Below are 57,671 nucleotides of genomic sequence, written 5' to 3' on the forward strand. Positions count from 1 at the left end.
TATGAAGGCGATGTCAGTGTCCTAGAGGCCGAATCTCAAGTCGACTTGACCTCAAAAGAAATCAACTTTGCGTTCAATCGTTTTATCAATGAGTATGAACAGGCATTTTTGCGATCACAAGAGATCATCAAAAGTGAGTTGCATCAAGAGTACCTGAACCATGTGGCGGCCCTGTTTCCAGAAAGCCGCGCCTTAGAATTGCCCGTTTTCCAGTCATTAAAGAATTCCATTGCAGCCCTCTCGTTCAACATCGAATTAAATAACGACGAGGTGCAAACCAAATCTGTGGTGACTCGTTATCGCACCGTGAGTGATTCAACGTGGTTCAAACCATGGACATGGGGAGACACACGACAAGTTGCGGTGTACGAAGATCAAAAATACGTTGACCTACATGAGATCTGGAAAGAACGAGTAATCATTGTTCGCCGCCAATTTGAATCCCTAGAGAACGACGCAAAACAGCGCATCAAAGAAGACAAAGATAAGCTGATTGACAACTACCTCGCATTCTTGGAGGACGAGTTCAGTGCGAAATTTGAGGTTATTCTCGACGACCTAGAACAAAAGGCTGAAAACCAAGCCCAGCGTGAGCACGCCATTATTCAAGCGAAAGCCGATATCGAAGATATTCGAGCTATCAAACATGAGCTGGAAGCCATCTTACAGTTTTAATCAGTTACCGGCCCACTGATAATCTTCAGTGGACCTTGAGAGGCCTGATACCATGAAAACATCCATAGAACTTGTTGCACCAACGTTGACGCCCGCAGAGTTTAAATCGCAAATCATTAACTTTATTGGAGGTCGGGATTTTAAGGCGGAGCTGCTACGCCAAATATTGTCTGCGTTGCCCGATGACAAGCACGATCTTTTCGAAGACTACCGAACAGATGTTACCACTGACCCTATAAGTGATGACAGTTACAAGTGGGAACGTGAGGGGGGGGCTTATTTCTCCTTACAGCTCCATATGGCGGAAGAAAACTTCTGTTTGAAAAGGCTAGAACATCTCATCGTGGTTAAAAGTCACTTAACTGAGCGAGGTATAGCTGGTTTTTCCCGGCCCACCTCTATTCCATCAACAAACCAAATCGATGCACAACGTACAAAGGAAAACACCATGAGCGCTGATTTTTCATCTGAAGATTTAACAGGCTTTACCCCATCCCGCTCGCTGAACAACTGCGTCAATAATGACGATATTTCCACCATACGTATTGCATTGTTTATGGAAATGAATGATAAGCGGCTTTCGACTGCAGCATTACGTCGGGCCATTGCATGGACACTATCTAAACATCCAAATCTATTTGTCGCTTATGAAGAAAATGCCTATTCCCAAGACATGGTTCTCGATTCTACCAAGTGGAACAAGGATTACTACCATATGCAGGAAGTGTATGCGTCTTCCAACTTCTCATTGGAACGCATCTGGCATATGGTCGCTGTACGTGATCAAGTATTTACTCTTGCAGAAGATGAGCCCCGATCTGCGACAGCGCCCAGCACAAGGCCACAAAGCATGCCGAAGCAGACACACCAGCATCGAGATCAACCATCGACGGGAAGAACTCAGCGTACGGAATCTAAACCTCAAAATAACGTGCTAAATTCGTTGCTGCTGATTGGTGGAGTTGTGGCGGCTATCGCCCTTGTTATTCTGGCTGTCATTGTTTAGTGGGACTAAAGATGAATCTATCTACTACCGAAATGGAGCACCGCGCCTCCCAGACCGAATTGCTTCCCGCACAACAAGAGGCGCTGACGACGCTCTCGACTGCTCATGCATTGGTTAACAAAAGCTATCTTGCTGAACTCAAACACTACAATGTTTTACAGGTGGAAAACCAACAAAGCGTGCCACTTAACCGAGGTAGCGATGTGCGCATTTTCCGTGTGGAACGTCTGGTACAGGAAAACAAGCAATCCGTACTAGAAAGCACCACCGCAGCTTACACTGCATTGGGCGCAGCCGGATACACGGTGTTCCTTTTCCTAAAATCTGACGGAAAAGAGACGCTGCTCTACATTGGCACGCGTGGTGAGCCAGGGAAAATGCTGGGCCAAAACTCGGGCGATTTGTTGCAAGAAACTTTCAAAGGGCATTTCCCTGGCAGTAAGCTTTCCCCACTTAACGGCGCCGATATTGACACCTTATTGGACGAACTCAGTGCAGGCAACTCGTGCAAAACAGTCACCGCAGTTAGCAGCGTGCCGGGCCTTTCTACACAAGACCAGACCCACTTTATGCAAGGGCTAGAGCGTTTTATCGATGCCGCAGAAAACCGTACTTATGAGGGGCTTATTCTCGCCGAGCCAGTTTCCATGCAAGCATTGAATACCGTTCGCACAGGCTATGAGCAGGTGGCGACTCAGCTTTCCGCATTGTCGAACCGCCAATACAGCTATGGCATTCAGGACAGTGATGCTATCAATCTCAGTATCAGTGAAGGACTGAGCCACTCTTTGGGCGAAAGTCTCGGGCTGACCGAAACAACAGGTACCAGTGAAAGTACAACAACATCGGTTTCCCGTTCTCACACCACCAATGAAAGTAAATCCTCGCCAAACAAAAAGGATAAAATAATTGGAATGGGAGCCATGGCACTCGGCTCGGCTGCAGGCATCTTCGCTGGGCCATTAGGGGTCATGATTGGCGGACAAGTTGGAGGACAAGTGGCAAGCATGTTCCAAACAACGGACACTGTCGGCTCCTCTGAATCTACCTCAACGAGTGAAAGCAGCAGTCATTCGACTAACCAGTCGACGGCAACCAGTACCACAACAACAGAAACAGACACACATAGCACGACCAACACCAAAGGCCTAACGCAGACCCACGGCTCAACACAACAAGTGAGTTTTGAGACAGCGGACAAAGGCATTTTGAATATGTTGGAGAAGGTCGACCACCATCTAAATCGTATCAACGAGGCAAAAAGCCACGGTGGCTGGCTCAGTACTGCTTACTTTGTCAGTGACAGCGCCGCCTCCAGTGAAGCCCTATCAAGCATTTTCTTGGGCCTCACCCGCGGAACTCAGTCGTCAATGGAAGATTTTGCTCTGACCACATGGGCAGGAAAAAAGGCCAATGCAATAACGCAATGGTTGGGACAGCTCATGCACCCTCGACTTGAGCCGAGTTTTGCAGGGAATACTCACATCCCCTACCTCACCCCTGCAACCTTGGTATCGAGCAAGGAGATGGCGCTACAGCTAAGCCTTCCTCGCCGTTCCACGTCTACCGTCGTGGTACAGGAAACTGCTGCATTTGGCAGGAAAGTGCAAACACTAAACGCTGACATTGCTAACACCAACTCGCGAACTATTTCATTGGGCCAAGTACGTCACTTGTGGACCGACTTGCCACAAACCGTGGAATTAGACCTTGACCAACTGACCAGCCACACCCTGATCACTGGCTCAACGGGTTCAGGCAAAAGCAATACGGTTTACGCGCTACTGGATCAAGCAATACAGCAAGACATTCCATTCTTGGTCATTGAGCCTGCTAAGGGCGAGTACAAGCACGTCTTCGGAAATCGCTCAGATGTGCGTATTTTGGGCACAAACGACCGATTTACAGAACTACTGAAAATCAATCCGTTTTCTTTCCCTGAACAAACCCATGTCCTTGAGCATGTGGATCGCCTGATAGAAGTGTTCAACGTCTGCTGGCCAATGTATGCCGCAATGCCTGCCATTCTCAAAGATGCAGTACTGAGAAGTTATGAGGCCTGTGGGTGGGATTTGCGTGACTCGACGTCAACACTCAGTTCTCCGTTGTTCCCGACCTTTGCCGATTTGCTTATGCAGCTAGAGTCTGTCATCGCACAATCGGCATACTCGGACGAAATGAAGAGCAACTATACCGGTGCATTGGTCACGCGTGTTCGGTCAATGGTTAACGGACTGAACGGCCAAATCTTTGCCGCTGATGAAATCAGCAATGCCGACCTGTTCGACCGCAACGTCATCATCGATTTGAGCCGAGTTGGGTCTCAAGAAACCAAGTCGCTTTTAATGGGGCTATTGATCATTAGACTTGGTGAATACCGTGCTGAACAAATGCTCATGAACCAGCCTCTCAAACACATTACTGTGTTGGAAGAAGCTCACAATATCTTGCGAGCAAACCCATCATCAAGTGGCGCAGAAGGCGGCAGCGTTGCCGAGAAGTCAGTCGAAATGCTGTCTAATGCTATCGCTGAAATGCGAACGTATGGCGAAGGCTTTATCATCGCGGATCAATCACCGTCAGCGGTGCATATTTCTGCCATTCGCAATACCAACACCAAAATCTTAATGCGACTTCCTGATGAGGCTGATAGGTTCCTTGCAGGGAAAGCTGCAGCCCTTTCGGATGAGCAGCTAGATGAACTAGCGCGTTTACCTAGAGGAGTTGCTGTTATCTATCAAAATGAGTGGCTCGAAGCCGTTCTATGCAAAGTAGAACACTTCTCTGTAGAGTCTGACTTATATCAATATCAAGCCAAGATACCCTCTTTATGGAATGAAGCTGATTATCGCTCACAATTAATTCAATGGCTTCTTGCGCTAAGGTGCAAAGAAAAGTCAACAATTAACCATGGTAATTTAGTACACAATCTAAGCCGAAGTAACTTGCCTACACATATAAAAGTAAATCTGAATAGATACTTCCAGCAATCAGGCGATTTAGCAAACTTACCTATTCACAAAGAAAACCAATTTCTAACATTAGCGAATACTGTAGTGACTCTTTTAGCTTGTGAACAAAAACTATTACTCATAGTGCAAAGTGTAGCTGATGTTCAGGAAATGCATGTCGCACTTCAAGGTTTAATCAAAAGTCTTATGGGGAATCTCTCTACTGCAATGGCCTTATCTGTTGAACAATGTTTTGTGAAGAGTATGACCCAAAAAGGTGGCGACTATCTGCAGCTATACGCTGCTTGGAATAAATTTATTACTAAGGAAGTTGCATAGTTATGGATATATTGGCATTTAAAGAGGTCGTTTCAGAGCTGCCTCCCGCTATTTTTAACTCTTTTGAAAAAACAGAAATAACAAAAGAAGCCCTTAACGAGTTGGATAAACCGATAACAGATAAGCTCAACATCAGGGAAGAGTTGGAACCCTTATCAGAAGAATATAAAGCGGAATTACAAGAGCTTGGCTACTCTGAATCAGTAATAGATGCTATTGGTAGCAAGGAAGAAGCTGATATTTACGGTGAAGCCGAACTAGAATGTATAACTCTCAACGATAAAGATGCTTTGATCCGTACAGACATTGATCTTGAACTTGAAGATGATTTTGGCAATACAAACCTCGAGCGAATGGAAAAGGGTAAATCACCACTAGATCAAAATGGTAAACCTTACGAGCTGCATCATATTGGCCAAACAGCAGATGCTCCCTTAGCTGAATTAACTAAGACTGAACATATAAGCAATGGTAATGATTCCGTGTTGCATGATAAGCAAAAAGAGTCTGAAATAGACCGTACTGAATTTGCTAAAGAAAGGGCCGAGCACTGGAAAGCACGTGCAGAAGATATCAAACAAGAACTAAATTTAGGATTGAACAATGAATAAGCTTATAGCACTTATCGAAGAAAACCAAGCTGACACTTTACCAGCAGAAGAAGTGCAAGTAGCACAAGCTGAGTCACAACTTAGGATAAGTTTTTCGCCAGAATATCGCACCTATCTTCTGGATGTCGGTGTTATTTCTTATGAATCTCACGAGACATACGGCCTTGGAGTGAAAGAAAGCTCCCACCTAAACATTGTGACAGCTTTAAATGATTTCCGCAGTTTTAATGGCTTCCCTTCTTCTCTACTCCCTCTAGCTGATATTGGGGACGGACATTACTACATGTACGATAATGCTTCCCATAAAGTATTGAGTATCGCTATACCTGATATGGGTACAAGGGAGATCAGTAACAACTTAGAAGAGTTTATATGTACGCTTATATTCAATTAGCATAGGTTAATAGCCCTGAATAGGCATTCAGGGCTTTATTAATTACTCCCCACACGGTGGATTATCTCCCCCCAATTAAAGCTTATTTAGCAATTAAGAAAAAACTACTGCAATATTTTCTTATTAATCAAAAGTCTAACTCGAAATTTTAATTACTACTGCCTTGCTTAAGCATTATGATTTTGATTAAATGACCACCAGTGAACATTCCCAAAGAAAAATAACCTATGAGCATCTACGATCAACTGAAGGCCCGCCATCGTCAAGAGCGCGATAGTTACCCTCAAAACCTTTCAGTACGAGTGCACAGAGCTTTAAGTTGGTTAAATAAAGCAGAACAGTGTACTGATGACGATTCTAGATTTACTTTTCTTTGGGTTGCATTCAATGCAGCCTATGCACAAGATTTTGAACAGAAACAACAATTTGGTGAGCGCTTTCGGTACCAAAAGTTTCTATCTAAGTTAGTCAAAATTGATAGTAATAATCTACTCTCACAAATAGTTTGGGATAATTACTCTGGAGATATCCGAGCAATCCTCAGCAATGAGTTCATTTTACAACAATATTGGGATTTTCATTCAGGCCGTATAACAGAAGGTCAATGGAAGGAATCGTTAGCCTTTGCTAAATCTTTATCAAACCGCGCTCTTGGTAATAGCAATACAGCCGAAGTACTAGCGATCCTATTCTCTCGTCTTTACACATTACGCAATCAAATCATTCATGGTGGCGCAACGTTTGACAGTTCAGCAAATAGAAAACAACTTAGAGACTGCACTAATATTCTTGAGAAAATTATTCCCGTAATAATCAGGCTCATGATGGATGGGCAAAACCAGATATGGGGAGAACCTGTGTATCCATTGATAAACTCGTAACCTCAATACTAAATGAAATAGACTTAGTCGACAGAAAATAATTTCTAACCATACTAACTATTTAGCACTACCCAGTAATTACTTTGTCACGCAAACTGTCTATGACGCAACGGAGTCTATGTAGCAACAGCTTCAAATCCAGTTGGCTCCATTAAATTGTGTCTATAATTTAGCTCTCTCTATCAGCAAGTAACTTAGTTAACACTTGCTTTCTTCACGGACCTTAACGTGCTTTATATATCTAGAGCTATCAGAAACTGTAAAACTATTCCTAACATTCTAATGAAGTCGCCCAGTAACGACACGTTCCACATCTCCCCTATCCTGCGATCACCTCCCCCAAGTTAACCCTCCACCAAATCAACGCACAAACCCCAACATCAACTTTCATAAAAACAAAACTTTTTTAAAAAAAATTTCGTATTTTTTTACCCCATTTAAAATCAGCGACTTACACATAAAATAAATAATTAGAGCTTATTCTTTTTTTGGGCGATTTTAAAATTGCTGGTTCAATTCGAGCGTGTTCAACGAATTGGTAACAAATTAATGGTTCAGATTTTAGCTTTAATGCACAGCAAAACAGCAAGCCTTTTGCCTGGTCAACAGAATGTTTCGACGCAGGAGGAAGTGTAATGGGTAGAAAGAGAACACAAGAAAATGCGGATTTACCGCAAGGTTTCTATCGAAAATCTTGTAAGAAGTCTGCATCGGGCTTTGCCTTTCAGATGATTAACCCATTTTATTGCATTGTCGGCGGCCTAAAAAGCGATAAGAAGGTCATCAGTCTTGGTTCTAATTTCGATAGAGCACTTCAAAAATACAATAAAGTTCAAGAAGGGGTTCACGCTTGGAACAAAGCAAATCCAGGCTCAGTGATCACGTCTAGTGGCCTTGTTATTCCACCTCCGGCATATATTAAAGTACCACTTTCAACAGTGGTGACATGTAAATCTAGTCTAAAAGTACGAGACCTTGTTGCCTTTACTAAGAATAAACAAAGAATTCATAAAAGCCACGGCAGCATTAGCCCGACGACTGAAAAAAACTACCTAGTGCAGCTAAACAAAATTGAAGCATGGTGGGGCGAAAGCCCTGCAAATCTGATTAGTAGCGCTAATATACAAGCTCATATCAACCAGCTTTTAGAGAAAGAGTCGTATCGCACTGCAAAGGAGCTTAGAAGCATGTACTCAAAAATGTTGAAAGCTTGTTACACAGAAGGCCTGGTGAGCTTTCCTTTTAACCCTGTCGAGCATACAGAACCGGTAAAAGTTCCAGTAAAACGTAGCCGTATCTCAGAACGAGTATTCAAACTCATACTCAGCACATTAGAAAAGAAGCCCTTCTTAAAGTCTGTAATCGAACTTGCTACAACAACTGCATTACGTATTACAGATTTGTGCTTAATACGCATAGCAAAAGGTGAAGATTGGGATGAACGAGTTAAGCATTTTGAGCAAAATGCTAGCTATAGAGCACAAGCCAGCCAAAGCTTTCAATCTCGAGTTGATTTAGCCCCTTATAGCTATGTCGATCAAGATAAAGGTGAACTGGTCATTTATCAGCAGAAAACGAGACACGTTGTTAAGTTAAAACTTAGTCACCGTGTCAACAAAGATCTACCTAGCTTAGGCGAAATTATTATGGATTTATTAAAGCAGGTAACTATCGATTCAACGTTCTTACTTAAAGAGCCTGCAAGTAAAGAGAACAAACCGATTAGCCCTGAAAAGTTATCCAAAACACTTACAGCTCTAGTCCATAAAGAGATCAAGTTGGACTGGTTAAACAGCAAAGCACCAACCTTTGCGGAACTGAGACCACTTGGGCGAAACCTACTTCAAGAGTTCGAAACTGAATTGGGTTCAAGCCCAGCAAAGTGCAATTCAAACAACAGAATAACGCAAAGTTCAACCATACAAGAAATAGCCACTAATGCCCCAGTGGTAAGCACGTCATCTGATATGTTGGGTCATAAGAACATGAAACCGATGTATGCTTACTTGCAGAAAAGAGATCTGACGTTGCAAGAATCTCAAGGCTTTTAACAAGTGACAATTTTTTACCGACTCAACAAGCCAGCGGTTTAAGGTGGGTTAAAATGGAAGAAAATCTTTAACTTCGTTAAACATGTTTCTTTACTATTACCATTTTTTTCATACACTTACAATAAGGTGCTTAGAATGAATTTGACTAATGAGAAACCACTTAAATCAGCATGGAGTGCTCAATCTTTATATAAAAAGAGACCGCCGGGCTAAAAACGGAATAGCTTGCCAATATCGAGATCCAAGATATGGAAAAGCAGCCTTTGGAGAAATTAAACAATATCGCTCACTCGGTAGCAATATTAACTCTGCGATGCAGCAGGCTATGGCGCTAAACGCCATAATTATCCCTCAAATAGTCAGCAAAAGAGTTTCAGCAATTATTAATGCGCCAACACTGTCTGTGCAGCATTTGAAGCTATCTAAATGGATTAAAAGCTATATCAAGCTTCATGAAGAAAGGTTAAGCCTAGGCCAAATAAAACCTAATACTTGGCGAGCAAAGAAACACGTATTAGGAACGATTGAGAAGTACCATGGAAAACTGCTAATCAGCAGCATCACAACAAAACACATTAAGCAATTACTGGACATTTACACTAAACAGGGTAAAAACCGGACGGCTCAATCCATACGCTCAGTCTATATCGACCTGTTTACTGAAGCAGCACAAGCCGGAGAAATTGCATCGGACTTTAACCCTGCTAAAGTCACTAAAAACCCAACATCTAAAGTAGAAAAGTCACGGATCTCTATCGTTCAGTTTGAAGCAATATGTCACCAGCAAACATACGCGCCATATTTATTCAGCTACCAACTGGCTTTATTGACTGCCCAGCGTAGAACTGATCTCTGTTTACTAAGAAAAAACAAAGGTGATGACTGGCTACACCGTTTTGAGCAATACAAAAAGAACCCAAATCACTTCATTACAAACTCGAATGGTTACGCTTCATTTGCAGATTTAGTGGAGCATGCCCCCTACTCTTTTATCGAAGATGATTTCCTACATATATTTCAGCTAAAAACTGGCAAGCTATTAAAAATCCCCTTAATGCTGTCAATTCCTGATCTAAATCTTTCGCTAGGAGAAATCATTAAACAAACAGCAATATGTAAAGACTCAGAATTTGTGCTTCACCACACCGTTTCAAGAACAGCAAACAAGACTGGCGATCCTATTCATCCTGACACATTGTCTCGTTCTTTTAAAAGCGCTCGAATAAAAGCTGAAATAAACTGGCCAGGAACACCTGCATCATTTCACGAAATTAGATCGCTTTCGGAGCGTATATACCGCAACCAAGGTATTGATACCAAGGTTTTATGCGGCCACTCAGACCAAAGAATGACTGATCGCTATAATGATCAGCGAGGCTTTGGATGGGAGGAAGTCAAACTTATCTAATTTCTACCATACAAAATTTCAATAAGTTTTTAAAAGTTCACTTACTACAAAAAAAATCCACCTATATCTAATTGTATTTAAAGAAATAACAGAAATTCGTTAAGTTTATTTTAAGGTTAGAGCTTAACCCCTGTTTTGGTCGATTTTTGGCTATTTGTTCCAATGACCCTATTCACATAAATAGGGTTGTTCAAATGCAAGATTTACTGACATTAAAAGAGTGGTTCAAAAGTAACTTTGACGGGCTTTACTGCCCAAGAAAGGTGACGCGTTGGGCTAGTCAGGGGCAACTTCACCCAGCGGCAATAAAGATTGGTAAAACCTACTATGTACAGCCTGCCACAAAGCGGGAAACGCCTAAAAAGCTCAATAATGTTCAAGCTAAAATCTCGCGTGAACTAGAGGCACTATTTAGTAACTAAAAGCCAGCCCCTCTCCAGTTAAATAGAGCTATCAGCCTAGCTGCATAGCTCTCTCTTTTATTAAAGCTAAAAACGCCAATAGAGTTAACGTGACTCAAAATCGTAATTTAGTGTCTTGTATGTCTATCTCAGCCTCCCTCTCTATATCTATTCAGAACTTGCTAACTATGAGCTAATGACTTGTGTTGAATCAATAGGGTCGCATCACTCGCATCAAGGGTTAAACCTCGATGAATCCCGCGAATTTAATTTTGATTAACCATGACAGCCATTACAAATAGTCGAGTTTTCGTATCAACAGCTGCTATCTAGCTAAGCCCTCAACTGCACTTTAAAGCCTACACTCACAGCATTCATTACCTAAGCTCAAGTCCACATTTAAACCGATATTGCAGCCAGGAACTATGCCTAGTTTTTCGAGATAAAAGCTTATTCAGAGGGCGGTTAATGTTAGGGGATTTTAGGGTATTTTTTGGGGAATTTTGGACGACACTTTTAATTGATTGATTTTAAAGGATAAAAAACCTATCACCTATGTTGCCCATACATACAAATAGAACAGACTTAATTTTTATCGGCATAGCGCCCTCATTAACTATCTATATAATGCGTTATTCAAACAATGAGATTAGGCATTTAGTCTCTAAATTCAATGTTTTTGCACTCGACGACATATAAATCAAATCCCTATCAGTAGCGTGACGAGACACTCAGACGCATATTGTCTTGTCCGCTATGTTGATTAATCCACTTGTTGCCTACACTGAATACCGCTTCAAACTAAACTAAAGATGTAACTTTATCATTCACTATTATTTCGATAATTCTATTATCAACAAAATCTTGATAATCATTCAATTAAAACACTATTTTTCAAGTTGAGATATACAGGTAGCATAGCGGCAACTTTTAAATTGGTTCCACCGCTGAAACATTAGGAAACGAATATGACTCACCCAATTATTGCTGATCTAGAAAGCCGTTACACTGCAAAGCGCTACGATGCATCTAAGCGTATTCCTCAAGCCGATCTTGATGTGATTTATCAGGCGATGAACCTTTCTGCATCATCTATCAATTCACAGCCTTGGAAATTCATTGTGATTGAGAGCGATGAAGCTAAGCAGCGTATGCATGATACTTTTGCAAATAACTTCCAGTTTAATCAGCCACATATTAAGGCAGCCTCACACATCGTATTGTTTGCTCACAACCCAAAGTATAGCCGTGAAGATTACGCTAAAGTGGTTGATAAAGGCATTGTAGACAAGCGCTCAAAGCCAGAAGAAAGAGAACAAGCATTTGGCGCCTATGCATTCGTTGAGCTAAACACTGACGAAAATGGCGACAATTCAACTTGGACTAAAGCACAAACTTATCTTGCTCTCGGTAACACTTTACACGTACTTGCACGTTTAGGCATCGACTCTACCACCATGGAAGGCGTTGATAGCGATCTTATTGGTGAGATCTTTAAAGATGAGCTTGATGGTTATGTGTGTGGCGTTGCTTTAGCTATGGGTTACCACCACAGCGCAGAAGATTATAATGCTGCATTACCTAAATCACGTCTGCCATTAGAGCAAGTTTTACAGGTACTGTAATCGTTTGAACTAGCGAGCTAAATCGTTATGTAAGTAGTTCGCAGCTCTAAGATAGACCCAATGAATGTCTTACAAGGCTCAAGATTAAATTCTTGAGCCTTTTTACTATTTGCAACTTAAACAAAATATAAAGTGCTTCATTCAAATTTAATAGCTCGACTATAAATAAAAACCGTTAATTTAAATCCTTTTCAGGCTTCGCTATTGAGCCGCCCTTACTCGTAAAAAGCTAGCAAACCTCGGCGTGCCCTTTTGCGTCAAACCATAATACTTATAGGTCACTAAACTACCGACTTTAGGGGGATTTAAACGCTGCGCTTTACTTAAACCGCTACCAAGGTTAAATATTTTGCCCTGCTCGTTTTCAACGACCAAAGCTCCAAGCATGCCACTAAACTTTCCTTTACCCTCTTTGTGAGCAATAACGGTGGCCTCCGCATCGTAAAAAGGCTTCAACTTTACAATATCTTGACTACGTCCAACCTGATAAATCGCTGATTTTTTATGTAGCATCAAACCTTCCCCGCCCTCATCGATAATAGCTTGCAAGCGGGTATCAAGCTGCTGTGTACTATTAAAGGAGTATTGATCAACTACCTTTAAATAAGGGCTGAGATCATTTAGCTCATTCATCGCCTTTTGATACCTTAACTCAAATCTACTAGTCTCGGCAGGTAAGTCAAAAACCATAAATCTTATGCTCTGCCACTCTTTGTCTGTCGCCCTTGATTTTCTTACTATCCCGGATACTTGCTCAAATGCGCCGCGCTTTATCCAGAGCTCACCATCAAGTGGATAGCTTGGGAAGCCCTTAACAAACCAATTAGGTACTGGAATTTTTCGCCCTGAGCGACTGTACATTGCGCCACCATCCCAATAACCTCTTACACCATCGAGTTTTTCACTGATTAAGTAATCAGATAAATTGGTAACTGGTTTAGATTGTGTTGATGCGAGTTGAATTGAGGGCCTAACGCTATTTAATATAGATTGCTGTTCAGTTTGTGCGTGAGCGCTAGCCAAAGGAGTTACATTAAATACCAAAATGAGGATAAACAACAAAGTGTGTCTGACTAACATATAGGGGCTCCTAGCAATTAACCGCTTCACGTCCTGTGAAACCTTTAATTAGTTTAGGCACGATCTTTATCATGTGCCAAGGCGCTGCTTATACCTATTTATCTGGCGTCCTAAAAGTTACCTCTCTATATCTATAAAGCTATCTTGCTAACCATTTATCAGCGAAATCTTCATGTTATACTCTGCAAAATTTTGATTAAAAATGCCAATTAAACGTTATTAAGCGGCGTTAGCACACATGGAATATTATGAAACCAGCGAATAACCAAGGCATAAAGCGCGTAATTAGAGCAACTGGATTTTCAGTGCAAGGCTTGAAGTCTGCATGGAAAAACGAAGCCGCATTTAGACAGGAGTTGGTTTTAGCTGCAATCATGTTGCCGATAGCACTTTTAGTAGACGCGACAATCATCGAGCGGATCTTACTTATTTTCGGTTTATTTTTGGTATTAATCGTTGAATTAATCAACTCTGCTATTGAAGCTGTTGTAGATAGAATTAGTGATGAACACCATCCTTTAAGCGGACAAGCAAAAGACATTGCATCTGCAGCCGTATTTATGAGCCTAGCATTTTGCGCTCTAACCTGGGCACTTATCCTTATTCCAAAATTATTTTAATCCCCCTTACTGCTTTACATAGCAACCCGCCCTCTAAAATCACAAATATCGTTATGAGATTTTATAGGGCTACAATCAGTACTCTTTTTTGTACTCTTTTTTGCATATAAATGTAAACTCAATTTTATTGAGCCCAGACAGCGCACCAAACCAGACGCCTTATTTAACCGATATAGCCTTAATTAATAAAATAATCAGAACATATTACAGGCCACAGTTCCTCAATACAAAACCTTCAACTCCCGCAAAAACTCGCCCCCCATCCTTTTAAGTTGCTTTAGACAAAACAAGATGTAATTTTTTGAAACAATTTATTCACAAATCAAAAGTTCCTGCTATGCTAGAGCTCGAACAACAAAAAGCGCTATTGATTTGAACAAATAAAAATAAGAACGACGGAGTGACTTTTAATGCTTAAAAGTTTCATCATTCGCAGCATGACTTTGCTTGCTTTTATCGCAAGCCCTTTGGCTTTTGCCGAAAACAATACCATTATTCGTATCGGTGGTTTTTATGCAAACACCGACTCAACGATTGATGTAAATGACCCTATTTTAGGCAATGCATTCGCTCTTGATTTTGAATCTGATTTAAAATTAGAAGAATCGCAGTTTTTACCGTTTTTCGAATTTTCCCACCACTTTAATGACCGCCATATTTTATATGTAGACTGGAAGCAGCTTCATCGTAATGCCATGGTCCAATCGGTTGAAAAGCCTTTTCAGTTCACTTGGGATGATACAACCTACGATATCAAATCAGGGATCTCGCTCGACTCAACTCTTAATATCGATATTATGCGTGTCGGCTACGGTTACGATATTTGGCAGGGCGACAACTATGATGTAGGTGTTTCTGTTGGTTTGCATGCTATGTTTATCAAAACGGCATTTAAAGGACGGATAGGGATCTGTGATTCAGATACTGAAACACGTTGTCCAGACACCATAGATGTACCTAAAGTAGTTGATGAAAAATTGTCAGCTCCACTACCTGATATTGGTGTCTATGGCGCTTATGAATTTTACCCTGGCTTTAAATTAAATGGTCATGCGCAGTATTTCTATATCAAACTAGATGATTTAAAAGGTGGACTGGTGGATATTCGCCTCGGTGTCGAAGCAGAAATCAGTGAAAATTGGCATATGACAGCTGCATTTAACTACTACGAAGTCGATGTTGAATACACGTCTACTTTTACAGAAGCTGACATCAAGCTTGCTGACTACAATATTTACTACAGCTTCACCGGCCCAATGCTATCTATTAGCTATCAGTTCTGATCTTTTAGTTACCAAGATTATATTTAGCCACTCGTTGTCGTTAAAGCTCTCGCTTTAAGCAAGTTTATGTGTTTTGCGCATTATATAGCAGTGGCCGCGCTCTAATCCCACCAGCAAACTAATACCAATCAGTATAAAAATAAGCACTTGAAGATTAACAATATACTTTTTCCAGTTTAGCCTAAGTTAAAAACATAATAGAATGTTGCCAAAAGATAATTGGCGCAGATAAAAGCCTTTTGCATTACCGCGCACATATAAATATCGGATAAAGGATCACAATGGCGAGTCCACTGCTAAAGGAATCTGCGACTAAGTTAAAAAAAGCGATTCCCTTAATGCTAAAGCATCAAATACCTACCACGCCAACAAACTATGCGCTTTGGTACGCTTATGTGGGTGAAAACAGCCCCTCCCTTAATCAGCATTTAGACAAGGTTGTTAGCCAGTATAATACTTGTCCACCGAGTCAGAGCGAACGTCTTTACCAAGAGTTTTTGTCTGATCCCGTTGAGCTTGATCTTGTCGATATGCGCCAAAACCTTGATGCTATGGTTACTGAGTTATCGCAATCAATAAAAGATACCAATCTCGATGCGACCCAATTCCAGAGTAAAATAGATAATAATTACAATAGACTAAATAAGATAGAGAACGACGGTTTTACTATCGAAGAAGTGCTTACTGTCGTAAAAAACTTAGTAAAAGACTCTAATGAGATAAGAATAAGTGCTAAACATTTTTCGGAGCAATTAGCCAAAGCGCAATCTGAAATCGATAGCTTAAAACATCAACTCAAGCAGTCAGAGCATGAAATGTTATTTGACGCTTTAACTCATTCATTAAATCGCCGTGCATTTAATAACGATCTAAAAGCAATTATTGAACAACAACCTCAAGGGCTTTGCTTGATCATCGCTGATATTGATCACTTTAAAGCCTTTAACGATACCTATGGCCACCAATTAGGTGATCAAGTGCTCAAGGCGGTAAGTAAACGTTTAGAGGAGTCTTGCCAAGATGGCACTAAATTGTATCGCTTTGGCGGCGAAGAGTTTGCCTTAATTGTACCCAAATCTGAAATAAGACGTGCTCGCCACCTTGCTGAATCGATGCGAAGAAGCTTAGAGAAGTTACTACTAAAAGATAAACGCAAAGGCACCACCATTAATAACATCAACGCCTCATTTGGTGTGGCTGAATACAAGCTAAATGACAGCGACAGTGCGCTTATTGAACGCGCTGATAAACAGTTATATGAGGCAAAACGCTTGGGCCGCAATCGAGTCATGCCACTGTAAAGCCTTAGGGGTTAATCCATTAGAACCTAGCTTGCTGTATTGATATAAATACAGCAAACTAAATAAGATTGACTACCAAGCCGATATTTACCTCACCAAATATTAGCTGAATATTTATCGTACATTAGTCTTTACTATGAGTCATTAATGCAACAAGTTGCAATCGATAGCTTTAGTTAATTGGCACAGCTTGAACAACAAAGCGCTGCTCTCCTCCAGCAAACTCTGCACCAAAGGGGTAACAGGTAACTAAAGTTAATACGCTTTCGCCGCTATCTTCAGTCACACTCATATCTGACTCATGCACCACTTCAGCCATAATCACCTTGTACACCAGACTTTTACCTGTAGCACTTTGTAGGCGAATTAGCTGACCGAGTTTGATGCTATTAAGCCGAGCAAAATGAGTGTCTCGGTGGCCTGCAATCACTGTATTACCACGGCTATTAATATTAGCGGACGACAACATTTGCGCTGGTCCAAATGCCAAATTGCGACCCGACGCACCAGCAAGCACATATAAACTATCGCCATTTAAACGAGCATGCTCACTATCGTAATCGCGAATATCAGCAGGCAAAAAGTCCATTTTTGCCACCGGGTGCGTATCAGCCCAAGACCAAGGTTTATGCGGCCTCCTCTCCTGTAATGTTTTTTGCCATGCTTGCTGAATTAAAAATTGTGCAAAATGTGCTTTAGCTTGCATATATCCCCCTTGAGCCATTAATAAAGCGCCAACTAGTAATAGTGACCAACAACAGATCCGGTGAAAGTGGCGAGCTTTATTGCTTACCTCAGCTAAACCGCCGCCCTTACGCTTATAGTTACCTGTAAAACGCTGATAAAAAAAACCACTAAAATTAGTCATCAGTCGCGCTTCTAGCAAATGACAAACGATACAAGAGTGCTAATAACAACAGCATGCCGCCAAAAATCAACAACACATAACTATTGGTGCCTGTCTGCGGCAGTGTCTGATTTAAGCCTTGAAGATTACTTTGCCAGCCATGAGGTAAATGCTGCTCAACATTCGCATCAACCGAAGAAACGCCTTGAGGCTTAATCGGTGTTACATCAACGGCAACTAAACTGGTATAGGCGCTCATAATATGAAAGTTCATTGCAATTGCGGTTATTTGCTTTTCAATTCGTTGTTTATTCGCGCTCTGCTTAGTTAGCTCTAAAGCTGCAATTTGCTTACGCGCCCAGACTAAATCTAAACCTTTAGCCTGCTCGCTGCTGTTAAGTGCCAAACGTCGCTGCCAGAAGTGGCCTGCTAATTGCCCCTCAATCAGTAGCTCATTATTCACATAACTTGGAATACGCACTGCCACTAGAATAGGTTCGTGTGCGTATAGGTCGGGGATATTCACTGGCCAGTAGTCTGGTACACTACCATCACTAAATTTAAGGTCGACATCTGTCACCTGCGGCTTCTCAAGCTTTTCTAGCAAATTAACGACTTTGCTATTCACTTCATCCATCTTACCTATGTAGGTGTATGTTCCCCGGCCAAGCTCAGCAGCACGCTGCATAAAGTGCGCATTAGGTGCAGAGCCAATACCTATCGTAAATAGTCGACTATCTGCTAGCTGGTTGCGTATTTGCTCAAATAATCCTGACTCATTTGCTACCGCGCCATCAGTGATAAATAACACTTGCCGAATAGAATTGCCGCTACGATTCTGAGGCTCATTATTTTCCCCTTGCCAAGCAAGGTGACTCTTTTGTTGATTAAGCGCCGCATCTAGAGCAAGAGCCATCTCAGTGCCACCGTCAGCCTGTAAGCGGTTAATGTAATTTTGAGCACGACCTATATTGATAGCGCTCGCAGGCATTGCCTGTTGCGACCATTTGGCAACACTAGAGTTAAACTGCAAAATGTTAAACCTATCTTGTGGCCTAAGTCCTGCTAACGCATGCTTTAGCGCAGATTTTGCCTGAACAATTGCATCACCAGACATAGAGCCTGATGTATCAATCACGAGAATAAGTTCTCTTGCAATTGTATTGACTTGTTCAGTTTGCCCTTGTGGCGGCATCAGCATCACCAAAGCATACTGTTCAGCACTTTTACTGTGACTGATTTCATCTTGAGCCGTTGAAGCTTGCCCCTTCTGAATTGGCTCTTTTTGATGCGTTTTACCTTGTTGCGAAAATACCGCTGCTAAAGGCTCGCTGCCTTGAACAGGTTCCCAAGTCAGTACAAAGTCGCGGTTAGCTATTGCGTCACTGACTAGACTAACTTGAGCTGCTGCGTTTTCAATCATATTGATATCAATTTGATGATAGGGGCTAACAATATTTTCTATCGCCATAGCAGTATCAAATTTAACCTTGATGGAAACAAGATTTTGTTGTTGCTTTGCTTCATCAAACTGAGTTGCAGAGCCTGCGGCATTGCTAGGCAGCTTTGCAATAGCTGCCACATGTTGATGAAATACCTCGTTTGATAGCTCACCTTGCTTAGCGAGTTCGCTTTTATTGGCAAGCAGTTGCTTATTATATTCCGCATACTCTTGTGGCTTAATTCGCGCCATAATTTGCTCGCTTAAACTCTGTGCATCACCTTGTGCCAAATTTGACAGAGGGTTTTGTGGACTATCGACTCCACTTTTGGGGGCATAACGTGGCGCTACAACCATAGGGAAGCGCAAGCTAAATTCGCCATCACGATAATCCAGCGTTTCTTGATATGTCAGCTCTACTATTAAGGTTTGTCCTGGTGCTAAATTCGCCACGTTGGCGCTAAAAATATTTGCGCGCTTTTGCTCCAGTAAACTTGCTTGTTTGCCTTGGGATTTAGCTTTCTCATATACCGCTTTGGCCTTGGCTTTGGGCTGTATTTGCCCTTCTATAACTCTATCGCCAATGTGTAATTTAAGTTGATCGACTGCCGCCTCGTTAGGCAGCGGAAACAGATATTGACCATTAACCCAATCTGTTGAAGCATTGGTAAACTCATGGCGCACTGCAACCCGATTAGTCCAACCAGAAACTTGCATATTGACATCGGTTTTCATTGGTAAAGCCAAAGTCACATCACCATATTGGTTAGCAAAAACTAACGTACCTTGGCTTATTGGCTCGGTCTGTAATCCATTTTCCTTAGTAAGCGCCTCTGTCGTAGATAACGCAAATGCTTGCTGCGATACAAAAACAGATATCACTACTATTGCAAGTGGGGTTACGATTTTGCCGAAAAACTTTACTATGGAGTTCGGCGCTTTAAGCTCAGCATGAAATGTTAAATACCCTGCCATTTTTACTTCCTTAATCCTTGTCAGCATCACGCTGCACCTTGGGTGAACCCACTTGCTATTAGTTTGATTAATTCAATATTTAGCGATGTGAGCTCACTTCAAGTAATCCCTTTATTTGGCAGAAATAGCTGCTATCGAACCTTCTTGATTTTGCAGTTTTAAGGTCACGCGGCGGTCAAAGAAGTCATTTTCAAAACTTTGCTCAGCCATTAATGGAGAAGAGTCACCAAAGGCTTGTTTGTGTAAACGAGCTTCATCGACACCTTGTGCAACCAAATAGCTTTTCACTTCGGCAACTCGTTGTTCAGATAAGGCCTGGTTATAATCGCCATCACCACGGCGATCAGCGTAACCAGTTAAATCTAGTGTTAGTTCTGGCGATAGCGACATGGCATAGGCGATATCATTTAACTGACTTTGAAAATGTGGTTCTATGGTTGAAGAACCCGTTTTAAATTGCACATTCAAGCCTAATGCTAACTCTGTTAACTTTTGCTCCTGAGCCATTTTTAAGCTGGTTAATTGTTGCTGCGCTTGTTCATATTGATCTGAGAGCTCAACCAAAGACTGGTTTTGCTGATTAAGCGCGACTAATTGCTGCTCTTTTTCATCTAGCATGGCTTGCTGAGTTTTAATTGCGTCATCATCACCTACTGACTTACCCACTAAGGTACCGGTAAATGCACCAATAATGGCGCCAACCGGACCACCAACAACAGCGCCGAGTACGATGCCTGAGGTAAGACCAATTAGTTCTTCATTATTGCTTGATTCTGCAGTTGCCGTTTGCTCAAGCTCAACGCTTTTCGATGCAGCCGCCTGAGTTGAAAATACAAGTGCGCCAATAACTAAAGTAGAGATAAGTTGCTTTTTCATAATGTTCCCCTTGGGTATCCGTTCAATCCGATTAGTCAACACCAATCGATGAGTTAAGTTGGTTAAGCGTCATTGTTTCGATGAGGCTATTAAAACTGATTGAAATGGCTTTTCAGGGGAGCAAAAATGGCGATTTGCAGTTCAATTGTGGCAACAATATGGCAATCACGGCTTGCGACTTCAAACCTATTAATTTTGCTGTATAGTCACAATCAATTAGACAGTTAAGGCCTGAAATAAAGACACCATGAAACGTATTGCAATAGTTGAAGATGAAGCAGCAATTAGAGAAAACTATAAAGAAGTACTGCAGCAACAAGGTTACTGTGTTCAAGCCTACGCCAATCGCCCGCAAGCGATGCAAGCTTTTAATACACGTCTACCCGATCTTGCGATTATTGATATTGGTCTTGAAAATGAAATAGATGGCGGTTTTACCCTGTGCCAATCACTGCGTGCAATGTCGAGCACCTTACCAATTATCTTTTTAACCGCGCGAGATAGTGATTTTGATACCGTGTGTGGCCTGCGTCTTGGGGCTGATGATTACCTAAGTAAAGACGTTAGCTTTCCGCATCTTATTGCTAGGCTTGCAGCTTTATTTAGACGCTCAGATCTTAAAAATGTCAGCATTGATGAAAGCCACTTAGTCGAACACGGTTTGTTAACCATTGATGTTAACCGCATGCAGGTATTTTGGAGTGGTGTACAAATAGAGCTAACAGTAACAGAGTTTTGGATGGTTCATGCCTTAGCCAAACGTCCAGGCCATGTGCGACAGCGCCAAGAATTGATGCAAGAAGCTAAAATCTTTGTTGATGACTCAACTATCACTTCCCATGTAAAGCGCATTCGTAAAAAGTTTATCGCGCAAGATCCCAATTTCGACTGTATTGATACTGTTTACGGTATGGGTTATCGCTGGGATTCTCATAATCAATGATGTTTGAACACAAACTTACTTGGGTTACTCATTAGGTACTTGTTACACCATGTTTAATATGCCGATAGGTCTGCGCACTAAAGTCGCTATATTGTCGTTATTTCTGCTCTGCCTACCTTGGCTTGGCTATCAATATGTTTGGGAGATGGAAAAGTATTTACGCCATGGCCAAGAAAAAACTCTTGAGGGCACCACTCAAGCACTTGCAACTGCTTTACATGAACGCCCCAAATTGTTTGATAGCCAAGCCAGCTTTTTAACCCAAGTAGAGAAAGGCCGCGACTTATATGCCTATCCACTCTCAGGCCCTATTCAGCTCGACGGTAAACTTGGCGATTGGAGCAGTTATCGTCACCGTGCACTTAATTATGGCGCTGATTATCAGATCTATAAACGAGATGATAGCGCACCGCTAAACTTAAGTTTTACCCACATGGTGGGTAAGTATGCGGGTTATCTTTATGCGTTTTTTGAGGTCAACGATGCCAATGTGGTTTATCGTGGCAAAAACAGTTTAAGCATCGACAGAAACGATCATATCGCTATTGCGACCTTAGCACCCGATGGCCAATTTAGGCGCTATATCATTGCTACCACGCAAGATGGCTGGATCAGTGCTTTTGAACTTCCGGAAGATCCAACACTTACCAAACCTGTCACCCCTGAAGTAAAAATTCAGGGTAAATGGACTAAAAGCAAACAAGGCTACAATGTTGAGCTGCGGATCCCACTCAACATGGTGGGCAGCAAACTTGGCTTTGCAGTCTATGATGTCAATAATCCACGCAGCCGGGCACTCGATGCTGTCGTCGGCACGTCAGCCATTGACGATGTCAGTAAACTTGGCACAGTGTTGGTCCCCTCCCCCGAAATTGAAAGCATTATTAAGGGGATGAGCCATAATAGCTCGCGAATTTGGGTGGTCGATAAACATGGCCGCGTATTGGCAAAATCTGGTGATATTCGCTCAGATAACAGCGTTTGGTCACGTTCATCTATTGATATGGAAGACGATTCTGGCTGGGGTAAATTTAAACGCCAATACTTGCATCCACTTTATTATAAAATCTTAACCACGCCTGCGAAGGATTTTATTGATTCGTTGCAAGACTCCACTGTGCTTCAAGGCAGCCATATCACCAAAGCATTGAACGGTCAGCAGGGCTCCACTTGGCGGCTCACACCCGATAGTAAAGCCGTGGTACTTGCTGCTGCCAGCCCGATTTGGATTGACGATAAAGTGATGGGCGTGGTCATTGCAGAAGAAACCACTCATGGCATTCGTACACTGCGCAACAAAGCGCTAGAGAAACTGTTTAATGTTATTCTAACGGTGATGAGCATGGGCACGTTAGCGCTGTTTTTCTTTGCGTCTAATATCTCTAGTCGCATCCGTAAACTGCGCGATGAAGCAGAACAGGCCATTGATAGCCAAGGACGAATTAAAAATGAAATCCAAGGTTCTAAAGTACGCGATGAGATTGGTGATTTATCACGCAGCTTTGCCAGTATTGTTAGCCGCTTAAGTCAATATACTCATTACCTAGAAAACATGTCTTCAAGGTTGTCTCATGAGCTCCGTACACCTGTTGCTGTTGTTCGATCGTCACTTGAGCATTTAGGTTTACAAGAGTTAAACCCAGACACCCGCAAATATGTTGATCGGGCACAAGAAGGGGTAAATAGGCTTAATATGATCCTCAATAATATGAGCGAAGCTACACGTCTAGAAGAAAGCCTGTCTCATGCGGAAACTTCAGTATTCCCATTAGAAAAAGTGATCGGCGGCTGCATGCAGGGTTACCAGATGACCTACCCAGCTCAAGCTTTTAGCTTAGATATCACTTCAGAATCAACACCGGTGCTCGGCGTGCCCGAGTATATTGCTCAATTAATGGATAAGCTCATCGCTAACGCACTCGAGTTTAGTCATGATCAAAGTCCAATTGCAGTCTCACTGCAGTTAAAAGGCAAATTCGCCGAGTTAAGTGTTAGCAACCAAGGGCCTGCGCTACCCGATAATATGGCTGAGCAAATATTTGAGTCTATGGTGTCGGTACGTGTGCAAAAGTCACAAGACAAGCCGCACTTAGGTTTAGGTCTTTATATCGCCCGTTTAATTTGTCAATTCCACGATGGCAAAATCTTCGCCAATAACACTGAAGACAACGCTGGCAATATAAATGGGGTGAAGATCAGCATTAGGCTTCCGTTAAGTAAAGAAGGTTTATAGCAAGCTAAAAAATTGTCACTTTATTTTAGCCGTTTAGATGTTAAGATGGCTAAAACTAAAAACTGATGGAATACGTCCGATGAAAAAAGAAACGCAGATAGTCAGTCTAGGCCGCGATAAAAAATGGACCCAAGGAGTGATTAACCCTCCAGTCTACCGTGCATCAACCATGGTATTTGATACCATTGAAGATATGCGCTTTGCCGCTAAAAATAAGGCTAATGGCGAAATGTTTTATGGCCGCCGTGGCGGCCCTACACATTTTGCGTTTCAAGCAGCGATTGCAGAACTCGAAGGCGGCGTTGGCACAGCTCTTTATCCATCAGGTAGCGCTGCCATCAGTAATAGTTTGCTCTCGTTTTTAAAAGCGGGCGATCATCTACTTATGGTCGACAGTGCCTATGAGCCAACTCGAGACTTATGTAATAAATTGCTTGCTGGTTATGGCATTGAAACCACTTATTATGATCCTATGATAGGTGATGGCATTGAGGCACTTATTCAGCCCAATACTAAGGTGCTATTTTTAGAATCTCCAGGGTCTATCACCATGGAAATTCAAGACGTTCCAAGCCTAAGTCGTATCGCCCACCAGCACGATATTGTGGTAATGCTTGATAACACCTGGGCATCCCCCATTAACTCGCGACCGTTTGAAATGGGCGTGGATATTTCAATTCAAGCTGCCACCAAATACATTGTGGGTCACTCTGATGTGATGATGGGGACGGCAACAGCCAATGAAAAACACTGGGAGCAATTAAGAGAAAATAGCTACCTGCTAGGCCAGTGCACTTCACCAGATGATGTATATCTAGCAAGTCGTGGATTGCGCACTTTAGGTATTCGTTTAGCTCAACATGAACAAAACGCGCTTAAAGTAGCTAATTGGCTTGCAAACCGCCCTGAGGTTGACCATTTGCGTCACCCGGCGTTTGAGTCATGCCCGGGTCATGAGTTCTTTAAACGCGACTTTAGCGCTTCAAACGGCTTATTCTCGTTTGTGCTAAAACAAGGTGATGTGCGCTCAGTAACCGCCTTTGTCGAAAACATGAAACACTTCAAAATGGGCTTTTCATGGGGGGGATTTGAAAGCCTAATTTTGGGCGTTTTTGGTATAGACAAATTACGCACAGCTACCAAGTGGGATAGCAGTAAGCCATTAATTCGTTTGCATATTGGCCTTGAAAATGTCGATGATTTGATCGCTGATCTAGATGCCGCATTTGAGCGTTATAATCAGGTATTGAACAAATAATGCTAATCGCCAAAAGCGTATAATTAATAGATATATGGACTCCACCCAATAAAAGTCAGCAAATATCGCTGACTTTTATTGGTGCTACTAAGCAATAATCTTATATCAGAAGCAAATCAATAATGAGTCTTAACTTCCCGCCTTGAGCTATTTGTTGCTAATTAACAACACTAACTCCTCAGCCTTCTTTATCCCTGACTGCTGACTTAATTCATCGTTTAAATGCTATGATAAAACTGATACTTTGAGTTAATTATGCTCGACATTAAGTAAGTTTATTTTTGCTATTTGTTAAAATAACCTATGATTAGAGTCATCTATTTAAAAGTCGATAAGCTTATGATTAAACAGTCCAACTCGTCCCAAGGCTTCACCTTAATTGAACTTGTAGTCGTCATTATTGTATTAGGCATTTTAGCTGTGGTTGCCGCGGCAAAGTATGTCGATTTAAAACGAGATAGTGAAATCGCCAGAGTGCAAGCTACAGCAGCCGCTTTGCAGCAGTCAGTGACTTTTTCTCACACTAAATGGCAGCTTATTGGTGCTAATACTGCGATGAATGATTTGCCTGATTATGTTGGTGGTGTTTTAGATATCAATAGTTATGGCTTTCCCCTCGGCACAGGTAAAGGTAACCCGATGGGACAACCTAAAAATATTGGTCAAGGTGAGCAAGGCTGTGTAGATTTATGGAATATCTTACAGCAAGACCCTGCCTCTATCGCTTTATCAAGTGTTAATGACGACAGTGATTTTCAAGCTTACCGCCATCAAGCAGATACTAATCCTGATGGTCTAACCGAATGTACCTATGTACTGAGAACCCTGGGTGATACTCAAGGCCGTGAGCAGGCTGATATGAAAATTGTTTATGATTCTGTGGCTGGCACAGTAAAGTCTTTCATCAAAAGCTAGTTAACGATAAAACCTTTAGCCCTAAAACAGGGTACAAAAAAGGGTGAACTCAATTCACCCTTTTTTATTACTAATGACCCATCCTAAATAGCGTTGACACTGACATAAACATAGAGACGTTGGCTTTATAAGTGCAGGCCTTAACGCTGTTAGTCGGCTTAATTACTTGCAACGCCACCAGCAACCCAAGCTTGGGTACCATATAACGGCACTGTTGATAGTGCATGTTTATGGCTGCCATTTGTTTCTTTGGTTGAGTACGACAAATACAGCAGTGTTTGATTTTCTGCATCATAAATGCGGCGCACTTTAAGCGATTTAAATAAAATGCTGAGTGATTCTTTAAATACCACTTCACCGTTTTTACTTTTATCGATATTAGCAAGCTCTGCTGCTGTAATCGGCCCTGTTTGACGACAAGAAATGCTCATGTCTGATGGATCGGCAAGACTTAAATCAGCTTCAACGCGGCTGATATGGCAAGTCACTCCGGGAATTTTAGGATCGTGGCGTGCATCAATAACCACATCTTTCGTGGTAAACAAACCTAAGCTCACTTTTCCCACATCATCACCACAACCACTTAGTCCCAAAGATAGCAATATTGCTAACCCAGTACCTGAGAGTAACTTTTTGGTTAATTCAGTCATATCCATCCTTAAGAAACGATTATATTCTTTACTTAAACTAGGTGATGCGATCAACGCATAACGCTTACCTTGCTTCGTTTGCGCTAGCTTTATGCAAACACTCTTTGCGCCCAACGCGTTAAACCCGCCGTTACACTACCAAAGTGATCACCAACAACAATCGGTATTTCAGGGAATAGCCCCGAAATACGTTTATAAATTGCCGGGCTTCTTGCTGTACCACCGGTGACATAGATGCGATCAGGCATCACACCAGATTGTTCAAGCGCTTCGCGCATTAACGCTTCCACTTTTGATAGCGGCATAGTAATGGCATTTTCAAAGTCAGCCTCACTGACTTTAGCATGTAGTCCGTTATCAATGTAATCCAGTGGAGTATCAACGCTATTGTGATCAGATAAAGCAATTTTACTTTGCTCTGCACTGCGCACTAATTTGTAGCCTAATTGCTCTTTTTGCACCTTGAGTAAACGCTTGATAAGATCTGGACTTTGGGCATCTTTTATCAAATCTTCAATCAGCTTTTTAGAAGCCAATGCACTAAAGTCTCGTTGCGCGCTGATATCATTAACCGCCACAGCATTCCAAAATGGCTTACTTGGCACTGGCAGTTTATTGGTCATCAAACTCCCTAGACCAAGGTGCGGCATAAATGATGCCATCGATAGTGCGATATCTAAATCGTTACCACCAATACGCTGACCGCTATGGCCTAAAAAGTCTTGGCTTCGGTCACGATTATCAATATGGCTCGGCCCCATTTTTACCATCGAGCAGTCGGTAGTACCACCCCCAACATCGACAACGAGCACTGTCACGTCTTCTTGCAGTGAGGCTTCATAATCCATGCCCGCCGCAAGAGGTTCAAACAAGAAATCAACGTCTGTAAAGCCAGCGCGCTTAGCCGCTAACGATAAAATGGCTTCCGCTTGAATATTACTTTGCTCGCCACCTATACCTTGAAAGTTCACAGGTCGGCCTATTACCCCATGGGTAATAACGTTGGCACCGTTTGCTAAGCTCTTTTCTGCTTGTTTTTTGATGTGCATCATCATCAGGGTCACGATATCTTCAAACAAAGCAATTTGGCTATCATGCAAGCCGCTCGCGCCTAGGAAAGATTTAGGAGAGCGAACATAAAAGCCTTCGTCCGGCATATCTAAATAGGCTTCAATCGCTTGCTCACCCACAAAAACAGCTTGCTCGTTAGGTAATAAGTCTAACTCTCGACGTGCAGCAGCGCCGCGGCTCAATTGCGCTGCGCGCATGCGGGCGTATTCTGCTTGTTCCGCTTGAGGTAATTGTTTCAATACCGCTTCAGCAATAAGTTCACGATCCATCGCATATAGCGTTGAACTTAAATACTTGGAATCACCAGATAAGGGTACTAAGCGCACTTCACCGTTTTCAATAACACCTATCGCGCAGTTAGCACTACCGTAGTCAAAACCTACAAACATTCCCTTATCCTTTAACGCATAAAAAAGCCGTGCAAAATAGCACAGTCAGACCCAAGGAAAAAGTGGATTTTGGAAATAAAAAAAGCAGCCTATAGCTGCTTTTAATGCATAAGCTTAATCTGAATAATATCTGATCAAGCTTGTGAAACTATTTTTTGATTATCGTCTTACGCAGTTTTATCATTTTGCGCTTTTTTAAGTTGCTCTTTTTTAGCACGTCGAGACTCAATAACCTGACTGACATCACTACCAATATGCGCTTCACCGCGCTGCTTAGATAACTGAACTTGGCGCTCACGTTCAATAAAGCGCTGGCGCTGTTTTTCACTAGTTTTATCAATACAGTGCAAACAGCTAACGCCTTGCACAAAACTCTCTAGCGCCATCTCGTGTTCAGTCACCGGCATACGGCAGGCATTACACTGATCGTATTTGCCCTTTTCTAAATCGTGGTTAACCGCAACTCGGTTATCAAACACAAAGCATTCACCTTGCCAGAGGCTTTCCTCTTGTTCGACTTCTTCAAGATACTTTAAGATCCCACCTTCTAAATGGTAGACCTCATCAAAACCTTGCTCTTTTAGGTAGGCCGTTGATTTTTCACAGCGGATCCCCCCAGTACAGAACATAGCAACTTTCTTATGCTTAGCAGGATCGAGGTTTTGTTTTACGTAATCAGGAAACTCTCTAAAGGTGTCGGTTTGCGGATCAACTGCGTTCTTAAATGTACCAATTTGCACTTCATAATCATTACGAGTATCAACCAATAACACCTCAGGATCAGAAATCAGTTTATTCCAATCCTTAGGCTTTACGTAAGTACCGACGACCTTATTAGGATCAATCCCTTCAACGCCCATGGTCACGATTTCTTTTTTCAGTTTAACCTTAGTACGATAAAACGGCATGCTGTCGTCAAAAGACAATTTATAGACAATGTTGTCTAAACCCGGTTGAGTGGCCAACCAAGCAAGTAAGTTATCAATTGCGGTTTGTGAGCCAGCAACGGTACCGTTAATTCCCTCACTCGCAATGAGTAATGTGCCTTTAATCTCAGACTCTTGCATTACATTGAGTAAAGGCGCTTGTAACTTTTCAAACTCTGTGAGCGTTACAAACTTATACATGGCACATACAACAACTTTTGACATAATCATCCCTTATTCGGCTAGCTGAAGCTTAATCTCCAGTGCTAATCATTGTGACCACCCATAAAATGTGAGCGACCACGCAAAATTCAGCGCGAATACTACATTAATCACAGGGTAACAAACAGGCACAAAAAGTATGGTTATTAACCAGCAGCGTTCACCAAGACTTGATTAATTCTTTAATCGATAAAAACTAGAGCATTATGCTGATCCCCATTTGTAGTAACCCAGTACGATATTGCAATAGTAAGAATTTGATAAAAGATTGTTATTTTTCGCTCGAAAGTTAAAAATACTCCGCATAACTTACTTATAAAAAGTCACAATATGTCTCTGCCTACCCTTTACTCTTTTAGACGCTGCCCTTATGCCATGCGCGCCCGACTCGGCATTATGTTATCGGGTCAATCAGTTGATTTAAGAGAAATAATTCTTAAGCACAAACCACAGGCTATGCTTGACGCATCCCCTAAAGGAACTGTTCCTGTACTTATTTTGCAAGATGGTAGCGTAGTTGAAGAAAGTATTGAGATCATGTGCTGGGCCTTAGCTAAAAACGATCCTAGTGATTTATTACTGCAGCGTACACCGGCACTACAAGAAGTCGCCCAAGCGCTGATCAAAACCAATGACGACAGTTTTAAACCTTGGTTAGATAAGTACAAATACGCAGACAGGCATCCCGACATGCCGGAGCAATATTATCGACAACAAGGTGAAAGCTTTATTGCTCAGCTTGAAAACTTACTAGCCAAAAACCAGCAGTTGCTCGGAGATAAGCCCTGCATTGCTGATTACGCGATTTTCCCTTTTATTAGGCAGTTTGCGGGTGTAGATAAAACATGGTTTGATAATGCTGCTTACCCTAACGTGCAGCGCTGGCTAACATCGTATATACAAAGTGATGTGTTTACAGCAATTATGAAAAAATACCCCACTTGGCTGGAAAGCAATCAAAGCTTTGAGTTTGGGGAGCAGCATAACTAAGCTAATTAATCTAGGCTAATTAAGCCAACCTAAGTGTTAACAGATTTAATCAAGACCGAAGAAATGGCATCAAGCTTGAAGCCATTTCTAATTACTAGCCATTAAATGATTACAAGACTCGATACTTTCAATTTATGTACCAGCAAACACCTGCTGGCACATTGCTCTGCTACGTGCCGCAAATAATTACACGTTACTCGTTACTCGTTATAGTGGCTAACCCATAACGGTTAAATTCTCGTGTTTTACGAGCTATCCCCGTTCACAGTAGCTACGGGTATTAATTGCCATTAGTGAATAATGAGTGGAATGGTGACCAACAATAAAGCCCCCATAAACCAGTTGAAATATTGCCGCCTTTTGGGAGTATCGAGTTTGCGACGAATTGTCGCCCCCAAAACCACCCAGGTTAATGATGTAGGCAGACCAACAATATTAAATACTACCACTCCCATAATGGCCGTGAGCCAGTAAGCTTCACCCGATATTGTAAATGCAGTACATAACGTAATCGTTGCTAGCCACGACTTAGGGTTAATCCATTGGAACAGGGCTGACTCTTTAATCGTCATTGGTCTTAGTCTCTCTTCCTGACTCGCATTATCAACCGGCATTGTTACCACTTTATAAGCCAGAAAAACCAGATAACCGAGAGACAATATTTGCAATGCTTGATGCATAACAGGAAAAGCTTTAAACATACTGCCTAACCCAAGTAGTATCGCAATATGCAGTAAGGTTTGCCCGAGCCTAATGCCTACAATATGTGGCATGGTGCGGCGTACACCAAAATTGGCCCCCGATGTCGCCAACAATATATTATTAGGTCCTGGAGTCATCGTCATTGTGGCACAAAATATCGCAGCCGATACCACCAGAGTCCAAATCCCATCCATTTGCTTCTCCTTCACTTTATATTCAGCGAGTACAATACAAAAACTGCCTCAAGCCCCTCTTTACAATTATTCAAAACCAAATTGTATGGGTACAAAAATTGACACAACCTAAGTTTTGATCGCATAGTAACGCCATAAAAAATCGATACAAGAATTTTATTGTCATGGGTACAATATGGACACCAAGCTTAGTGCGGTATTCTGGGGCCAAATACAAGCAGATAGCGAGCGCAGCTGAAGATGCTATTAGCTCAGGTGAGTTGCTGCCAAATAGCAAGTTGCCCCCTCAACGCCAACTTGCCGATAATTTATCTGTGACAATAGGTACAATTACTCGCGCTTACGCCTTACTTGAGCAACGCGGCTATGTATATGCAAAAGTCGGAGCAGGTACATTTGTTAAAGCCAGCCAATCAATGACTAATAGTCAACGAGGCAACTTCTCCACTTGCCAACAACCGCTCACAGATCAAATAAATCTATTGAGCGATGCCATGAGTGAGTTAGCTAAATCCCCACTTAGGTTAACGCAATTGATGGAGTACCATGCCGAACCACTTAACGAGCATAAACTCACATTTAGCCAGTGGTTGGTTCGTCGTGGTATTGAGCAGAAACCGGAGCAAATAGTCTTTAGCCATGGCGCCCAGCAAGGTATTTTTGCAGTGCTTAATGCAATGCTAAAGTCTGGTGATACATTATTTTGCGAATCTAATTGTTATCCAGGCATCCATGTTGCGGCAGAGCAATTGGGGATCAAAATAATCCCAATTTCACTCACTGATGACGGTTTAGACCTTTCAGAGCTTGCAGAAAAACTCAGTTTATACAAACCCACAGCGCTCTATTTAACGCCTAATAATCAAAATCCAACCTGCATCCAATATAGCCATGCGCAGCGTCAATCAATCTTGAAATTAGCACAAATTCATCAGGTGGTGATTATTGAAGATGATGTTAACTATTGCTTACCCAGTGAGTGGTGTAGCCCTTTATGGTCACTCGACCAAGCATCAACCGCTATAGAGAAACAATCGGTTATCTATATTTCGAGTTTATCTAAGCTGTTTTGTGGTGGACTAAGGCAGGGTTTTTTACTTGTTCCACAAAGATTTATGCGCAAAATAAAACAAGCTATCTACAGTCAGTGTTGGATGGTATCACCGATAAATACCGAGCTAGCTTGTATACTCATCGAAAATAAAGCTTTTATGGGTGAAAGAGAGCAACAGATAGCTGCTCGCCAACAGCAATGCATTGCAATGGGCCAACGTCTTGGTTTAAAGCAAAATTGGCGCGGTCTAAACGGCTGGTTGCAACTAAAGCTACCGTTAAAATCTCATCATGTAGTAACAGCCCTCGCTCAACAAGGAATACTTATTCGCAACGGCGATGATTTTAATAATCATGATAATCATATCCGCTTAAGTATTGGTGGCTGCGGCGATGACAACATTTTTACTGAGCAACTAGCAAAGATAGAAGCGTGCATTAACGAGTTAAGCCAATCCGCTTACTCTGTTGTTTAGTGAAAATCATTAACCACCTCTTACACTATGAGCCATTAATGCCATAAGTTAGCGTAACGTTGACTTAAAAAGCGAAGTAAAAAATCCAGTCTTTAAAAAAGTAGATTAAGACTGAAAACAAAAAACCGCTATCAACTAGCGGTTTATTCTGGAGGATAGCTTAATTTTACATGCCACAATTACATTTGTTGGTCGACTCTGACATAACCTTGCAAATACACCACTCGTACATCGTCATTGACGTTAAAAATCATACCTTGGTCAAGATCTTGTATCACCATAACTTGCTCGCCAGAATCTAAAGTAATCATCATCTCAACCAGTCTGAGCTCTTGGTAATATGAATTATCACCATAACGATTACCCACTCCAGCTCCTAGCAGCGCACCTAACACCGTGGCGACATCTTGTCCCGAGCCACCACCAAATTGATGACCAATCACACCACCAACAAGTGCACCACCAAATGTCTTCCAGCCAGTATTACGGTCTTCAACCAACTGTTTTTCGGTGATATTACGCACAGAAGCCACCTGGCCGAACTCGACTTTTTCAACCGGAACTGCTTGATTACGATCATAAGGAGCCGCGTTAAGCGCACTTGAGCCAAAAATTAAACAGATAACCGTGAAAACAATAAGATGAGGTTTCAACATAAGACTTTTTCCGCTAACTTTAAGGATAAGTATATTTATTAATCTTACTCAATTGTGAACTCACTGTCTTATTTAAATCATGATCAGCAAGGTTTCCCACCTCCTGAGCAAGCATTAAGTGATCCTAATGGTCTACTCGCTGTCGGCGGTGACTTAAAACCTGAGCGCCTTTTAAATGCTTATTACAATGGTATTTTTCCTTGGTTTAACCTAGATGATCCGATTTTATGGTGGTCTCCAGATCCCAGAGCTGTTTTTGTCCCAGGTAATATGAAAATTAGCCGTAGCTTAGTTAAGTACCTAAAAAAGCAAGACTGGACCTACACCATAAATCATCAATTTAAGTCTGTTATGGCTGGCTGCGCAGCACCTAGAGCTAAACAAGATGGTACTTGGATTTCAGATGAAATCCAGCAAGCATATTACGCTTTGCATCAACAAGGCCACGCCCATTCATTAGAGGTTTGGCAAGGTTCTGAGCTTATAGGTGGCCTATATGGCATAGCCATTGGCCAGGTATTTTGCGGCGAATCCATGTTTCATCGAACCACGAACGCGTCTAAAGCTGCTATGCTCGTATTACAGCAACATTTGCAGCGCTGTGGCTTCAGACTTATCGATGCTCAAGTCGTTAACCCGCATTTAGACAGCCTAGGCGCAAAGTCGATTAAACGTGATGACTTTTTGAGATTACTCACCCATTTAAGAGATGGTGCAGTCAATCCAGATAGCTGGTGTAAATCCGAGGTATTCATTGAACTCTAAAACTAGACAGCTTGCAGTCGGCAGAACAAAAACCTTTCCTTGCAGTTATTTAGATTCGCAGCAAGAACAACTCATGGTGTTACAAGAGGATGCTATCGACTCCGCTTTATTCGAACAACTTTTGGCGTTAGGCTTTCGCCGTAGTGGTAGCATGATCTACAAACCACAATGCCCACAATGTAGCGCTTGTCTGCCAATCCGTTTGCCCATAGATGAATTTACAATCTCTAAAAGACAAAAAAGAACACTGAAAAATAATCAAGATTTAAGTTGGAAGATTGTTGATCATAAAACTGAGCAACAATATGAACTCTATGAGCGTTACGTTAATACACGCCATTGTGACGGGCCAATGTATCCAGCAACACCAGAGCAGTACGACAGCTTTGCAACTGCAAGCTGGATGCAACCGCTATTTATAGAGCTACGCTTAGACGACAAATTAATTGGCGTTGCGGTAACCGATGTATTACCCCATAGCCTGTCAGCAATTTATAGTTACTTTGACCCAGAGTTCCATAAACGTTCATTAGGTAGTCTGCTTATTTTACTGCAAACCCAAATCGCTAAGATGATGAAAAAGCAGTTTTTATATTTGGGCTATCAAATTGATGAATCAAGAAAAATGAATTACAAACGTGATTATCGACCACATCAAATTTTGACCAATTCAGGCTGGGTAACTGAGAACAACAGCAAAAACTTGTAATTTAACCGCCCACTTGGCGCTAGATAGCGTATATACTCAACCTTTGCTTTACAGCAAGGCTAATTTGCGGCATGATACGCCCGTTTTTATTATTTGAAGGCTAACAGGATAACTGATTAATGGCGAAAGAAGACAACATTGAAATGCAAGGCACAATCCTTGAAACCTTGCCAAATACAATGTTTCGTGTAGAACTTGAAAATGGTCATGTCGTAACGGCACACATTTCAGGAAAAATGCGTAAAAACTACATCCGTATTTTGACGGGTGACAAGGTAACGGTTCAGCTGACACCTTACGATTTGAGCAAAGGACGCATCGTCTTCCGTTCACGCTAAGAGTTATTAGCCTACATAACGTATATTTAAAAAGCCGGCAATGCCGGCTTTTTGTTGTCTTCGATTTGTCATTTATTTCAGAAGTTAACAATAAATGCCCTAACTTAGCGACATTTATTGCAAACCATTATTAGTGAGTGACTTTCTCTAGAGACTCGGTTGTTATTACAATCTCATCTGCTTTCACATCAACTCTTGCAATACCGCCCTTCTCAAGCTCACCAAACAAGATCTCATCAGCCAACGGACGCTTGATCAACTCAGTAACCACTCGAGCCATTGGACGTGCGCCCATAGACTTGTCATAACCTTTCTCAGCAAGCAAGGTTCTGGCTTCATCACTAACCTCAAGCGTAACTGACTTATCATCAAGTTGTGCTTGTAACTCAACTAAGAATTTATCAACCACTTTGGCTATCACTGTCATGTCTAAGTGATTAAACCAAATAATCGAGTCTAAGCGGTTACGGAACTCTGGTGAAAACACCTTGTTGATTTCCGACAATGCATCTTGAGTGTGATCTTGTTGCTTAAAGCCAATCGACTTACGAATGGTTTCTTGCACACCGGCATTGGTAGTCATGACTAAAGTAACATGTCTAAAATCAGCTTTACGGCCATTATTGTCAGTTAACGTACCGTGATCCATCACCTGCAGTAGCAAGTTATATACATCCGGGTGAGCTTTTTCAATCTCATCAAGCAGCACCACACAATGTGGATTCTTAATCACGGCATCCGTTAATAAGCCACCTTGATCGTAACCAACATAACCTGGTGGCGCACCAATTAGGCGAGACACCGTATGGCTTTCCATGTACTCAGACATGTCAAAACGCACAAGATTAAGACTCAAACATTTCGCCAGCTGGCTAGTAACCTCTGTTTTACCTACGCCTGTAGGGCCGGCAAACAGAAAACTACCAACGGGCTTATTTTCCCCGCCTAGGCCACTGCGAGATAAGCGAATAGCAGAGCTAAGCCCCTCAATCGCTGGATTTTGGCCAAACACCACCATTTTAAGGTTGCGCTCAAGGTTTTTAAGTAAATCCCTGTCAGAGCTTGATACAGACTTCTCTGGAATGCGCGCCATTTTTGCGATGATTGATTCGATTTCTGCTTGACCAATAGTTTTTTTACGTTTACTCGCAGGTTGCATCGCCATGCGTGCCCCCGCTTCATCAATCACGTCAATCGCCTTGTCAGGCAAATGTCTGTCATTAATGTGTTTATCAGACAGACGCGCAGCAACGCTTAACGCTGCAAGGGTATAACGAACATTATGATGCTCTTCATACTTTGACTTAAGACCTTGCAATATCTTTGTGGTTTCGGCAACCGACGGCTCATTAATATCTACTTTTTGGAAACGACGCGCTAAAGCACGATCCTTTTCGAAAATGCTTTGATACTCTTGGAATGTAGTTGAGCCCATGCAACGTAACTTGCCACCAGATAAAAGTGGTTTAAGCAAATTAGACGCATCCATCACTCCGCCAGATGCAGAGCCTGCACCAATAATGGTATGAATTTCATCAATAAATAAAATCGCATGCTCATCATTAGCTAGCTCTTTTAACAGGCCTTTGAAACGTTTTTCAAAGTCGCCACGGTACTTTGTCCCCGCAAGCAGTGCTCCTAAATCAAGTGAGTAAACCGTCGCTTTACTCATCACTTCAGGTACTTCTTCTTTAACGATCCGATATGCTAAACCTTCTGCAATCGCAGTTTTACCAACACCCGCTTCACCCACTAGCAATGGATTATTTTTACGGCGACGACAAAGAATTTGAATTGAACGCTCAATTTCCTCGGTACGACCAATCAAGGGGTCAATACTGCCGCTTTTAGCAAGCTCGTTAAGATTAGCAGTGAACTGCGATAAAATACTGCGCTCCTCTTCCGTCTCGCTTTGATCTTCGATTCGGTTAGGCTCACCGTCGCTATCAATGTCGTTTTTAGAAAATCCGTGTGAAATAAAATTAACCACATCTAAGCGGGTCACATCACCTGTTCGCAATAAATAAACCGCTTGCGACTCTTGTTCACTAAAAATGGCGACTAAGACATTGGCGCCGGTGACTTCGTTACGACCAGACGACTGCACATGAAAAACAGCTCTTTGTAAAACTCGTTGGAAACCTAAAGTAGGCTGAGTTTCTTTATCGTCTTCAGGATCAGAAATAATAGGTGTGGTTTGTTGAATGAAGCTAGACACTTCATCCTTGAGCTTTTCTAAATTTGCTCCGCAAGCAACTAACGCCTCTTGTGCGGCAGGGTTATCGATTAACGCCAACAACAGATGCTCAACCGTCATATACTCATGACGTGCATCTCTGGCTTGTTGAAAAGCCAGATTTAAGGTGACTTCAAGATCTTTATTTAACATAAGCACCCCCTAAAAAAATAACAACAGAGTAAAACCAATTAGGCCTCCTCTAATGAACACAGTAACGGATGTTGGTTTTGTCTTGCAAATTGATTTACTTGCGCAACCTTAGTTTCTGCAATCCCAAATGGATAAATACCGCAAATTCCTTTGCCCTTATGATGGATTGCCAACATAATTTCAGTTGCTTGTTGCTCATCTTTTTTGAAGAACAGTTGTAATATCTCGATGACAAAATCCATCGGTGTGTAGTCATCGTTGTTTAAAATGACTTTATACATAGAAGGCTGTTTAAGTTCTGACTCAACACTTTCTTCTACATGTTCAATATTTTCTGTTCTACTCATATCCCAATATTAGCCTCTAGTCTTGGCTTGTACCAATCGATTATGTAACTCAGTCTGTTTGTTGGACAAATTCTATCAAATTATACTCAGGTACGACTTGTTAAAAATTGTTGCTTTTTTGTTAACTTTATCTTGACAACCACTTATTCAGCTTTCATTCTGTTCATTAAGCGAGGATTTTCCCCGCTGATAAGTTTTACTATCTTACTGGGAAGTGGACAACAGAAGGAAGTGGAAGTATGGCAAGCGGAACTGTTAAATGGTTCAACAACGCCAAAGGATTCGGGTTTATATGCCCTGATGCTGGCGGTGAAGATGTTTTTGCACACTATTCTACCATTGAAATGGAAGGCTATCGAACGCTAAAAGCGGGCCAACCAGTCAGTTTTGAGGTGGAAGCTGGGCCAAAAGGGATGCACGCGTCAGCAATATCGCCAACAAACTAAAATAAGTTAGATAAATCACTCTACATAAGTAAATGCAAGAATACTTATATAGCGTGATATTAAGTGGCGATTAAAACGGCGATATCGATAAAGACAAAAAAGCAGAATAGTTTAGCTATTCTGCTTTTTTATTGGCCGCTATTAGCCATTAACCTTAATTGAGTACAGTATAGCGAAGAGAGTTTTTGAGCTAAAAACAAAAAGGGCTTGCGATAAGCAAACCCTTTTTAGTTATATTGCAACCGCTATGATTGACAGCGGCACTAGCAGGTTAACCCACAATGGCGTTAAGTGTTGTGCTTGGGCGCATAGCAGCAACGGCTTTAGCCGCATCTAAACGGAAGTAACCGCCTAAATCAACAGCTGGGCCTTGCGCACCATTTAGCTCTGCAACAATTTTCTGCTCATTGCTAGTTAGCGATTCTGCAAGTTCACTAAACTCTGCTTGTAATTGCTGATCAGCGCTTTGCGCAACCAATGCTTGTGCCCAGTACATCGCCAAATAGAAGTGACTACCACGATTATCAAGCTCGCCGACTCGACGCGAAGGTGACTTATTACTATCTAAGAATTGGCCAATAGCAATATCAAGCGTATCTGCGAGCACCTGTGCCTTAGCATTACCTGTACTTTGGCTTAAGTGTTCAAGTGAAGCGCCAAGAGCTAAAAACTCACCCAGAGAATCCCAGCGTAAGTGACCTTCTTTTTCCACCTGCTGCACGTGCTTAGGTGCACTACCACCAGCGCCAGTTTCAAATAAACCGCCGCCATTCATTAGTGGCACAATAGATAGCATTTTTGCGCTGGTACCGAGCTCAAGAATTGGGAAAAGGTCAGTTAGGTAATCACGTAATACGTTACCGGTTACTGAAATCGTATCTTTACCAGCCTTCACGCGATCTAAGGTAAAGCGGGTAGCTGCAACTGGTGACATAATGTGTAGCTCAAGACCACTTGTGTCGTGATCTTGCAGATAAAGCTCTACTTTCTTGATGATTTCAGCATCATGGGCACGCTCTGTATCTAACCAGAACACTGCCGGTGTATCAGATAAACGTGAACGATTAACAGCAAGTTTCACCCAGTCGCGGATCGGCGCATCTTTAACCTGACACATTCTGAAGATATCGCCTGCTTCTACTTTGTGCGACATCAATACATTGCCGTTTTGGTCAACTACATTCACAGTGCCTGCATCAGCAACTTCAAAGGTTTTATCATGGCTACCGTATTCTTCAGCTTTTTGTGCCATCAAACCAACGTTTGGCACGCTGCCCATTGTGCTCGGATCAAACGCGCCGTTGTTGATACAAAAATCGATAGTTTCTTGATAAACACCAGCATAACAACGATCAGGGATCATCGCTTTCATATCTTTTAGCTGCCCATCAGGACCCCACATCTGCCCTGACGTACGAATAGCTGCCGGCATAGAAGCATCGATAATGACATCGCTTGGAACGTGTAAATTAGTAATACCGCGGTCAGAGTCAACCATAGCAAGTTCAGCACGCTCGTTATAAACAGCGGCTAAATCAGCTTCAATAGTTTCTTTTTGCTCAGCTGGCAATGTAGCAATTTTAGCGTACACATCGCCCACACCGTTGTTTACATCAACACCTAGTTGTTCAAATAGCTCACCGTGTTTAGCAAATACTTCTTTGTAATAAACTTTAACAGCATGACCAAATAAAATTGGATCAGACACTTTCATCATGGTCGCTTTTAAGTGCAAAGATAATAAAACATCTTGCTCTTTGGCTAAGTTAGTTTCACGCTCGTAAAACTCTACTAACGCTTTTTTGCTCATTACAGCTGAGTCAATCACTTCACCCGCTTGCAGAGCGATATCGCTGCGTAGCACTTGCTCAGAACCATCGGCTTTATTCAATACAATTGACACACTGTCCGCATCAGCAACAGTGACTGATTTTTCGCTGCCGTAGAAATCACCTTCGCTCATATGAGCAACATGTGACTTAGAGTCAGCTAACCACTTACCCATTGAATGAGGGTTTTTCTGAGCAAACTTTTTAACTGAACCAGGGGCACGGCGATCTGAGTTACCTTCACGCAATACCGGGTTTACCGCACTACCTTTAATTTTGTCGTAACGTGCTTGAATTTCTTTTTCAGCATCGTTTTTCGGCTCATCAGGGTAGCTCGGGATGTCATACCCCTTGTTTTGTAACTCTAAAATACAAGCTTTAAGCTGCGGGATTGACGCACTAATGTTTGGTAATTTAATAATGTTCGCTGCGGGCGTTTTAGCCAGCTCGCCAAGCTCTGCTAATGCATCGCCAATACGCTGCTCAGCGGTTAGGTTTTCAGGGAAGTTTGCAATAACACGACCAGATAGAGAGATATCACGAGTTTCTACGTCAACGCCGGCAGTTTGAGTAAACTTTTGAATAAGAGGTAACAGAGATAATGTGGCTAACGCTGGAGCTTCGTCAGTTTCGGTATAGATGATCGTTGATGTTTTATCGTTCATTTTGTGTCCTACATTGATTTAAATTTAAGATTTTTATAATAATTATTTTCTATTTTTACGATTGAAAAGCAGTAACGTTTCTATCTTATCACTCTGAATTGCTAGCGATAATTTATGCGATCTTGTGTGCAATAAGCCAGCGACATTATTCGCACACTTCTCACAAATGAGAATAATTAGTTGCGGATCACACTTTTTAATTTGCCGACATCATAAAACATTCCACGCAATTTTCAAATTCCACTAAAAGCCAATGCGCAGTACAATAGTGAAATAGCCCGTATAGATGAAAAGAATTCCAGCGTGACGCAGCCATTTAGTAACAAAAACAGTAACCAGCAGCGAAAAACTCGTACTGCCCGCCCAAATAGCAAAAATAGCAGTTACTCAAACTCGTCAAACCGCAGTGGCTTTAAACGCAAAACAGCTGAAAAAACTAAGTCTGTTGCCAATCCCGTCATTGTGCTCTTTAACAAACCCTTTGATGTGCTTTGTCAGTTCACCGATGAGCAGGGCCGCCAAACCATAAAAGATTATATTCCTGTACCTGGTGTATATGCAGCAGGCCGCCTAGATAGAGATAGCGAAGGTTTATTGCTACTGACTAATGACGGTAAATTACAATCTCAAATCACTGAGCCTAAAAAGAAAACATTTAAAACCTATTGGGCACAAGTGGAAGGCGCGCCAACAGAAAATGATTTAGAAAAACTACGTCAAGGTGTTGAGTTAAAAGACGGTATGACGCTACCGGCTAAAATTAGCATTATGGATAAGCCCAAGGTCTGGGATAGAACCCCACCTATTCGCGAGCGCGCTAATATTCCAACAACCTGGCTTGAGATCCAGATCTGTGAAGGTAGAAATCGACAAGTAAGACGCATGACAGCTCATATCGGTTTTCCGACATTAAGATTAATCCGCTATAAAATAGGTCAATGGAGTCTAGATGACCTAGAAAATGGCACATATCGCCAACTCGATATGTCTAAAAAGTAAGAGTTAAACTGATGACTGAGCGCTATAAGCCTAATACTACTGTCGCCTGCATTATCGAGGCTCAAGGTAAATACTTGTTAGTTGAAGAGCTCATTGCCGGTGAGCTCAAATACAATCAACCAGCGGGCCACCTTGAAGCGAATGAATCGATAATTGATGCTTGTATTCGTGAGGTACAGGAGGAAACCGGGCTCAGCATTAAACCACAAGGCTTGGTTGGCATTTATCAATTTAGTGCCAGTGAAACACTGGCATTTGTCCGCTACACCTTTTATTTAAAGCTCGATGAAATGCTTAATTCACAGCCTGAAGATCCCGCTATTAACGGCTTAAAATGGCTTAGCTTAGAGCAAATAACGAGGATCAGCAGTCAGCTTCGCAGCTCGCTTGTTGTCAAGTCAATCTGTGACTATTTGGCTGGTAGCCGCTATCCACTCAGTATCCTTAATGCTGAGTATTTATAAGCTCCTGTCTCAGCACCTTGGCTTTCACTTTAGTTGCATTAACCCTATGCTAAATATGCCTTAATAAGTCTATTGCAAACATGTTGTTAATCCCAAGTCGTCAGCTTTATAGTTGCGCGCTTTTGGCAATAAAAATCAGTATATCACTCGCAACAGCCCCTAAATTATTCGTCCCCAGTAATAAACCCAAAAGATAAATACTCGCTAGATAGCCCAGCCTCACAATGCATGATAGAATATGCACCCGCAGAATGCCGTAGTTTGGATAAGGCCTATTACAAATAACCCGTGTTATTTAAGGTTTCTTTTTCGCGGTAATTCGCAGCAATATTCAGTAAACACAAGGTTTATTTAGGATTTATGACGTCAATCGAACCCACTCATCTTGGTAAAAAAGTCATCGTCGGTATGTCCGGTGGTGTAGATTCATCAGTTTCAGCCTACCTGTTAATGAAACAGGGCTATCAGGTTGAAGGCCTGTTCATGAAGAACTGGGAAGAAGATGACACGGATGAATATTGTGCGGCAGCAGACGATCTTAAAGATGCGCAAGCTGTATGCGACAAGCTAGGTATTAAACTGCACACCGTTAACTTTGCCTCAGAATACTGGGACAACGTATTCGAATACTTCTTAGCAGAATACAAAGCTGGTCGTACGCCAAACCCAGACATCATGTGCAACAAAGAGATCAAGTTTAAAGCTTTCCTTGAATTTGCAGATGAAATCTTAGATGCCGATTACATCGCAATGGGCCACTACGTGCGCCGCCGCGATATCGATGGCACAAGCCAGATGCTTCGTGGCGTTGATGGCAACAAAGACCAAAGCTACTTCTTATATACATTAGGCCACGAGCAAGTGGCTCGCTCACTGTTCCCTGTTGGTGAACTTGATAAGAGCGAAGTGCGCGAAATTGCTAAAGAAATGGGCTTAATCACCCACGATAAAAAAGACAGTACCGGGATCTGCTTTATCGGTGAGCGTAAGTTTACTGATTTCCTACAGACTTTCTTACCGGCGCAGCCAGGTAATATCGAAACCAGCGAAGGCGAAGTGATTGGTACTCATCAGGGCTTGATGTATCACACTCTTGGCCAACGTAAAGGTTTAGGTATTGGTGGTCTTAAAAATAGTAATGAAGATCCTTGGTACGTTGTTGAAAAAGACTTAGTCCGTAACGTATTGATTGTTGGTCAAGGCGGTAACCACCCTCGCCTTATGTCTAACGGCTTGGTAGCTAATCAACTGCATTGGGTTGATAGAAAAGGCCCAGCAGATGGCTCAAACATCACAGTAAAAACTCGCTACCGTCAGCAAGATGTGCCATGTCGCATTACTTATGACAGTGATGACGTACTGCGCGTTATTTTTGACGAGCCAGTTGCAGCGGTAACCCCTGGTCAATCAGCCGTTTTCTACGATGGTGAAATTTGCCTAGGTGGCGGCATTATCGATGCACTTATACGAGATTAATCAATGAGCGATCAGTTATTTGAACGCACTATGGCCTTCGCGGGTATTTTACAAGCGGTGGCCCAAGTTCAGTATATTGCAAGACATGGTGACTCAGATAAAGAAGCCTTAGCGGCAAGCTTACAGTCTGTTTTAGTCATCAACCCAGAATCAACCAGCGATGTTTACGCCGATAAGTTCGCGCTAAGAAAAGGCTACGAGCTTATTGTTAGCCAACTTGGTGATGCGAAACAAAAAGACGTGGAAGTAACTCGCTATTTAGTGGGTATTTTAGCTTTAGAGCGCAAGTTAACCCGCTCTTCAAACGCTATGGGAATGCTGTCTGAGCGCATTAACCAAGTTCATCGTCAACTGAACCACTTTGAGATCACTGACGAGCAAGTTATCGCTAACTTTGCAGGCATTTATAGTGACATTATTAGTGAGCTTGGCCCTAAGCTGCAGATCTCTGGTAACCCTGAGTTTCTCAAGCGTACCCAAACACAGCATAAAATTCGCGCCCTTTTACTGTCTGCGATGCGCAGCGCAGTGCTTTGGCGTCAATTAGGGGGCAAGCGTAGGCACCTTGTCTTCTCAAGAAAAACAATAGTAGATACAGCTATGAAAAGCCTCACCCTATAATATTTAAGTCAAGTTCATCAAGGAGCTTCAAATGGAACTTTCCGCACTAACTGCTATCTCTCCGGTAGACGGTCGTTATGGTAGTAAAACCGCCTCATTAAGAGGGATTTTCAGCGAGTACGGCCTGACCAAATACCGTGTTCAAGTCGAAATTAACTGGCTAAAGCTGCTTTCAAGCTGCCCAGAAATTGAAGAAGTTCCACCTTTTAGCGAAGCAGCTTTAGCTTTGCTTGATCAAATTAAAGATAACTTTAGCGAAGCAGATGCGCTGCGCGTTAAAGAAATTGAATCAACAACTAACCATGACGTTAAAGCGGTTGAATACTTCATTAAAGAACGTATCGCCGAAAACGCTGAGCTAGTTGCTATTGACGAGTTCGTGCACTTTGCTTGTACTTCTGAAGACATCAACAACCTTTCTCACGCACTGATGCTAACTGAAGCGCGTGATCAAGTGATTGTACCTTATTGCCAAAAAGTGGTTGATGCCGTTAAAGCATTGGCACATGAGCATAAGTCAGTACCATTAATGTCACGTACCCACGGTCAACCAGCCTCACCTTCTACATTAGGTAAAGAGATGGCTAACGTTGCAGTACGTTTAGAGCGTCAGCTAACACAAGTGGCTAATGTTGAAATCATGGGTAAGATCAATGGCGCAGTAGGTAACTACAACGCTCACATCTCTGCTTACCCAGAAGTTGACTGGCACGCTCTGTCACAACGTTTTGTGACTAGCCTTGGCATTAACTGGAATCCATACACCACGCAAATCGAGCCACACGATTACATCGCAGAATTGTTTGATGCCCTAGCGCGCTTCAACACAATCCTAATCGATTTTGACCGCGACATTTGGGGTTACATTGCATTAGGTCACTTTAAGCAAAAGACCATTGCAGGTGAAATTGGTTCTTCAACCATGCCACACAAAGTTAACCCAATCGACTTTGAAAACTCTGAAGGTAACCTAGGTATTGCTAACGCATTAATGCAACACCTTGCCGCTAAACTTCCTGTTTCTCGCTGGCAGCGTGACCTTACTGACTCAACAGTGCTACGTAACTTAGGTGTGGGCATGGCTCACTCTCTAATCGCTTACCAAGCAACATTAAAAGGCATTAGCAAGCTAGAAGTTAACGAAGAACAACTTCGCAAAGAACTAGATGGCAACTGGGAAGTACTTGCTGAGCCAGTGCAAACTGTTATGCGTCGTTACGGTATTGAAAAGCCATATGAGAAGCTAAAAGAGCTAACTCGTGGTAAGCGTATTGACGGTGAGCAACTTGCAGTATTCATCGACGGTTTGGAACTTCCTGAAGAAGTAAAAACTGAACTTAAAAAGATGACACCTGCTAACTACATCGGCCGCGCTGAAGCGTTTGTTGACGAGTTAAACTAATAACCTTTGTAGCAACTTGCTATTAAAGGATTGATAAAGGCGTTAAGCTTAGGCTTAGCGCCTTTATTTTATCTAAAAGCTTACTTGTACTTACATTTCTACAAACAATCTTTTCATTAGCCAAAGAGCAGCCCTTCATTATGTTCAACCTCAACTTTGATATCAGCGAATTTTTAACTCAATACTGGCAAAAAAAACCAATTTTAATAAAAAATGCTTTTCCACAATTTGAAGATCTCATCAGCGCAGATGAGCTTGCAGGCCTAGCTTGTGAAGAGTCAGTAGCATCACGAGTAGTTGTAACTAAACCTAATGATTGGCAAATTGTTGAAGGCCCTTTTGAAGACTATGAGCAATTTGGAGATGAGAACTGGCAATTACTGGTTCAAGCGTTAAACCACTGGCATCCAGATTCCAGCGATTTTATTAATGCCTTTCGCTTTATTCCCGACTGGCGCTTTGATGACTTAATGGTTTCTTTCGCAACGCCAGGTGGCGGTGTTGGTGCGCATATCGATAACTACGATGTGTTTATCATTCAAGGCGAAGGTCAGCGCCACTGGACAGTGGGTGACAAAGGTCAATACGCGCCTAAAAATAATGATCCGACCACACCTCTAATTGAGGGCTTTGAGCCTATTATTGATGCCGTACTCGAAAAAGGCGACCTGCTATATATTCCGCCAGGCTACCCGCATCAAGGGCAAACGCTAACTCTTGCAATGAGCTACTCAATAGGCTTTCGCGCACCAAGTCAGCAAGAGCTATTTAGTGAACTCGCTGACTCACTCATTGACAACAACAGCGGCCTCAAGCGTTTTACTTCAAGTAACGAGCCAAAGCTTGCTAGCCAAATAAGCACATCACATCAGCAAGACATGATGGCGTTAATTACTGAGTTTGCAGCAAATCCAGATAACTACCAAGCCATGCTAGGTAAAATGCTTAGCCAGAACCGGTTTGAATTAGATATTTGCGAACCAGAAGTCCCCTACTCCGCTGAAGATATTGCCGACTACCTTAGCCAAGGTGCATTGCTATACCGTATTGGTGGATTAAAGTTACTACAGATCGAAGATGATAGCGTACAGCGAATATTTGTTAATGGTGAAGCATTTGAATATCCAGCGCACATAGAAGCCGACATTAAAGATTTGTGCGAAAACTGCCGCTTTTCTAACCCGCAAGCATTAGCGCTAACTCAAACGCCGGCCACCCAGCAGTTGTTACTCAGCCTGCTGAATTTAGGCTACTTTTACTTTGGTGAGTAATCGTCCATTTAAAAACTAAAAAGGCATCCATAGGATGCCTTTTTACTGCAATCATAAGTTTGCAGTATTAGCCTTTGGGGCCCCAGATATTGTCATCTGCCTGCATTTTATAAAGGCTTTCAGCGCGAGACACTAAAAGCTGGGCAAATTTTGCCTGAGCAGGATCTTTTGTTAAACCTGAACGCTGAATGTTTTCAGCTTTCATCTGCCACATCATAGAAAAATGTCTTAAGGCTTCTCGAGCCGTTGCAGCAACACTCACCTCAACATAATCAGAAGGTAAATCTCCTGACATGACCCAGTAAGTTTGTTTAGTTGGCTTTTTAGAATCAATTTTCCATAACGCAACATAAGGGGCTAAATAACGGCTTTCTTCAGGGTGAACCTTGTGTGGCATAATACCTTTCTCAGCCAAAAATTTATTTGCCTTTTGAAACTGAGCTCGAGTCCACTCTTGGATCTGCTGCTCTTGATCTACTACTTCTTCAGCCATTTAAACTTCCTTTCTTATTGTTATTTTTGCTTCTGTCTTCTCAAAAAGATAAAAACCTTTTCACACTTCTGACGCTTAAACTAAGCAACAACTTTACGTTAACGTAAAGTGGAAAGCAAAATTGCCAGACAGATCACAAATATTCCGAGTCTTTACTTTATTGAGAGTATCCCTAAATGCTATCGTTCTGCAATAAATATAACAAGTAGACCACTCTGTAATCCTACAGCGGCGGTCATTCGATGCTCACAGCGGAGATCAACAAGTGGCAATTTTCAATCACATCTCGTTCGACGACCATGAACAGGTCGTTTTTTGTCATGATAAAGAAAGCGACTTAAAAGCCATTATTGCAATCCACAATACCAACCTTGGACCTGCAGTAGGTGGTTGTAGAATGTGGAACTATGAGTCAGATGACGAAGCTGTCACTGACGTTTTGCGTTTATCACGCGGCATGACGTATAAGAATGCGATGGCAGGTTTAGCAATGGGTGGTGGTAAGTCTGTTATTATTGCCGATCCGAAAATACAAGACAGAGAAGCGCTATTTAGAGCCTTTGGTCGTTGTATTGATACCTTAGGTGGCAAATACTACTCTGCTGAAGATGTGGGCGTTTCAACTTCAGATATCATGATTGCTCATCAAGAAACCCCTTACATGGCAGGTCTTGAAGGTAAAAGTGGCGATCCATCGCCGTTTACTGCGCTTGGTACATACTTAGGCATTAAAGCTGCGGTGAAACACCAACGTGGACTAGACAGCCTGAAAGGTTTAAAAATCTCAGTGCAAGGTGTTGGCCATGTAGGTTATTACCTATGTCGCCATCTACATGCAGAAGGTGCAGAGCTGATTGTTACTGATATCCATCAAGAGTCTTTAGACAAAGTTGCCACAGAGTTTGGTGCAACCGTTGTTGCTCCACAAGATATCTACCACCAAGACGTTGATGTGTACGCACCGTGCGCTTTAGGTGCAACGATTAACGACATCACGATTCCAATGATTAAGGCGACAATTGTTGCCGGTTGTGCCAACAACCAGTTAGCTGAAGTGCGCCATGGTGAAATGCTAAAAGATCTAGGTATTCTATACGCTCCTGACTATGTCATTAATGCTGGCGGTATTATCAACGTGTCTTTTGAAAAAGACTATGACGCGTCAGCAGCAACAGCAAAAGTAGAAGAAATTTATAATACGTTACTAACCGTTTTCTCTCATGCTGATGAGCAAAACCGTACAACAGGTGATGTGGCTGACGAGATGGCAAGAAACATCATTAACGCAGCAAAATAATCGCTTACTGTAATAAGCTTTAAAGCTAAATACCCAGCCAGAGTGCTGGGTATTTTCATATCCAAACCACAGTGTTTATCGGCATGTTTTTACTTTAAAAGCATATAGATAGCACTATCGTTGAATACTAGTCTGTATTTATGTAACTGGAAAAACTCAGCTTCATCTGCTTGACTTAAAAGCTACTCATTTAACAAGGCTTACTGTTATGGCGATATTTAAATATGCACTCAATCAAGACAATATTGAATTGCAAGCCAGTAACTGGTCAGGGTTAGAGGAGATGTTTATTAATGGCAAGCGCGTATCTAGAAAGCTAAACTTTGGTCAGCAAAGTCAGCACAACCTAACGTTAAAGGATGGTAAAGCCGCAACTTTATTGCTCTTGCTAGACCCTAGTACTGAACAGCTAGTGTGCCATATCTACAAACAAAACAATTTAGTCGCTAGTTTAAAACAAGGTAAAAAAGAGCTTTACCGCAGCCGCCAACTCACTCAGCAAGCCATACTTTCTATCGGGCTTATGCTGGTATTTTTTCTCACGTTTAACTAGAACGATATCTTTAAAGCTATTCATTATTCACGACCTAACATAATGTAACTGAGCTAGCATTAACACAAATCAGTCGAGTGTTTTGATAGTTACCGCTGCCGGCAGTCACTGTTGTAATCGCGAGTTTTTGTTCAAGCTCACCATTTTCGCTCAGCTCTACTTTTAAAATTGTGCCATCGCGAACAAAGCTAATAGCATCGATAAAGTCACCCACATTAAGGTCGCGATACAGTTTGACCGTGATACTGCCAATTGAACGTGGCTCTAGGCGCCCCTCCTCAACAATTACACTGTTACCATTACCAAGGTTAACAACCTTAATAAACACTCCACCAGCGCCTTGATGCTCTCTTGACTCGGCTGATACATTCGAAATACTCGCGGCAGCTTCAACTTGGTGCTTAGGCGTTTTAGATTTATTGATATTAATCGAACAAGCAGTGAGTAAAGTTACTGCACAAAGTGTTATTAGAAACGACTTCATGGTTTCTCCTTTTAGGTATCTTTAGCTATTTCAATTGAAAATCATATAGGGATGCCGACAAAAGCAAAGTTGAAGACCTCGCAAACTACTTAAACAGGACAACTTAAACAGGACAACTTAAACAAGATAACTTAGCTGGATACGTTCAAATCAAATTGCAACCTATAAGTGCAATAGATTAACAGTATGACGCTTTAAAAAAGTGCCAAGTAAAGGCATAACATCACTGTTGCCTAGCAAGCTAAGTTATTTATAACGATTGATTTTATTGAGTAATAATAGGAATTGCGCCCGCTCTTCATACTCTAGGTTATCTAAGAAAGCCTCATTGACTCTTTCAGCTTCCCTCACTAAATCTTGCTCAAGGGCTTTACCGTTATCAGTGAGGTAAATTTGAAATGCGCGGCGGTTTTCTGCATCTTGGTGGCGGGTAATCAATCCTTGCTGCTGAAGCTGATCAAGCAGACGAGTCATAGTGTAATTTGCCACATCACAGCGTTTTGAGAGCGCGGTTTGTGTCACGCCTTCCTCTTGCCATAATGAAAACAAAACAGGCCAAAGTTTGATATCTAACTCGTATCGCTTAAGGCGCTGATCTAATGCATTTTGCAGATCAACGTTCAAATGAGATACCAAGTCACCTAGACTCTCAAATCGATTCAATTAGCACCTCCATAGCGCTGCGGGGCTTGCTCTAATCTTATCATCTACATCAAAAGAAACTAGCATTACTGTATGCTATTTATTCAGGATTAATTAAAACGCTTAAAATTCATTAATTTGAATTAAGAAGTTATTTCGAAAAAACCAACAGCAGATTAATGATAACGAATAAGTATTTTAGGCAATAAACTCGTTAACAAAACGATAGAAACACGCCCTTGCAAGCTTTGCTTCAACACCCCGGGCAAGGATAACGGTGACGGCATCGTCATGTACAATAAACTCATCAAAACCCTCAATAATATGCTCGGTTTCAATACTGGATTGAAGTAAATAGTGGCCATTATCATCCGCTTGATAATCAACAATCAATAGTGCTTGTTCAGCAACGTTAACCCTTAACTTCTCCACGGGTGTGATAAGAAAGTATTCATCATCAATACGGTTTAGAATGCTTGCAAATAATTTACAAAATTTTAGTGGTAACTTACCAGATTGATAGAACCAATCACCTTTAGCATTGATTTCAAACAAAACTGTTTCGGTGCAGAGCTCTTGTCTATTAGAAAGAGAAGCTAACACATCACCTGCACAGCTCGATTCATGCGTAGTACTCATTGCTAATCGCTCCTCATTTGATAATAAACGTTATCAGCATTGATGACAGTTTTACGTTAGCTGCTTTGCGATTCAGTCAATGCCGTTTTGAAAAAACGTTTCGCAAACTAGAAAAACCATCTTGTAAAGCAAGTAAAAAACCACCTACTTTAGCAGGTGGCTTACAAAGTGATTAAAACAAGTTTAGTAAAGCTTCAACAGGATGCTTAGGCTTGAAGCCGCTAAAGCGCTTTACTTGGCTTCGACAAGAATAACCAGAAATCAGCACTTGAGATTGCGGCAACTTCGCCAAGGTTTGCTCCCAAGACATGCTATAAAGTGCTTTAGAGCGTTCCAAGTTTTCGGCCTCATGGCCGTATGTGCCAGCCATACCACAACAACCTAAATTAACCGTATTAAGCTTAGCACCAAAATGCGCAAAAATACCTTGCCACTCATTAGCGGTATTCGGCTTAGCAGTAGACTCCGTACAATGGCTAAACCAAGTAAATTCCTTGGCGTTTTCATCAGTTAACACTTCTCTAGCAGGTACGTTATTTAGTGCATCTAATAGCCATTCATTTGCAAGCTGTACATGGAAATTACCGCGTGCGCCCGCTAACACTTCTTTATATTCGTCGCGATAGCACAGCACTAATGCCGGATCGATCCCAACCATTGGCATATTAAGCTCCGCCACTTGATTGAGAAAATCTGCCGTTGACTTAGCTGTGCGAGCAAATTTGTCGAGGAAACCTTTAATATGAATAGGTTTACCATTTGGCTTAAATGGTAATAACACCGGCTTAAGACCAAGCTTTTCAATCAGCTGGATAAAGTGATAAACCGTACCAGCTTCATAAAAGCTATTGAAAGGATCTTGTACCACCAGCACATATTGGCTGCGTTCACTTTCAGGGATTTGTTGCAAGGCAGCTAAATCATAACCGCGGCTCGGATGCCCTTCTAAGCGTTGTTTTAACGTCGGTACAGATAACGCCGGTGCGTCTACATAACCGAGTGACTTTTTAATGACCCATTTACTCAGACTATTTTGCGATACCGCGTTCACAAGTCTTGGCGCGCTGGCCATCAAGGGTAAAGAATCTTCAATCCCAGCCACTAAATAGTCTTTTGCTGGGCGTAAGTAACGCTGGTAGTAAATATCAAAAAACTGCGCTCTAAACTTAGGCACATCGACTTTAACTGGGCACTGGCTTGAGCAGGCCTTACAAGCTAAACAACCTTTTAATGACTCCATCACTTCATGGGAGTAATCGTATTCTTTATCTATTTTCAAAGTGTTTTGCGCACGCTGCAGCCAACCTAAGGGTTTACTACGGCTAAGCTCATTAACATCAACGCCTTCAGCTTCAAGTAAACGCAACCATTCACGCATTAAACCCGCTCGGCCTTTAGGGGAATGAATACGATCTCCTGTGACCTTGAATGACGGGCACATAGGTGAATAAACGCTGTAGTTAAAGCAAAGACCATTACCATTACAATTCATTACATCAGGAAAAGCTTCACGAGTTTTAATCGGTATTTGTCTATCAAATGCACCACGCTTTACGCTATCAACGTTGTACAACATTGGGCCACTATTTTTTGGCGCCACCAACTTGCCAGGGTTAAGCTTATTCTTAGGATCAAATAAACCTTTTACTTCTTCTAGCAAGCCATAAAGGTGCTCACCAAATACTGCAGGACCATACTCACCGCGCACCCCTTTACCGTGTTCGCCCCACATCAAGCCGCCATATTTAAGCGTTAGATCAGCGACTTGGTCTGAAATGGTTTTCAGTAGCCTTTCATCTTGCTCATCACACATATCCAGTGCAGGGCGAACATGCAGCACCCCGGCATCGACATGGCCAAACATGCCGTATTGAAGCTGATGGCTATCAAGTAGTGCTCTAAACTCTAAAATAAAGTCAGCTAACTTTTCAGGTGGTACCGCCGTATCTTCAGCAAAAGCAATCGGTTTACGCGTGCCTTTTGCTGCGCCTAATAGTCCAACAGCCTTTTTACGCATCGCATAAATAGTGTTGATACTGGCTTTATCTGATGTGACTTGATAGCCCAGTAATCCCGCTTCACTTTGACTTATTTGCGCATTAAGCATGGACTCTAAATTTGCAACGCGTGCCTCTACATCAGCTAGCTCACCGGCAAACTCAACCATATTAAGGCCATCAATCTCTTTACCCGGTACATCTTTGATTAGCTTTGATACCGAGTGCCAAATAATGTCTTGTTTCGCGAGATTTAAGACTTTTGAGTCGACTGTTTCAACCACAGTTGCATTCGCTTTTACTAGATCTGGCGCGTGACGAAGTGCAGATTCAAACGAGTCATACTTGATATTGACCATCATCCGACAAGTCGGCAGAGGCGTAATATTCAATTTTGCTTCGGTAATAACCGCTAATGTGCCTTCTGAGCCTGCTATAATGCGCGATAAGTCAAAGTGTTCAAGTTTATCGTCCCAAACATTTTTTAAGTCATAGCCGGTTAAAAAACGGTTTAACTTAGGAAACCGTTGCTGGATTTGCTCACGATTGCCCTTACACATATCAGCAATGGTAGAAATAAGTTGCTGGCCTAATACATTGTCACTAACTGAGTCGATATCAGCTAATTGAGCTTTACTAACTGGCGATGTATTTAATAACGAGCCATCAAATAAGGCACTGGTTAAACCCAATACATGATCAGAAGTTTTACCGTAAACCAGTGAACCTGCACCTGAGGCGTCAGTGTTAATCATACCGCCAAGAGTTGCGCGATTTGATGTCGAAAGATCAGGGCTAAAGAAAAAGCCATGAGGCCGCAATGCATCATTAAGGGCATCTTTTACCACACCAGCTTGCACTCGTACCCAACCTTCAGCAGCATTAACTTCCAGCACTTGGTTCATGTAACGCGACATATCAACAATAATGCCGTGAGTTAATGACTGGCCATTAGTCCCCGTTCCACCACCACGTGCGCTAAACACTACTTTTTCAAATTCTGCGTTATTGGCAAGCATTAGCGCAAATTGCACATCTTGGGCCGTTTTTGGGTATATCACAGCTTGAGGCAAAAACTGGTACACGGAGTTATCGGTGGCTTGGGCTAAACGCGCACTGTAACGCGTGTCGATATCACCAGAAAATGCGCCCTGTTCCAATGCAGATAAAAAAGAAAGGTAGATAGGTTCAAGTGTTTGTTGATGCGATAACTTGGGTAACATAGCTGCTTCTGTCATTTATTATTTTTAGGGTATGTCAGCATTATAAACATAAAAAAAGCCGCTCAATAGCGGCTTTTTTAACGAAATGTTAAATCACGCAGATTTAACCATTCATTTTAACAGTGACAAAGACTGTTATGCGTGTGCTTCAGCAAGGTATAACCAAGTGTCAATAACAGTATCTGGGTTAAGAGATACAGTATCGATTCCTTGCTCTACTAGCCAAGCAGCAAAGTCAGGGTGATCTGATGGTCCTTGACCACAAATACCCACATAAGCACCTTTAGCTTTAGCCGCTTTAATTGCTAGCGCCAGCAGAGCTTTAACCGCTTCATTACGCTCATCAAACAGGTGGCTAATGATGCCTGAATCTCGGTCAAGACCAAGAGTCAGCTGAGTTAAGTCGTTAGAACCGATAGAGAAACCATCGAAGTACTCTAGGAACTGGTCAGCTAGCAATGCGTTTGAAGGTAGCTCACACATCATGATAACGCGTAAACCATCTTTACCGCGTTCTAGACCTTGCTCTTTTAGTAGCTCAATAACTTGCGCCGCTTCATCAAGCGTACGTACGAATGGGATCATGATTTCAACGTTCTTCAGACCCATGTCATTACGAACACGCTTAATTGCTTCACATTCAAGTGCAAAACAATCGCGGAATGATTCAGAGATGTAACGGCTAGCGCCACGGAAGCCCAACATTGGGTTTTCTTCTTCAGGCTCGTAACGGTCACCACCCACTAAGTTAGCGTATTCGTTTGACTTAAAGTCTGACATACGAACAATCACTTTCTTTGGATGGAAAGCTGAACCGATTGTTGCAATACCTTCAACAAGGCGCGCCACGTAGTATTCTACTGGTGACTCGTAACCCGCGATCATCTCGTGGATCTCTTGTTGTAGTTCAGCAGTTTGGTCATTGAACTCAAGCAATGCTTTAGGGTGAATACCAATCATGCGGTTGATGATGAACTCAAGACGCGCAAGACCAACACCTTCGTTAGGTAGACGCGCAAAGTCAAACGCTCGGTCAGGGTTACCCACGTTCATAGTGATCTTCATTGGCAATTCAGGCATTGCATCAACACGTGATGAAACAACATCAAACTCTTGCAGGCCGCTGTAGATATAACCTGTGTCGCCCTCTGCACAAGAAACCGTAATTTCTTGACCGCTTTGGATACGTTCAGTGACATCGCCACAACCAACTACAGCAGGTACACCTAGCTCACGAGCAATAATTGCTGCGTGACAAGTACGGCCACCACGGTTAGTTACAATTGCGCTGGCACGCTTCATGATTGGTTCCCAATCAGGATCTGTCATGTCAGTAACAAGTACATCACCTGGTTGGATTTGGTCCATGTCGTCGATTGACTTAAGCACTTTAGCAACACCTTTACCAATCTTGTGACCAATCGCGCGGCCTTCACAAACTACATCACCTTGAGTTTTAAGGTGGTAACGCTCAATAAGCTGCACATCTTCACGAGAACGAACAGTTTCAGGACGAGCCTGTACGATATACAACTTACCGTCGTTACCGTCTTTAGCCCATTCGATGTCCATTGGACGACCGTAATGCTTCTCGATAGTCATAGCTTGCTTAGCAAGTTCTTGTACTTCAGCATCGTTGATAGAGAATTCGCGGCGCTTATCTGCTGCGATATCTTCAATCTTAACTTGCTTACCATGTGACTCATCATCTGAGTACACCATTTGGATTAGCTTGCTACCGATGTTGCGGCGTACAACCGCTTTATGTCCAGCAACTAAAGTTGGCTTGTGAACATAAAATTCGTCAGGGTTAACTGCACCTTGAACAACCATTTCACCTAGACCGAATGAAGAAGTAATAAATACCACATCATTGTTACCAGACTCAGTGTCCATGGTGAACATTACACCTGAAGCCGCTTTATCTGAGCGTACCATGCGCTGAATACCAGCAGACAAAGCAACACCTTTATGGTCATATCCTTGGTGAACACGGTATGAAATAGCGCGGTCATTAAACAAAGAAGCAAATACATGCTTAGTTGCTTCAAGAACGGCTTCATAACCCTTAACGTTTAGGAAAGTTTCTTGTTGGCCAGCAAATGATGCATCTGGCATATCTTCAGCTGTTGCAGAAGAACGCACAGCAAAAGATGCATCAGTTGTCTCAGAGCTAAGCTGGTCGTAAGCTTCACGAACTGCTTGCTCAAATTCTGGATGGAATGGGGTATCGATAACCCACTGTCTAATCTGTGCACCGGCTGTAGCGAGTGCGTTCACGTCATCTACATCTAGGGATTCTAGAATTTCGTATATCTTCTGGTTAAGTCCACTTTGTTCAAGAAATTCATTGAACGCAAAAGATGTTGTTGCGAATCCACCAGGCACTTGAACGCCTGCATTTGATAGATTGCTAATCATCTCACCAAGAGAAGCGTTTTTACCGCCTACCTTGTTAACATCGCCCATGCCTAATTCTTGATACCAGAGTACGTATTGCTGCACAGTTTTTATCTCCGCAAGTATATTTTTAGTGTGGCTCTTCACACGAGAGCAGAGGCATCTTACACTCCATGACAACAAGCGTAAATGTATAATTTTATTTGTAATTTTATTACTACAAGAGGTCAAAATGTTACGTAAAGTATTCTATATCTCAGATGGGACAGCGATCACAGCTGAGGTGTTTGGTCACGCAGTGCTATCGCAGTTTCCGCTTGAATTTGATGCACTTACAATTCCATTCGTAGAAACCGTTGCCAAAGCTGAAGCCGTAAAGGCCCAAATAAATGATTGTTTTATTACAACAGGTGAACGGCCGTTAGTTTTCCATTCTATCGTTAAAGCAGAGATTAGAGATGTCATCTATAGCAGTGAAGGCTTAGATTATGACTTTTTAAATACTTTTGTCGCGCCATTAGAAAAACAACTAGGTATTGCTGCTGCTCCAGCACTGCATCGTACCCATGGTAAAACTAATGATGGATATGAAGCACGTATAGATGCGATTAATTACGCCATGGAAAATGATGACGGCCAAACCATGAAACACATGGATAAAGCCGATCTGATTTTACTTGGGGTATCACGCTGCGGTAAAACTCCCTCGAGCCTGTACCTTTCTATGCAATTTGGTATAAAGGCAGCAAACTACCCGTTTACCGAAGATGATATGGATA

The 57,671-nt window shown here is 42.1% G+C and carries 50 protein-coding genes (2 of these 50 running past the window's edge); 32 read left to right on the plus strand and 18 right to left on the minus strand.

Annotation, left to right across the window (positions count from 1 at the left end):
• The 10 genes from MSG37_RS10595 to MSG37_RS10640 form a co-directional block, all read left to right on the plus strand.
• On the plus strand, positions 1-675 hold the 3' end of the coding sequence (locus MSG37_RS10595; protein ID WP_248470642.1) for a dynamin family protein. The gene continues 1,626 nt to the left of window position 1, outside the view; 675 of the gene's 2,301 nt are visible here — the last part of the coding sequence; its start codon lies off the left edge, out of view; its stop codon occupies positions 673-675.
• Between the two features lie 52 nt (positions 676-727).
• A complete protein-coding gene (locus MSG37_RS10600) occupies positions 728-1,681 on the plus strand; it encodes a hypothetical protein (RefSeq protein WP_248470643.1) in 954 nt (317 codons plus the stop codon).
• An 11-nt stretch (positions 1,682-1,692) separates the two neighbouring features.
• Positions 1,693-4,971, plus strand: a complete 3,279-nt coding sequence (locus tag MSG37_RS10605) for an ATP-binding protein (protein ID WP_248470644.1) — start codon at positions 1,693-1,695, stop codon at positions 4,969-4,971.
• Positions 4,972-4,973: 2 nt separating this feature from the next.
• Positions 4,974-5,582, plus strand: coding sequence for an HNH/ENDO VII family nuclease (locus MSG37_RS10610; RefSeq protein WP_248470645.1), 609 nt, complete (start codon positions 4,974-4,976; stop codon positions 5,580-5,582).
• Positions 5,575-5,976 carry an SMI1/KNR4 family protein gene (locus MSG37_RS10615; protein WP_248470646.1) on the plus strand — a complete coding sequence of 134 codons (402 nt, stop codon included), beginning with the start codon at positions 5,575-5,577 and terminating at the stop codon, positions 5,974-5,976. The genes MSG37_RS10610 and MSG37_RS10615 overlap by 8 nt, the downstream gene beginning before the upstream one ends.
• A 227-nt stretch (positions 5,977-6,203) precedes the next feature.
• Positions 6,204-6,857, plus strand: coding sequence for a HEPN domain-containing protein (locus MSG37_RS10620; protein ID WP_248470647.1), 654 nt, complete (start codon positions 6,204-6,206; stop codon positions 6,855-6,857).
• A gap of 635 nt (positions 6,858-7,492) precedes the next feature.
• Positions 7,493-8,908: a hypothetical protein gene (locus MSG37_RS10625; protein ID WP_248470648.1), complete on the plus strand. Its 1,416-nt coding sequence runs from the start codon at positions 7,493-7,495 to the stop codon at positions 8,906-8,908.
• Positions 8,909-9,083: 175 nt separating this feature from the next.
• Complete coding sequence (locus tag MSG37_RS10630; RefSeq protein WP_248470649.1) at positions 9,084-10,316, plus strand: tyrosine-type recombinase/integrase; 1,233 nt, start codon at positions 9,084-9,086, stop codon at positions 10,314-10,316.
• Positions 10,317-10,510: 194 nt separating this feature from the next.
• Positions 10,511-10,738: an excisionase gene (locus MSG37_RS10635; protein WP_108946924.1), complete on the plus strand. Its 228-nt coding sequence runs from the start codon at positions 10,511-10,513 to the stop codon at positions 10,736-10,738.
• 947 nt (positions 10,739-11,685) lie between these two features.
• Complete coding sequence (locus MSG37_RS10640; RefSeq protein ID WP_248470650.1) at positions 11,686-12,342, plus strand: nitroreductase family protein; 657 nt, start codon at positions 11,686-11,688, stop codon at positions 12,340-12,342.
• Positions 12,343-12,543: 201 nt separating this feature from the next.
• On the opposite strand, the gene MSG37_RS10645 is transcribed toward MSG37_RS10640, so the two are convergent.
• The gene (locus tag MSG37_RS10645) at positions 12,544-13,422 is read right to left on the minus strand and encodes a DNA ligase (RefSeq protein WP_248470651.1); all 879 of its coding nucleotides are present in this window, start codon (positions 13,420-13,422) and stop codon (positions 12,544-12,546) included.
• Between the two features lie 248 nt (positions 13,423-13,670).
• Here MSG37_RS10645 and MSG37_RS10650 point away from each other — a divergent pair, with 248 nt between their 5' ends.
• From MSG37_RS10650 to MSG37_RS10660, 3 genes are all read left to right on the plus strand, one after another.
• Complete coding sequence (locus MSG37_RS10650) at positions 13,671-14,042, plus strand: diacylglycerol kinase (protein WP_248470652.1); 372 nt, start codon at positions 13,671-13,673, stop codon at positions 14,040-14,042.
• Between the two features lie 410 nt (positions 14,043-14,452).
• Positions 14,453-15,325, plus strand: coding sequence for a hypothetical protein (locus MSG37_RS10655; protein WP_248470653.1), 873 nt, complete (start codon positions 14,453-14,455; stop codon positions 15,323-15,325).
• A 281-nt stretch (positions 15,326-15,606) separates the two neighbouring features.
• On the plus strand, positions 15,607-16,626 hold the full coding sequence (locus tag MSG37_RS10660; RefSeq protein WP_248470654.1) for a GGDEF domain-containing protein: 1,020 nt from the start codon (positions 15,607-15,609) through the stop codon (positions 16,624-16,626).
• 172 nt (positions 16,627-16,798) lie between these two features.
• Here the strand turns inward: MSG37_RS10660 and MSG37_RS10665 are convergent, their stop codons facing one another.
• The 3 genes from MSG37_RS10665 to pdsO form a co-directional block, all read right to left on the minus strand.
• A complete protein-coding gene (locus MSG37_RS10665) occupies positions 16,799-17,494 on the minus strand; it encodes a class GN sortase (RefSeq protein ID WP_248470655.1) in 696 nt (231 codons plus the stop codon).
• Complete coding sequence (locus MSG37_RS10670; protein WP_248470656.1) at positions 17,487-19,889, minus strand: marine proteobacterial sortase target protein; 2,403 nt, start codon at positions 19,887-19,889, stop codon at positions 17,487-17,489. The genes MSG37_RS10665 and MSG37_RS10670 overlap by 8 nt, the downstream gene beginning before the upstream one ends.
• A gap of 111 nt (positions 19,890-20,000) precedes the next feature.
• Complete coding sequence (gene pdsO, locus MSG37_RS10675; protein WP_248470657.1) at positions 20,001-20,765, minus strand: sortase-associated OmpA-like protein PdsO; 765 nt, start codon at positions 20,763-20,765, stop codon at positions 20,001-20,003.
• A gap of 247 nt (positions 20,766-21,012) precedes the next feature.
• Here pdsO and pdsR point away from each other — a divergent pair, with 247 nt between their 5' ends.
• The 4 genes from pdsR (at position 21,013) to MSG37_RS10695 (ending at position 26,114) form a co-directional block, all read left to right on the plus strand.
• Entirely contained in the window at positions 21,013-21,708 is a 696-nt protein-coding gene (pdsR, locus tag MSG37_RS10680) for a proteobacterial dedicated sortase system response regulator (protein ID WP_248470658.1), read from the plus strand.
• A gap of 49 nt (positions 21,709-21,757) precedes the next feature.
• Entirely contained in the window at positions 21,758-23,941 is a 2,184-nt protein-coding gene (gene pdsS, locus MSG37_RS10685) for a proteobacterial dedicated sortase system histidine kinase (RefSeq protein WP_248470659.1), read from the plus strand.
• A 79-nt stretch (positions 23,942-24,020) separates the two neighbouring features.
• Positions 24,021-25,199: a cystathionine beta-lyase gene (locus tag MSG37_RS10690; RefSeq protein ID WP_248470660.1), complete on the plus strand. Its 1,179-nt coding sequence runs from the start codon at positions 24,021-24,023 to the stop codon at positions 25,197-25,199.
• A 339-nt stretch (positions 25,200-25,538) separates the two neighbouring features.
• Positions 25,539-26,114 (plus strand): prepilin-type N-terminal cleavage/methylation domain-containing protein, encoded by a 576-nt coding sequence (locus tag MSG37_RS10695; protein WP_248470661.1) that lies wholly within the window; start codon positions 25,539-25,541, stop codon positions 26,112-26,114.
• A gap of 158 nt (positions 26,115-26,272) precedes the next feature.
• Here the strand turns inward: MSG37_RS10695 and MSG37_RS10700 are convergent, their stop codons facing one another.
• The 3 genes from MSG37_RS10700 to MSG37_RS10710 all read right to left on the minus strand — a co-directional run bounded on the left by MSG37_RS10700 (position 26,273) and on the right by MSG37_RS10710 (position 29,375).
• Positions 26,273-26,764, minus strand: coding sequence for a CreA family protein (locus MSG37_RS10700; RefSeq protein ID WP_248470662.1), 492 nt, complete (start codon positions 26,762-26,764; stop codon positions 26,273-26,275).
• Between the two features lie 89 nt (positions 26,765-26,853).
• Positions 26,854-28,224, minus strand: a complete 1,371-nt coding sequence (gene yegD, locus MSG37_RS10705; RefSeq protein WP_248470663.1) for a molecular chaperone — start codon at positions 28,222-28,224, stop codon at positions 26,854-26,856.
• A gap of 167 nt (positions 28,225-28,391) precedes the next feature.
• Positions 28,392-29,375, minus strand: coding sequence for a rhodanese-related sulfurtransferase (locus MSG37_RS10710; protein ID WP_248470664.1), 984 nt, complete (start codon positions 29,373-29,375; stop codon positions 28,392-28,394).
• Between the two features lie 327 nt (positions 29,376-29,702).
• Between MSG37_RS10710 and MSG37_RS10715 the strand changes: the two genes are divergently transcribed.
• Positions 29,703-30,362: a glutathione S-transferase gene (locus MSG37_RS10715; RefSeq protein WP_248470665.1), complete on the plus strand. Its 660-nt coding sequence runs from the start codon at positions 29,703-29,705 to the stop codon at positions 30,360-30,362.
• A gap of 290 nt (positions 30,363-30,652) precedes the next feature.
• Here the strand turns inward: MSG37_RS10715 and MSG37_RS10720 are convergent, their stop codons facing one another.
• Positions 30,653-31,258 carry a LysE family translocator gene (locus MSG37_RS10720; RefSeq protein WP_248470666.1) on the minus strand — a complete coding sequence of 202 codons (606 nt, stop codon included), beginning with the start codon at positions 31,256-31,258 and terminating at the stop codon, positions 30,653-30,655.
• A gap of 164 nt (positions 31,259-31,422) precedes the next feature.
• Between MSG37_RS10720 and MSG37_RS10725 the strand changes: the two genes are divergently transcribed.
• Positions 31,423-32,787 (plus strand): PLP-dependent aminotransferase family protein, encoded by a 1,365-nt coding sequence (locus MSG37_RS10725; protein WP_248470667.1) that lies wholly within the window; start codon positions 31,423-31,425, stop codon positions 32,785-32,787.
• A gap of 179 nt (positions 32,788-32,966) precedes the next feature.
• Here MSG37_RS10725 and MSG37_RS10730 read toward each other — a convergent pair whose 3' ends face one another.
• A complete protein-coding gene (locus tag MSG37_RS10730; RefSeq protein ID WP_248470668.1) occupies positions 32,967-33,443 on the minus strand; it encodes a glycine zipper 2TM domain-containing protein in 477 nt (158 codons plus the stop codon).
• Between the two features lie 54 nt (positions 33,444-33,497).
• Here MSG37_RS10730 and aat point away from each other — a divergent pair, with 54 nt between their 5' ends.
• The 3 genes from aat (at position 33,498) to infA (ending at position 35,255) form a co-directional block, all read left to right on the plus strand.
• Positions 33,498-34,208 carry a leucyl/phenylalanyl-tRNA--protein transferase gene (aat, locus tag MSG37_RS10735; RefSeq protein WP_248470669.1) on the plus strand — a complete coding sequence of 237 codons (711 nt, stop codon included), beginning with the start codon at positions 33,498-33,500 and terminating at the stop codon, positions 34,206-34,208.
• Positions 34,198-34,917 carry an arginyltransferase gene (locus MSG37_RS10740; RefSeq protein ID WP_248470670.1) on the plus strand — a complete coding sequence of 240 codons (720 nt, stop codon included), beginning with the start codon at positions 34,198-34,200 and terminating at the stop codon, positions 34,915-34,917. Before aat ends, MSG37_RS10740 begins: the two co-directional genes overlap by 11 nt.
• A 119-nt stretch (positions 34,918-35,036) precedes the next feature.
• Positions 35,037-35,255 (plus strand): translation initiation factor IF-1, encoded by a 219-nt coding sequence (gene infA, locus MSG37_RS10745; RefSeq protein ID WP_005500725.1) that lies wholly within the window; start codon positions 35,037-35,039, stop codon positions 35,253-35,255.
• Positions 35,256-35,385: 130 nt separating this feature from the next.
• On the opposite strand, the gene clpA is transcribed toward infA, so the two are convergent.
• Both clpA and clpS read right to left on the minus strand, forming a co-directional pair.
• Positions 35,386-37,644, minus strand: a complete 2,259-nt coding sequence (gene clpA, locus MSG37_RS10750) for an ATP-dependent Clp protease ATP-binding subunit ClpA (RefSeq protein ID WP_248470671.1) — start codon at positions 37,642-37,644, stop codon at positions 35,386-35,388.
• Between the two features lie 38 nt (positions 37,645-37,682).
• Positions 37,683-37,991 carry an ATP-dependent Clp protease adapter ClpS gene (gene clpS / locus MSG37_RS10755; RefSeq protein ID WP_012155760.1) on the minus strand — a complete coding sequence of 103 codons (309 nt, stop codon included), beginning with the start codon at positions 37,989-37,991 and terminating at the stop codon, positions 37,683-37,685.
• 239 nt (positions 37,992-38,230) lie between these two features.
• Between clpS and cspD the strand changes: the two genes are divergently transcribed.
• Complete coding sequence (gene cspD / locus MSG37_RS10760) at positions 38,231-38,437, plus strand: cold shock domain-containing protein CspD (protein WP_012155761.1); 207 nt, start codon at positions 38,231-38,233, stop codon at positions 38,435-38,437.
• A gap of 271 nt (positions 38,438-38,708) precedes the next feature.
• Here the strand turns inward: cspD and MSG37_RS10765 are convergent, their stop codons facing one another.
• Positions 38,709-40,931, minus strand: coding sequence for an NADP-dependent isocitrate dehydrogenase (locus MSG37_RS10765; protein WP_248470672.1), 2,223 nt, complete (start codon positions 40,929-40,931; stop codon positions 38,709-38,711).
• Between the two features lie 303 nt (positions 40,932-41,234).
• Between MSG37_RS10765 and MSG37_RS10770 the strand changes: the two genes are divergently transcribed.
• The 6 genes from MSG37_RS10770 (at position 41,235) to MSG37_RS10795 (ending at position 47,164) form a co-directional block, all read left to right on the plus strand.
• Entirely contained in the window at positions 41,235-41,930 is a 696-nt protein-coding gene (locus MSG37_RS10770) for an rRNA large subunit pseudouridine synthase E (protein ID WP_248470673.1), read from the plus strand.
• An 11-nt stretch (positions 41,931-41,941) separates the two neighbouring features.
• Complete coding sequence (locus MSG37_RS10775; RefSeq protein ID WP_248470674.1) at positions 41,942-42,394, plus strand: NUDIX hydrolase; 453 nt, start codon at positions 41,942-41,944, stop codon at positions 42,392-42,394.
• 360 nt (positions 42,395-42,754) lie between these two features.
• Positions 42,755-43,870 carry a tRNA 2-thiouridine(34) synthase MnmA gene (mnmA, locus tag MSG37_RS10780; RefSeq protein WP_248470675.1) on the plus strand — a complete coding sequence of 372 codons (1,116 nt, stop codon included), beginning with the start codon at positions 42,755-42,757 and terminating at the stop codon, positions 43,868-43,870.
• A gap of 3 nt (positions 43,871-43,873) precedes the next feature.
• Positions 43,874-44,491 (plus strand): high frequency lysogenization protein HflD, encoded by a 618-nt coding sequence (gene hflD / locus MSG37_RS10785; RefSeq protein WP_248470676.1) that lies wholly within the window; start codon positions 43,874-43,876, stop codon positions 44,489-44,491.
• Positions 44,492-44,522: 31 nt separating this feature from the next.
• Positions 44,523-45,893 carry an adenylosuccinate lyase gene (gene purB / locus MSG37_RS10790; protein ID WP_248470677.1) on the plus strand — a complete coding sequence of 457 codons (1,371 nt, stop codon included), beginning with the start codon at positions 44,523-44,525 and terminating at the stop codon, positions 45,891-45,893.
• A gap of 140 nt (positions 45,894-46,033) precedes the next feature.
• Positions 46,034-47,164, plus strand: coding sequence for a cupin domain-containing protein (locus tag MSG37_RS10795; protein ID WP_248470678.1), 1,131 nt, complete (start codon positions 46,034-46,036; stop codon positions 47,162-47,164).
• Positions 47,165-47,231: 67 nt separating this feature from the next.
• Here MSG37_RS10795 and MSG37_RS10800 read toward each other — a convergent pair whose 3' ends face one another.
• A complete protein-coding gene (locus tag MSG37_RS10800; protein WP_248470679.1) occupies positions 47,232-47,657 on the minus strand; it encodes a DUF4826 family protein in 426 nt (141 codons plus the stop codon).
• Positions 47,658-47,922: 265 nt separating this feature from the next.
• Here MSG37_RS10800 and MSG37_RS10805 point away from each other — a divergent pair, with 265 nt between their 5' ends.
• Positions 47,923-48,954 (plus strand): Glu/Leu/Phe/Val dehydrogenase dimerization domain-containing protein, encoded by a 1,032-nt coding sequence (locus MSG37_RS10805; RefSeq protein ID WP_248470680.1) that lies wholly within the window; start codon positions 47,923-47,925, stop codon positions 48,952-48,954.
• Between the two features lie 208 nt (positions 48,955-49,162).
• Entirely contained in the window at positions 49,163-49,507 is a 345-nt protein-coding gene (locus MSG37_RS10810) for a hypothetical protein (protein WP_248470681.1), read from the plus strand.
• 34 nt (positions 49,508-49,541) lie between these two features.
• Here the strand turns inward: MSG37_RS10810 and MSG37_RS10815 are convergent, their stop codons facing one another.
• The 5 genes from MSG37_RS10815 to ppsA all read right to left on the minus strand — a co-directional run bounded on the left by MSG37_RS10815 (position 49,542) and on the right by ppsA (position 56,997).
• Complete coding sequence (locus MSG37_RS10815; RefSeq protein ID WP_248470682.1) at positions 49,542-49,991, minus strand: PliI family lysozyme inhibitor of I-type lysozyme; 450 nt, start codon at positions 49,989-49,991, stop codon at positions 49,542-49,544.
• Between the two features lie 246 nt (positions 49,992-50,237).
• Entirely contained in the window at positions 50,238-50,654 is a 417-nt protein-coding gene (locus MSG37_RS10820) for a MarR family transcriptional regulator (protein ID WP_248470683.1), read from the minus strand.
• Positions 50,655-50,831: 177 nt separating this feature from the next.
• Complete coding sequence (locus tag MSG37_RS10825) at positions 50,832-51,272, minus strand: DUF1285 domain-containing protein (protein ID WP_248470684.1); 441 nt, start codon at positions 51,270-51,272, stop codon at positions 50,832-50,834.
• 172 nt (positions 51,273-51,444) lie between these two features.
• Positions 51,445-54,492, minus strand: coding sequence for an FAD-binding and (Fe-S)-binding domain-containing protein (locus tag MSG37_RS10830; protein ID WP_248470700.1), 3,048 nt, complete (start codon positions 54,490-54,492; stop codon positions 51,445-51,447).
• 135 nt (positions 54,493-54,627) lie between these two features.
• On the minus strand, positions 54,628-56,997 hold the full coding sequence (ppsA, locus tag MSG37_RS10835; protein WP_248470685.1) for a phosphoenolpyruvate synthase: 2,370 nt from the start codon (positions 56,995-56,997) through the stop codon (positions 54,628-54,630).
• Positions 56,998-57,124: 127 nt separating this feature from the next.
• On the opposite strand from ppsA, the gene MSG37_RS10840 reads away from it, so the two are divergent.
• On the plus strand, positions 57,125-57,671 hold the 5' portion of the coding sequence (locus tag MSG37_RS10840; RefSeq protein WP_248470686.1) for a pyruvate, water dikinase regulatory protein. Its footprint extends 266 nt past the window's final position; the window shows 547 of its 813 coding nt (coding positions 1-547); it begins with the start codon at positions 57,125-57,127; the stop codon falls past the right edge of the window.

The organism is Shewanella sp. 1CM18E (assembly GCF_023161665.1).
Classification (GTDB): Bacteria; Pseudomonadota; Gammaproteobacteria; order Enterobacterales; family Shewanellaceae; genus Shewanella.

Bases quoted from the DNA above. Each gene is read 5' to 3' on its own strand.
- pdsO (WP_248470657.1), bottom strand. From the start codon at position 20,765: ATGAAAAAGCAACTTATCTCTACTTTAGTTATTGGCGCACTTGTATTT.
- MSG37_RS10665 (WP_248470655.1), bottom strand. From the start codon at position 17,494: ATGACTAATTTTAGTGGTTTTTTTTATCAGCGTTTTACAGGTAACTAT.
- MSG37_RS10645 (WP_248470651.1), bottom strand. From the start codon at position 13,422: ATGTTAGTCAGACACACTTTGTTGTTTATCCTCATTTTGGTATTTAAT.
- MSG37_RS10710 (WP_248470664.1), bottom strand. From the start codon at position 29,375: ATGTCAAAAGTTGTTGTATGTGCCATGTATAAGTTTGTAACGCTCACA.
- infA (WP_005500725.1), top strand. From the start codon at position 35,037: ATGGCGAAAGAAGACAACATTGAAATGCAAGGCACAATCCTTGAAACC.
- MSG37_RS10620 (WP_248470647.1), top strand. From the start codon at position 6,204: ATGAGCATCTACGATCAACTGAAGGCCCGCCATCGTCAAGAGCGCGAT.
- yegD (WP_248470663.1), bottom strand. From the start codon at position 28,224: ATGTTTGTAGGTTTTGACTACGGTAGTGCTAACTGCGCGATAGGTGTT.
- MSG37_RS10670 (WP_248470656.1), bottom strand. From the start codon at position 19,889: ATGGCAGGGTATTTAACATTTCATGCTGAGCTTAAAGCGCCGAACTCC.
- MSG37_RS10615 (WP_248470646.1), top strand. From the start codon at position 5,575: ATGAATAAGCTTATAGCACTTATCGAAGAAAACCAAGCTGACACTTTA.
- MSG37_RS10795 (WP_248470678.1), top strand. From the start codon at position 46,034: ATGTTCAACCTCAACTTTGATATCAGCGAATTTTTAACTCAATACTGG.
- MSG37_RS10640 (WP_248470650.1), top strand. From the start codon at position 11,686: ATGACTCACCCAATTATTGCTGATCTAGAAAGCCGTTACACTGCAAAG.
- purB (WP_248470677.1), top strand. From the start codon at position 44,523: ATGGAACTTTCCGCACTAACTGCTATCTCTCCGGTAGACGGTCGTTAT.
- MSG37_RS10635 (WP_108946924.1), top strand. From the start codon at position 10,511: ATGCAAGATTTACTGACATTAAAAGAGTGGTTCAAAAGTAACTTTGAC.
- MSG37_RS10650 (WP_248470652.1), top strand. From the start codon at position 13,671: ATGAAACCAGCGAATAACCAAGGCATAAAGCGCGTAATTAGAGCAACT.
- MSG37_RS10700 (WP_248470662.1), bottom strand. From the start codon at position 26,764: ATGACTGAATTAACCAAAAAGTTACTCTCAGGTACTGGGTTAGCAATA.
- clpS (WP_012155760.1), bottom strand. From the start codon at position 37,991: ATGAGTAGAACAGAAAATATTGAACATGTAGAAGAAAGTGTTGAGTCA.
- clpA (WP_248470671.1), bottom strand. From the start codon at position 37,644: ATGTTAAATAAAGATCTTGAAGTCACCTTAAATCTGGCTTTTCAACAA.
- hflD (WP_248470676.1), top strand. From the start codon at position 43,874: ATGAGCGATCAGTTATTTGAACGCACTATGGCCTTCGCGGGTATTTTA.
- MSG37_RS10715 (WP_248470665.1), top strand. From the start codon at position 29,703: ATGTCTCTGCCTACCCTTTACTCTTTTAGACGCTGCCCTTATGCCATG.
- MSG37_RS10775 (WP_248470674.1), top strand. From the start codon at position 41,942: ATGACTGAGCGCTATAAGCCTAATACTACTGTCGCCTGCATTATCGAG.
- pdsS (WP_248470659.1), top strand. From the start codon at position 21,758: ATGTTTAATATGCCGATAGGTCTGCGCACTAAAGTCGCTATATTGTCG.
- mnmA (WP_248470675.1), top strand. From the start codon at position 42,755: ATGACGTCAATCGAACCCACTCATCTTGGTAAAAAAGTCATCGTCGGT.
- MSG37_RS10605 (WP_248470644.1), top strand. From the start codon at position 1,693: ATGAATCTATCTACTACCGAAATGGAGCACCGCGCCTCCCAGACCGAA.
- pdsR (WP_248470658.1), top strand. From the start codon at position 21,013: ATGAAACGTATTGCAATAGTTGAAGATGAAGCAGCAATTAGAGAAAAC.
- MSG37_RS10720 (WP_248470666.1), bottom strand. From the start codon at position 31,258: ATGGATGGGATTTGGACTCTGGTGGTATCGGCTGCGATATTTTGTGCC.
- MSG37_RS10725 (WP_248470667.1), top strand. From the start codon at position 31,423: ATGGGTACAATATGGACACCAAGCTTAGTGCGGTATTCTGGGGCCAAA.
- MSG37_RS10610 (WP_248470645.1), top strand. From the start codon at position 4,974: ATGGATATATTGGCATTTAAAGAGGTCGTTTCAGAGCTGCCTCCCGCT.
- MSG37_RS10800 (WP_248470679.1), bottom strand. From the start codon at position 47,657: ATGGCTGAAGAAGTAGTAGATCAAGAGCAGCAGATCCAAGAGTGGACT.
- MSG37_RS10825 (WP_248470684.1), bottom strand. From the start codon at position 51,272: ATGAGTACTACGCATGAATCGAGCTGTGCAGGTGATGTGTTAGCTTCT.
- MSG37_RS10810 (WP_248470681.1), top strand. From the start codon at position 49,163: ATGGCGATATTTAAATATGCACTCAATCAAGACAATATTGAATTGCAA.
- MSG37_RS10655 (WP_248470653.1), top strand. From the start codon at position 14,453: ATGCTTAAAAGTTTCATCATTCGCAGCATGACTTTGCTTGCTTTTATC.
- MSG37_RS10660 (WP_248470654.1), top strand. From the start codon at position 15,607: ATGGCGAGTCCACTGCTAAAGGAATCTGCGACTAAGTTAAAAAAAGCG.
- MSG37_RS10695 (WP_248470661.1), top strand. From the start codon at position 25,539: ATGATTAAACAGTCCAACTCGTCCCAAGGCTTCACCTTAATTGAACTT.
- MSG37_RS10690 (WP_248470660.1), top strand. From the start codon at position 24,021: ATGAAAAAAGAAACGCAGATAGTCAGTCTAGGCCGCGATAAAAAATGG.
- MSG37_RS10625 (WP_248470648.1), top strand. From the start codon at position 7,493: ATGGGTAGAAAGAGAACACAAGAAAATGCGGATTTACCGCAAGGTTTC.
- cspD (WP_012155761.1), top strand. From the start codon at position 38,231: ATGGCAAGCGGAACTGTTAAATGGTTCAACAACGCCAAAGGATTCGGG.
- MSG37_RS10815 (WP_248470682.1), bottom strand. From the start codon at position 49,991: ATGAAGTCGTTTCTAATAACACTTTGTGCAGTAACTTTACTCACTGCT.
- MSG37_RS10730 (WP_248470668.1), bottom strand. From the start codon at position 33,443: ATGTTGAAACCTCATCTTATTGTTTTCACGGTTATCTGTTTAATTTTT.
- MSG37_RS10765 (WP_248470672.1), bottom strand. From the start codon at position 40,931: ATGAACGATAAAACATCAACGATCATCTATACCGAAACTGACGAAGCT.
- MSG37_RS10830 (WP_248470700.1), bottom strand. From the start codon at position 54,492: ATGTTACCCAAGTTATCGCATCAACAAACACTTGAACCTATCTACCTT.
- MSG37_RS10600 (WP_248470643.1), top strand. From the start codon at position 728: ATGAAAACATCCATAGAACTTGTTGCACCAACGTTGACGCCCGCAGAG.